This window comes from Streptomyces sp. NPDC012935 (assembly GCF_042900345.1).
In the GTDB taxonomy this organism is placed as follows: Bacteria; Actinomycetota; Actinomycetes; order Streptomycetales; family Streptomycetaceae; genus Streptomyces.
This window is the reverse complement of record NZ_JBIBBC010000007.1, coordinates 285,148-342,818: the sequence shown is the minus strand read 5'-3', so window position 1 is coordinate 342,818 and position 57,671 is coordinate 285,148. Positions and strand designations below refer to the sequence as shown.

Annotated in this window: 41 protein-coding genes and 2 pseudogenes (2 of these 43 only partly in view); 12 read left to right on the top strand and 31 right to left on the bottom strand. The window is 71.0% G+C overall.

Features of this window, described 5'->3' with window-relative positions; genetic code table 11:
• Together ACFY5C_RS19980 and ACFY5C_RS19975 are read left to right on the top strand one after the other, a co-directional pair.
• Positions 1–1,864: the 3' portion of a TIM-barrel domain-containing protein gene (locus ACFY5C_RS19980; RefSeq protein ID WP_389445966.1), read on the top strand. The gene continues 185 nt to the left of window position 1, outside the view; only the last 1,864 of its 2,049 coding nucleotides appear in the window; the start codon falls outside the window, past its left edge; it ends in the stop codon at positions 1,862–1,864.
• Between the two features lie 107 nt (positions 1,865–1,971).
• Entirely contained in the window at positions 1,972–3,159 is a 1,188-nt protein-coding gene (locus ACFY5C_RS19975) for a sulfotransferase family protein (RefSeq protein ID WP_389445964.1), read from the top strand.
• A 36-nt stretch (positions 3,160–3,195) separates the two neighbouring features.
• Here the strand turns inward: ACFY5C_RS19975 and ACFY5C_RS19970 are convergent, their stop codons facing one another.
• The 7 genes from ACFY5C_RS19970 to ACFY5C_RS19940 all read right to left on the bottom strand — a co-directional run bounded on the left by ACFY5C_RS19970 (position 3,196) and on the right by ACFY5C_RS19940 (position 14,225).
• On the bottom strand, positions 3,196–3,912 hold the full coding sequence (locus ACFY5C_RS19970; RefSeq protein ID WP_389445961.1) for a hypothetical protein: 717 nt from the start codon (positions 3,910–3,912) through the stop codon (positions 3,196–3,198).
• A 36-nt stretch (positions 3,913–3,948) separates the two neighbouring features.
• Positions 3,949–6,171: a glycoside hydrolase N-terminal domain-containing protein gene (locus ACFY5C_RS19965; RefSeq protein ID WP_389445958.1), complete on the bottom strand. Its 2,223-nt coding sequence runs from the start codon at positions 6,169–6,171 to the stop codon at positions 3,949–3,951.
• Positions 6,168–8,147, bottom strand: a complete 1,980-nt coding sequence (locus ACFY5C_RS19960) for a beta-galactosidase (protein WP_389445955.1) — start codon at positions 8,145–8,147, stop codon at positions 6,168–6,170. Before ACFY5C_RS19960 ends, ACFY5C_RS19965 begins: the two co-directional genes overlap by 4 nt.
• Entirely contained in the window at positions 8,147–10,351 is a 2,205-nt protein-coding gene (locus ACFY5C_RS19955) for a WD40/YVTN/BNR-like repeat-containing protein (RefSeq protein ID WP_389445952.1), read from the bottom strand. The genes ACFY5C_RS19960 and ACFY5C_RS19955 overlap by 1 nt, the downstream gene beginning before the upstream one ends.
• Positions 10,352–10,500: 149 nt before the next feature.
• Positions 10,501–11,454: a carbohydrate ABC transporter permease gene (locus ACFY5C_RS19950; protein ID WP_389445950.1), complete on the bottom strand. Its 954-nt coding sequence runs from the start codon at positions 11,452–11,454 to the stop codon at positions 10,501–10,503.
• Positions 11,451–12,503, bottom strand: a complete 1,053-nt coding sequence (locus tag ACFY5C_RS19945) for an ABC transporter permease (RefSeq protein ID WP_389445947.1) — start codon at positions 12,501–12,503, stop codon at positions 11,451–11,453. The genes ACFY5C_RS19950 and ACFY5C_RS19945 overlap by 4 nt, the downstream gene beginning before the upstream one ends.
• Before the next feature lie 27 nt (positions 12,504–12,530).
• Complete coding sequence (locus tag ACFY5C_RS19940; RefSeq protein ID WP_389445943.1) at positions 12,531–14,225, bottom strand: extracellular solute-binding protein; 1,695 nt, start codon at positions 14,223–14,225, stop codon at positions 12,531–12,533.
• 344 nt (positions 14,226–14,569) lie between these two features.
• Here ACFY5C_RS19940 and ACFY5C_RS19935 point away from each other — a divergent pair, with 344 nt between their 5' ends.
• A complete protein-coding gene (locus ACFY5C_RS19935) occupies positions 14,570–17,407 on the top strand; it encodes a glycoside hydrolase family 3 C-terminal domain-containing protein (RefSeq protein WP_389445940.1) in 2,838 nt (945 codons plus the stop codon).
• Between the two features lie 113 nt (positions 17,408–17,520).
• On the opposite strand, the gene ACFY5C_RS19930 is transcribed toward ACFY5C_RS19935, so the two are convergent.
• The 3 genes from ACFY5C_RS19930 to ACFY5C_RS19920 form a co-directional block, all read right to left on the bottom strand.
• Complete coding sequence (locus ACFY5C_RS19930) at positions 17,521–18,966, bottom strand: aldehyde dehydrogenase family protein (RefSeq protein ID WP_389445937.1); 1,446 nt, start codon at positions 18,964–18,966, stop codon at positions 17,521–17,523.
• A 399-nt stretch (positions 18,967–19,365) separates the two neighbouring features.
• Positions 19,366–21,042 carry a PucR family transcriptional regulator gene (locus tag ACFY5C_RS19925; RefSeq protein ID WP_389445934.1) on the bottom strand — a complete coding sequence of 559 codons (1,677 nt, stop codon included), beginning with the start codon at positions 21,040–21,042 and terminating at the stop codon, positions 19,366–19,368.
• Positions 21,043–21,184: 142 nt separating this feature from the next.
• Positions 21,185–23,284 carry an ATP-binding protein gene (locus ACFY5C_RS19920; protein ID WP_389445932.1) on the bottom strand — a complete coding sequence of 700 codons (2,100 nt, stop codon included), beginning with the start codon at positions 23,282–23,284 and terminating at the stop codon, positions 21,185–21,187.
• A 252-nt stretch (positions 23,285–23,536) separates the two neighbouring features.
• On the opposite strand from ACFY5C_RS19920, the gene gabT reads away from it, so the two are divergent.
• Entirely contained in the window at positions 23,537–24,871 is a 1,335-nt protein-coding gene (gene gabT / locus ACFY5C_RS19915; RefSeq protein WP_389445929.1) for a 4-aminobutyrate--2-oxoglutarate transaminase, read from the top strand.
• A gap of 222 nt (positions 24,872–25,093) precedes the next feature.
• Entirely contained in the window at positions 25,094–25,936 is an 843-nt protein-coding gene (locus tag ACFY5C_RS19910) for a phosphatase PAP2 family protein (protein WP_389446119.1), read from the top strand.
• On the opposite strand, the gene ACFY5C_RS19905 is transcribed toward ACFY5C_RS19910, so the two are convergent.
• The 8 genes from ACFY5C_RS19905 to ACFY5C_RS19870 form a co-directional block, all read right to left on the bottom strand.
• A complete protein-coding gene (locus tag ACFY5C_RS19905; RefSeq protein WP_389445927.1) occupies positions 25,875–27,665 on the bottom strand; it encodes a chitinase in 1,791 nt (596 codons plus the stop codon). The genes ACFY5C_RS19910 and ACFY5C_RS19905 overlap by 62 nt on opposite strands.
• A 187-nt stretch (positions 27,666–27,852) precedes the next feature.
• Entirely contained in the window at positions 27,853–28,299 is a 447-nt protein-coding gene (locus ACFY5C_RS19900; protein WP_389445925.1) for a hypothetical protein, read from the bottom strand.
• 131 nt (positions 28,300–28,430) lie between these two features.
• The gene (locus ACFY5C_RS19895; protein WP_389445922.1) at positions 28,431–29,858 is read right to left on the bottom strand and encodes an NAD(P)/FAD-dependent oxidoreductase; all 1,428 of its coding nucleotides are present in this window, start codon (positions 29,856–29,858) and stop codon (positions 28,431–28,433) included.
• 22 nt (positions 29,859–29,880) lie between these two features.
• The gene (locus ACFY5C_RS19890) at positions 29,881–30,681 is read right to left on the bottom strand and encodes an ABC transporter permease (RefSeq protein WP_389445920.1); all 801 of its coding nucleotides are present in this window, start codon (positions 30,679–30,681) and stop codon (positions 29,881–29,883) included.
• 1 nt (position 30,682) lies between these two features.
• Positions 30,683–31,612, bottom strand: a complete 930-nt coding sequence (locus tag ACFY5C_RS19885) for an ABC transporter permease (protein ID WP_389445917.1) — start codon at positions 31,610–31,612, stop codon at positions 30,683–30,685.
• Positions 31,612–32,757, bottom strand: coding sequence for an ABC transporter ATP-binding protein (locus tag ACFY5C_RS19880; RefSeq protein ID WP_389445914.1), 1,146 nt, complete (start codon positions 32,755–32,757; stop codon positions 31,612–31,614). Before ACFY5C_RS19880 ends, ACFY5C_RS19885 begins: the two co-directional genes overlap by 1 nt.
• A gap of 5 nt (positions 32,758–32,762) precedes the next feature.
• Positions 32,763–34,010 carry a spermidine/putrescine ABC transporter substrate-binding protein gene (locus tag ACFY5C_RS19875; RefSeq protein ID WP_389445912.1) on the bottom strand — a complete coding sequence of 416 codons (1,248 nt, stop codon included), beginning with the start codon at positions 34,008–34,010 and terminating at the stop codon, positions 32,763–32,765.
• Positions 34,011–34,151: 141 nt separating this feature from the next.
• Complete coding sequence (locus ACFY5C_RS19870; protein ID WP_389445910.1) at positions 34,152–35,687, bottom strand: gamma-aminobutyraldehyde dehydrogenase; 1,536 nt, start codon at positions 35,685–35,687, stop codon at positions 34,152–34,154.
• A gap of 220 nt (positions 35,688–35,907) precedes the next feature.
• Here ACFY5C_RS19870 and ACFY5C_RS19865 point away from each other — a divergent pair, with 220 nt between their 5' ends.
• On the top strand, positions 35,908–36,462 hold the full coding sequence (locus tag ACFY5C_RS19865) for an NADAR family protein (RefSeq protein WP_389445907.1): 555 nt from the start codon (positions 35,908–35,910) through the stop codon (positions 36,460–36,462).
• 138 nt (positions 36,463–36,600) lie between these two features.
• Here ACFY5C_RS19865 and ACFY5C_RS19860 read toward each other — a convergent pair.
• Together ACFY5C_RS19860 and ACFY5C_RS19855 are read right to left on the bottom strand one after the other, a co-directional pair.
• Positions 36,601–36,778: pseudogene (locus ACFY5C_RS19860) on the bottom strand (cobyrinic acid a,c-diamide synthase); the annotation flags it as partial.
• Positions 36,724–36,969, bottom strand: a complete 246-nt coding sequence (locus tag ACFY5C_RS19855; protein WP_328878910.1) for a DUF4190 domain-containing protein — start codon at positions 36,967–36,969, stop codon at positions 36,724–36,726. The gene ACFY5C_RS19855 and the pseudogene ACFY5C_RS19860, both read right to left, overlap by 55 nt.
• A gap of 214 nt (positions 36,970–37,183) precedes the next feature.
• Here ACFY5C_RS19855 and ACFY5C_RS19850 point away from each other — a divergent pair, with 214 nt between their 5' ends.
• From ACFY5C_RS19850 to ACFY5C_RS19840, 3 genes are all read left to right on the top strand, one after another.
• Entirely contained in the window at positions 37,184–37,318 is a 135-nt protein-coding gene (locus ACFY5C_RS19850) for a hypothetical protein (protein WP_389445904.1), read from the top strand.
• Positions 37,319–37,733: 415 nt separating this feature from the next.
• The gene (locus tag ACFY5C_RS19845) at positions 37,734–38,795 is read left to right on the top strand and encodes an adenosine deaminase (RefSeq protein ID WP_389445901.1); all 1,062 of its coding nucleotides are present in this window, start codon (positions 37,734–37,736) and stop codon (positions 38,793–38,795) included.
• Between the two features lie 62 nt (positions 38,796–38,857).
• Complete coding sequence (locus ACFY5C_RS19840; protein WP_389445898.1) at positions 38,858–39,562, top strand: glycerophosphodiester phosphodiesterase; 705 nt, start codon at positions 38,858–38,860, stop codon at positions 39,560–39,562.
• On the opposite strand, the gene ACFY5C_RS19835 is transcribed toward ACFY5C_RS19840, so the two are convergent.
• On the bottom strand, positions 39,559–41,256 hold the full coding sequence (locus ACFY5C_RS19835) for a sigma-70 family RNA polymerase sigma factor (protein WP_389445896.1): 1,698 nt from the start codon (positions 41,254–41,256) through the stop codon (positions 39,559–39,561). The two genes, ACFY5C_RS19840 and ACFY5C_RS19835, sit on opposite strands and share 4 nt — an antisense overlap.
• Positions 41,257–41,634: 378 nt before the next feature.
• Here ACFY5C_RS19835 and ACFY5C_RS19830 point away from each other — a divergent pair, with 378 nt between their 5' ends.
• Complete coding sequence (locus ACFY5C_RS19830) at positions 41,635–42,798, top strand: serine hydrolase domain-containing protein (RefSeq protein ID WP_389446117.1); 1,164 nt, start codon at positions 41,635–41,637, stop codon at positions 42,796–42,798.
• Here ACFY5C_RS19830 and ACFY5C_RS19825 read toward each other — a convergent pair.
• Positions 42,788–43,324 carry a hypothetical protein gene (locus ACFY5C_RS19825; RefSeq protein ID WP_389445893.1) on the bottom strand — a complete coding sequence of 179 codons (537 nt, stop codon included), beginning with the start codon at positions 43,322–43,324 and terminating at the stop codon, positions 42,788–42,790. The two genes, ACFY5C_RS19830 and ACFY5C_RS19825, sit on opposite strands and share 11 nt — an antisense overlap.
• A 125-nt stretch (positions 43,325–43,449) precedes the next feature.
• Between ACFY5C_RS19825 and ACFY5C_RS19820 the strand changes: the two genes are divergently transcribed.
• Positions 43,450–44,799 carry a diacylglycerol/lipid kinase family protein gene (locus tag ACFY5C_RS19820; RefSeq protein ID WP_389445890.1) on the top strand — a complete coding sequence of 450 codons (1,350 nt, stop codon included), beginning with the start codon at positions 43,450–43,452 and terminating at the stop codon, positions 44,797–44,799.
• A 348-nt stretch (positions 44,800–45,147) separates the two neighbouring features.
• Here the strand turns inward: ACFY5C_RS19820 and ACFY5C_RS19815 are convergent.
• The 6 genes and pseudogenes from ACFY5C_RS19815 to ACFY5C_RS19790 all read right to left on the bottom strand — a co-directional run.
• A pseudogene (locus ACFY5C_RS19815) lies at positions 45,148–45,348 on the bottom strand (enoyl-CoA hydratase-related protein); the annotation flags it as partial.
• 197 nt (positions 45,349–45,545) lie between these two features.
• Complete coding sequence (locus ACFY5C_RS19810) at positions 45,546–46,163, bottom strand: malonic semialdehyde reductase (protein ID WP_389446115.1); 618 nt, start codon at positions 46,161–46,163, stop codon at positions 45,546–45,548.
• 163 nt (positions 46,164–46,326) lie between these two features.
• Complete coding sequence (locus tag ACFY5C_RS19805; protein ID WP_389445888.1) at positions 46,327–48,351, bottom strand: acetoacetate--CoA ligase; 2,025 nt, start codon at positions 48,349–48,351, stop codon at positions 46,327–46,329.
• Entirely contained in the window at positions 48,348–49,970 is a 1,623-nt protein-coding gene (locus ACFY5C_RS19800; RefSeq protein ID WP_389445885.1) for a bifunctional 3-(3-hydroxy-phenyl)propionate/3-hydroxycinnamic acid hydroxylase, read from the bottom strand. Before ACFY5C_RS19800 ends, ACFY5C_RS19805 begins: the two co-directional genes overlap by 4 nt.
• On the bottom strand, positions 49,967–50,905 hold the full coding sequence (locus tag ACFY5C_RS19795) for a fumarylacetoacetate hydrolase family protein (RefSeq protein ID WP_389445883.1): 939 nt from the start codon (positions 50,903–50,905) through the stop codon (positions 49,967–49,969). Before ACFY5C_RS19795 ends, ACFY5C_RS19800 begins: the two co-directional genes overlap by 4 nt.
• Entirely contained in the window at positions 50,902–52,047 is a 1,146-nt protein-coding gene (locus ACFY5C_RS19790) for a VOC family protein (protein WP_389445880.1), read from the bottom strand. The genes ACFY5C_RS19795 and ACFY5C_RS19790 overlap by 4 nt, the downstream gene beginning before the upstream one ends.
• A gap of 137 nt (positions 52,048–52,184) precedes the next feature.
• On the opposite strand from ACFY5C_RS19790, the gene ACFY5C_RS19785 reads away from it, so the two are divergent.
• A complete protein-coding gene (locus ACFY5C_RS19785) occupies positions 52,185–52,820 on the top strand; it encodes a TetR/AcrR family transcriptional regulator (RefSeq protein ID WP_389445878.1) in 636 nt (211 codons plus the stop codon).
• A gap of 435 nt (positions 52,821–53,255) precedes the next feature.
• Here the strand turns inward: ACFY5C_RS19785 and ACFY5C_RS19780 are convergent, their stop codons facing one another.
• From ACFY5C_RS19780 to ACFY5C_RS19770, 3 genes are all read right to left on the bottom strand, one after another.
• A complete protein-coding gene (locus ACFY5C_RS19780; RefSeq protein WP_389445875.1) occupies positions 53,256–53,879 on the bottom strand; it encodes a TetR/AcrR family transcriptional regulator in 624 nt (207 codons plus the stop codon).
• A 189-nt stretch (positions 53,880–54,068) separates the two neighbouring features.
• Entirely contained in the window at positions 54,069–55,115 is a 1,047-nt protein-coding gene (locus ACFY5C_RS19775; protein ID WP_389445872.1) for a zinc-binding dehydrogenase, read from the bottom strand.
• A gap of 134 nt (positions 55,116–55,249) precedes the next feature.
• On the bottom strand, positions 55,250–57,671 hold the 3' portion of the coding sequence (locus ACFY5C_RS19770; RefSeq protein WP_389445869.1) for a bifunctional cytochrome P450/NADPH--P450 reductase. The gene runs 803 nt beyond the window's last position; only the last 2,422 of its 3,225 coding nucleotides appear in the window; the start codon falls outside the window, past its right edge — the gene reads right to left on this strand; its stop codon occupies positions 55,250–55,252.

Sequence of the window (57,671 nt, the reverse complement as noted above, 5' to 3'; positions counted from 1 at the left end):
GCTCGAAGGACTGCCGGGCGCGCTCCTGGAGGCCGCCCCGCCCACCGAGTCCGCCGTCAAGATCGAGGACGGGCTGGGCACGCTGACCGTCGGCGCCCTGACCGTCGAGGTCGACGCCGAGGGCCTGATCCGGTTCCTGCGCACCGAGGACGGCGAGGAGGTGCTCGCCGAGGAGCGCGCCCACTTCTGGTGGCCCGGCCCGCGTCTCTACACCGCCGTCGGCAACGGCCACCACCGCCTGGAGCAGCGCTTCGCCGCGTACGACGACGAGAAGCTGTACGGCCTCGGCCAGCACCAGCACGGCCGCCTCGACCAGAAGGGCCTGGTCCTCGACCTCGTCCAGCGCAACGCCGAGGTCGGCATCCCGGTGCTGTCCTCCAGCCGTGGCTACACCCTGCTGTGGAACAACCCGGCGATCGGCCGCGTGGAGCTCGCGCACAACGGCACCCGGTGGGTCGCCGACTCGGCCCGCCAGATCGACTACTGGATCACCGCGGGCGGCCCGGCCGACGGCCAGCGGCGCTACAGCGCGGTGACGGGCCGCACACCGATGCTGCCGGAGTGGGCGGCCGGATTCTGGCAGTGCAAGCTGCGCTACCGCACACAGGACGAACTCCTCGCGGTGGCAAGGGAGTACAAGCGCCGGGGCCTGCCCCTGTCGGCGATCGTCTGCGACTTCTTCCACTGGACGCACCTGGGCGACTGGAAGTTCGACCCGGCGGAGTGGCCCGACCCGGCGGCCATGGTCCGGGAACTGGACGAGCTGGGCGTCAAGTTGGTGGTCAGCGTATGGCCGTCGGTGTCTCCGCTGAGCGAGAACCACGCCCTGATGGAGCAGCGCGGCTACTTCATCGGCACCCAGTACGGCCCGATGGCACACGCCGACTGGCCCGACAAGGAGGTGGCCTCCACGGTCCAGGTGGCGTTCTACGACGCCACGAACCCAAACGCGCGTGAGTTCGTGTGGTCGAAGGTGCGCGACAACTACGTCGTCCCGTACGGCATCACGGCCTTCTGGCTGGATGCCTGCGAGCCGGAGCTGAAGCCGGGCTTCCAGGAGAACCTGCGCTACTGGACGGGGCCGGGCCTTGAGGTCGGCAACTGCTACCCGGCCGAGAACTCCCGCACCTTCCACGAGGGCCTGCGGGCCCAGGGTGAGGAGGTCATCACCCTCAACCGCTCGGCGTGGGCGGGCAGTCAGCGCTACGGCGCCGCCCTGTGGTCCGGCGACATCGGCACCGACTTCCCGACCCTGCGCCGCCAGCTCGCGGCCGGCCTCAACACCGCACTGTCCGGCATCCCCTGGTGGAACACGGACATCGGCGGCTTCCACGGCGGCGACCCGGACGACCCGGCGTACCGCGAGGTCATGGTCCGCTGGTTCCAGTTCGGCGCACTGTCCCCGCTGATGCGTCTGCACGGTTTCCGCGACCCGGGCATGCCGCTCGGCCCGGAGATGACCGGCGGCCCGAACGAGGTGTGGTCGTACGGCGAGGAGGTGGCCCCGATCCTGGAGAAGTACCTGCGGCTGCGCGAGCGCCTCAAGCCGTACGTCCTTCAGGTCATGCGCGAGGCCCACGAGGAGGGCCTGCCGGTGATGCGGCCGCTGTTCCTGGAGTTCCCGGACGACCCGGCGGCCTGGTCGGTCGACGACGCCTACCTCTTCGGCCGCGACCTGCTCGTCGCCCCGGTGCTGACGGCGGGCGCGACGACGTGGACGGCATATCTCCCCGCGGGCGCGCGCTGGACGGACGCGTGGACCGGGGAGACGTACGAGGGCGGCGCGGCCGTGTCGGTCGACGCCCCGCTGGACCGCATCCCGCTGTTTCTGCGGGACGGGGCACGGCTGCCCGTAGCTCAGTAGCCGTGCCGGAGGGGGTGGCCGGACGGTGGAGGTCTTCCGGCCACCCCCTCGGCCGCTTGCCCAACTTGCTTGTCCAGCACGTCAGTTCATCGGGATAGAGTCGCCGCGTGTCCTCGCCTCCGCTCGCCCTCACTCTCGCCAACCAGCTGCTGCGGCCGGGCTTCGGATCCCGTCGCGGGCCCGACCGGATCTTCGACCGGATCGTCGTGGAGACGGGAGAGGCGAAGGGAGACCGGCAGTTCGTCGACGACTTCCGGTTGCTGCTGCGCTGGTGGGCCGGGGCCGAGAACCTCACGCCGGTCGGCTGGCAGTCCGCTCAGGTCTTCGTGCGCCGGCATCTCGCCAACCGGGCGCGGGTGCGTGGGCTGATCGCCGAGCACCCGGAGATCGAGCGGGAACCGATCGAGAAGCCGGTCTTCGTCGTGGGCCTGCCGCGCACCGCGACCACCGTCACGCACGCCGTACTCTCGCTCTCGGCCGAGCACCGCGGCCCCCTGCTGTGGGAACTGCTCACCCCCGGCCTGGAGCCGTCGCCCCGCGAGCGCCGGAAGGCGGTCACGGCAGGCCGCCGTATGGTCCAGGGAACGAACCTGTTCGCGCCGCGCTTCCGCGACATCCACGCGATGGCCGCCGAGGGCCCGGAGGAGTGCACTTTCGCCCTGCCGCACGCCCTGATGCCGCTGTCGCAGGTGCTGATACCGCAGTACGTGCAGTGGTACCGCGAGCGGGACTTCACCGACGACTACCGGTACCTCAAGCAGGTGTTCCAGGTCCTGCAGTACGGCCGTCCGCGGCGCCGCTGGATCCTCAAGTCCCCGCTGCACCTGGGCAACCTCGACGCGCTGCACGCGGTGTTCCCGGACGCCACGATCGTGTGGTGCCACCGCGATCCGGTCACCGCCGTGGCCTCCTTCTGCAGCCTGATCGAGCACGGCATGGCCGTCAGCACCCGCCCCCTCGACCTGCACGGCATCGGCGCCACCTGGTCCGGCCTGCTGAGCCGTGCCATGCGACGCGGCCTCGCGGCCCGTGCCGCCCTCCCCCGCGAGGCGGTGGTGGACGCCCCGTACTCCTGGCTCGGCGCCGAGCCCGCCACGGGTGCCCCGAAGCTCTACGACGCGGTCGGCGCCCGCTGGACCGCCACCGAGGCCGCCCGGCTGGCCGGTGCCGTCGCCCGCCCGAAGGGCACCCGGCCGCACCGCTACGACCTGGCCCGCTACGGCCTGACCCGGGCCGCGGTGGAGGACGCCTTCGCGGACTACAACGCGCTGCGGGCCGAGGTCGACCGCGCCTGAGGCGAGACGCGGACCGGCCCCGGCCCTCCCGGCACGTCAGCTGCTGCTGACGGTCAGGTTGTTGGTGGCGAAGTCGAGCCCGCCGGACGACGAGGTGATCTCGTAGCCGAACTGCACGTCGCCGATGGTCTCGCTGCTGGACATCCAGCCCTTGGTGCCCGCGATCCAGCTGAGGATCGGCTTGATGTTGATGCTGCCCGAGGTGGAGTCGGACGTCCGCAGGAACGAGAAGACCTCGTTCGCGCCGTTGTTGCCCTTGTAGACGGTCCAGGTGTGACCGCCGAGCGTGACGTTGCCCTGCGAGGTGCCGAGCGGGCCGACAGCGCCGTTGTAGTTGACCCAGAGCATGATCTCGTAGTCGTAGTCGGTGTCCCAGATGTCGTACGACGTGTTGTACGCGCCGGACGACGGCACGGTGACGTTGTAGCTGCTGGTGAGCGAGCCGAGGGAGGCGATCGTCTTGTTGATCACCTTCTTGGAGTTCGGGTAGGACTTGATGCCGCCGGTGTTCGGGTGGTTGGCCCAGACACCCCAGTTGGTACCGGAGTTGGCCCAGATGCACTGGCTGCCGGCGCCGGAGCCCCAGATGTTGTTGTAGAGCGTGTAGCCGTTCAGGCTGGTGTTGCCCCACTGGTCGCAGGAGTTCCAGACGGCGGCCGAGGCGGGGGCGGAGGCGAGCCCGACGGTGGCGCCGAGGGCCATCGCCGGGGCCAGTACGGCCATGGTGATCTTGCGCAGTGCGGTCTTTGCCATGGTGTCCCTTTCCATGGGTGGGGGGAGTTGCGGGGGTTACCACGCCCCGAGGCTGAGGACGTGGTCTTCTCCGGCGACGAGGTCGAGCGGTCGTGCGTCGCCGTCGCCGTCGCCGGAGGAAGTCCGGAGTTCGATACGGGCGGCGCGGGACGGCTTCAGGACCGCCGTGGCGCCGTCGGGCGTCCAGGTCAGGTCGACCTCCGCGCCGAACCGCGTGCGTACGCCCCGAAGGCGGCCCTCGGGGAGGCTGGGCGGCACGGCGGGCAGCAGGACCAGCCGGTCCGGGGCCGACTGCACGAGCATCTCGATCAGCACGGCGGGCAGGGTGTGCGCGGCGTCCGCGTTGTAGACGTCGCGGTTCGGGTAGTGGGCGCTCATCAGGGAGGCGTGGAAGAAGTCGCCGCCCAGGACCTGGCCGAGTGCGTGGGCGACCCGATCGCCGTCCCGGAGGCGGGCCGCGACGAGGGCGTGGTGGAGATGGCCGTGCGCGGAGTCGTTCTCGGCGCCGCGCAGTTCGAGGGCGCGGTGGGCGGCCGCGGCGAGGGCGGGGGTGTCGTAGGGGGTGATCTCGTCGAGCGGCCAGACGCCGTAGAGGTGGCTGAGGTGGCGGTGGTCGTACGTGTCCTCCAGGCCCGGCCAGGCCCATTCGGCGAGGGCGCCGTCCGCGTTGATCCGGTGCGGAGGGAGGCGGTCGGCGAGGGCGCGCCAGCGGGCGGCGTCCGGGGTGTCCGGGTGGTAGCCGGCGGCGGTGAGCAGCGCGTGGCGGGCCGCCGAGAGGTCCATGGCCGCGTTGACGGTGCCCCAGCTCGCGTTGGCCGGGCGGTTCTCGGGTGAGTAGGACGGGACCACGACCAGGTGGCCGTTCTCGTCGGTGCGGGTGAGGAAATCCTCGTAGAACCGGGCGACTTCGGCGAGGGCCGCGGCCGTGCGCGGGTCACGCTCACCGCGTGCCTCGTCGTGGTCGACGAGCGGCTTGAGCAGCCAGTCGGCGCCGGCTGTCCAAAGGTGCAGGGGGTACTCGCGGCTGAAGTGGTGGATGTGACCGGACTCGCCGTCGGTGTGGGCGGGGGCGACGACGCCACGGGTGCCGAAGATCGCGCGGGCGTTGTCCCGCCAGTGGTCCAACTGGGCTTGGACGAGGCAGGCATGGGCCTCGGTCACCTCCGGGAGCGCTGCCGCGGCGGCCGACGCTGTCTGGAGGTTGAGGTTGGCGTCGGTGGTGAACGCGCCCGACCAGGCCGTGTTCCAGTCTCCGGTCCACAGACCGGTCAGCCGTGGCGGCAGCATCCCGGCGGCGGAGAGCAGGTGGTAGCGGCCGGCCGCGAAGAGGCGTTCCAGGAGGGCGGGGCTCTTCGGGCGGCTGACCAGGCCGGAGCCGGGCAGGGCCCGTTCGGCCGCGTCGGCGCCGAGGTCGAGGCCGGCGCGGAGGTAGGCGGGGCGGTGCAGGTCGGCGTGGCGGGTGAGGAGGCGGTCGTACGGGTCCTCGTCGCCGTCGGGCAGCAGGGCGCGCAGTGCCCGCGCCTCGGCGAGGGCGTCCAGCTCGCCGGTGTGGCGCCGGACGCGGGTGAGGAGCAGCAGCGAACGGGCGTTCTCGATACGCAGGCCCGGCAGGGAGGTGCGGGTGCTGCCGCCCGTGACCACGGCGAGGGTGACGCCCGTGTACGCGCGGTCGCTTCCGGGGTAACGGGCGCGCAGGGTGAGGAGCGCGCCCTCGGCGGTGAGCACGGCGCTGTGTCCGACCGCCAAGCCGTACGGGGCGCCCGGAAGCTGGTGATCCAGGGTGACGTCGAGGGTGAGGCCGGGTTCGGTGACGTACTGGACGATGACGTCGTCGGCTCGGGAGACGAAGACCCGGCTCCGCCAACCGCCGTGCCGGGCCGAGCAGACGCCGGTGGTGAAGTCGACCGAGCGGTGGTGGTCCCCGCGCTCCTCGACCGCCGGGCGGCGCAGTCGCAGCTGGAAGGCGGGGTGGAAGGGCTGCACCCACTGCAGCTCCCGCCCGTCGGTGAAGCGCTCGGCCGCGGTGACGTCCCCCGCGAGCAGCCGGTCCTGAAGGTGCGGGAGTTCGGCGGCCAGGGCAGGTGGACGGGCGTGTTCGCCGCCGTTGGGGCGGACCAGGGTGTGGTGGTTGACGATGATCCGGTCGACGTTCGGATCACCGAACACCATGACGCCGTGTCGGCCGTTCCCACTGAGGAAGGCGTCCTCCCAGCTGGCGGCGGGGGCGGGCTCCCAGGTGCCGTGCACCGGCCCGCTCATGAGGCGGCCTCCAGTACGGCGACCCCGTACCGTCCCAGCTCCACCGAGTCGGTGACGTCCGTGCCGGTCAGCAGGTCGCGGTGGCGGCCGGGCACGGGCGCGGTGACTGTGTCGCGGCCGTGGTTCAGAAGGAACAGCAGGCCGCCCCGCCGTACCGCCTCCACGCCCGCCGGAAGTCCGGCGAGGGCCGGTCGTACGCCCGCCCCCGTCGCGATGTCGGCGAGCAGGGTGCGCAAAGCGTGCGGCTCGGGGAGGGTGGACACGTACCAGGCGCGGCCCTTGCGCAGGACGGCCGGCAGTCCGTCCAGCTCGCCGCCCTTGTAGGGCGTCACCGCGTCCACGTCGTCCGCCGCCTCGATCTCCTCGGACCACAGGGTGCCGTGGAAGCCCTCGACGTCGGCCTTCTCCCCCGCGTCGAGCGGCCACCATTCGTGCAGCGTGCGGATGCCGAACAGCTCGCGCAGCCGTACGTCCATGCCGCCGGGGCGCACACGGTCGTCCTCGTCGGCGATGCCGGTCTGGAAGCCGGCGACGAGAGTGCCACCGTTCTCGGCGTAGGCCACGAGGTGGTCGATGGCCGCGTCCGTCATCAGGTACAGCTGGGGGACGACGACCAGCTTGTAGGCGGACAGGTCGTGCTCGGGGTGGGCGAAGTCCGCGACGGTGTGCGCCTCCCAGAGGGCGCGGTGCCAGGCGCGGACGATCTGCGGGTAGTCGACCTCGCAGGACAGCCGGCCGTCCTGCCGGCTCGCCCACCAGGCGTTCCAGTCGAGGAGTACGGCGACCTCGGCGGCCTCGACGCGGGTGTCGGCCACCTTCCCGCTCAGCACTGCCAGTTCGGCGCCGATGCGCTTGACCTCCTGGTACGTACGGCCCTGCTCGCCCGCGTGGCTGACCATCCCCGAGTGGAACTTCTCCGAGCCCTGCCGGGACTGCCGCCACTGGAAGTAGCAGACGGCGTCGGCGCCGCGGGCCACGGCCTGGAGGGACCACAGGCGGTTGAGGCCGGCGGGCTTGGGGTGGTTGACCCCGCGCCAGTTGACCGGCCCCGCCGCCTGCTCCATGACCATCCAGGGGCCGCCGCGGGCCTGCGAGCGGGTCATGTCATGGACGAGCGCGCCCTGCTGTCCGCCGAACGGATCGCGCGGATCGGGGTAGACGTCGACCGAGACGACGTCCTCCCGCTCGGCCCACTGCCAGGCGTCCTGCCCCTGCCAGAACGGCATGAAGTTGGTCGTCACCGGGATGTCCGGGCTGTGCCGGGCGACGATGTCACGTTCGGCGAGATAGCACTCCAGCAGCGCGTCGGACGTGAACCGCCGGAAGTCGAGAACCTGCGTGGGGTTCTTCATGTAGTGCGCGCGGCGCGGCGGCAGGACCTCGTACCAGTCGCCGTACCCCTGGCTCCAGAAGGCGGTGCCCCAGGCCTCGTTGAGGGCGTCGAGCGTGCCGTACCTGTCCTGGAGCCAGCGGCGGAAGGCGGCTTCGGCCTCGGCACCCCAGTCGTAGGTGCAGTACTCGTTGTTGATGTGCCACATCCGCAGGGCCGGGTGACCGGCGTAGCGGGCGGCGAGGTCCTCGGTGATGGCGGCGGCGTAGCTGCGGTACGTCGCGCTGGAGTGGGAGAAGTGCTGGCGGGATCCCCACCACTCGGTCCGGCCGTCCTCGTCGCGCGGGAGCGTCTCGGGGTGCAGCCGGCCCAGCCAGGGCGGGGGCGAGGAGGTGGGGGTGGCGAGGACGACACCGATGCCGCCCGCGTGCATCAGGTCCATCAGCCGGTCCAGCCAGCCGAACTCCCGCACGCCTGGACGTGGTTCGAGTCTGGCCCAGGAGAACACGCCGAGGGTGACCGAGTTGACTCCGGCCTCCTTCATCAGACGGACGTCCTCGTGCCAGGTCTCCTCGGGCCACTGCTCGGGGTTGTAGTCGCCGCCGAAGAGGATGCTGCCGCGGGTGGCGTCACTCATGCCGGGCATCAGACCGGCTCCCCGTACTGGACGCCCCGGCCGTTGGTGGCGAGGTAGACCCGGCCGTGAATGCGCGGGTCACCGGTGACGGCCGCGCCGATCCAGCCCCATTGGCGCCGGTCGTCGTTGATCCGCACCCAGGTCCTCGCCTCGTCGTCGGAGCGATGGACGGCGGTGGTGCTCTCGGTGGAGCCGACCATGTAGACCGCCGGGTAGGGGGCGCCCTCGGCGGCCTTGCCGAAGCCGAGGGTGTACGAGGCCCAGCAGCTGCCGACCTTGGTGAAGGCCGCACCGCCGTCGGTGGAGCGGTACAACCCGTTCCACTTGAGGCTCAGCCACAGATCACCGGACCGGCCGGGTGCCACGGCCAGCTGGAATTCCTTGTCACCGGAGTTCAGCCCGCCGGCCCGCGCAGTGAAGGTCACACCGCCGTCGGTGCTGGCGTGGAGCGTGCCGGTGGCGGTGTCGAAGGCGTAGAAGGTGTCGGGGTCCACGGGGTCCGCGACCGGGGTGGCCCCCTTCGGGAAGGAGGTGACCTCGGCCCAGGTGGCGCCGTTGTCGGCGGAGCGCTGCGCCGGGTAGGGGGTGCCGTCCCAGTGCACGAAGGACCACAGCAGCACGCTGCCGTCGGCGTTGGTGGCGATCGGCCCGGGCGCGTCCTTGGCGATGGCGGGCTGGGTCTCGAAGGGCGCCCAGGTCTGCCCGCCGTCGTTCGAGTGGGCGCCGTTGCCGTTGTCGCCCCAGCCGGTACGGACTACGTACGACGGCCTGGCCGCGGCCTGCGCGAGCCCGGTGGAGGTCCCGAACACGGGATTGGCGGCCATGCCGCGCGCCGGGGACGCGGTGAGCGATTCGTGGTACATCACGCCGATGTCCCCGTTGCCGCTGATGAGGTGCGCCTTCCCGGCCGGCGGCGAGATCAGCTGCCGGACGGACGTCTCCTCCAGGCCCCGGATCTGCGGGGCCCAGTGCACCAGGTCGCGGGTGCCGTAGAGGGTCGCGCCGGTGCCGTACACGAGGTGCCCGGAGTCGTACGGGTCGAGCGCGACCGCCTGGATCCACCAGCCGAACTTGGGCTGCTCGGCACCCCACTTGAGGTACGGCGTCTCGGAGACGTCGAGGACGGCCGTGTCCTTCAACGACGTCCAGGTGCGACCGCCGTCGGTGGTCCGGTACACGGTGTCGATGTCGGCCCAGCGGTTGTTGGTGGAGACCACGACCGTGCCGGGGCGGGCGGCGTCGACGGCGACGCCGCCGTAGCCGAAGGTGTCGGTGCCGCCGGGCTTCACCGGTGTGACCTCGGTCCACTTGCCGTCCGTCGTCCGCAGCTTGTGCACACTGCCGTCGGACTGGCCGTTGGGGCCGGGCGCGTCGGCGTACGTCACGTACAGCTCGCGGGTGTGGCGGTCGTACGCGGCGCGGACCGGGACCTTGGCGGCGGCTCCGGTGGGCCGGCCGGGGACGGGCTCCCAGGTCGTGCCGTCGGACGTGCGGTACAGGCTGGGCTTGTCGGCGCCGCCGTCGGAGTCGCCCCAGCCGGCGTAGACGGTACGGCCGGCCGCGACGAGGAGCGTCACCCCCTGGCCGGTGGCGGCGGGGGCCGCCGGGAACGTCGCCGTCCGCCAAGTGGCGCCCCGGTCGGCCGACTTGAGAAGTCCGTCGTGCCGGGTGCCGAGCCACAGGGTGTCACTGTCCCGCGGATCGACGAGCAGCCGCTCACCACAGCCACGCCCGTCCTCGTTGGCGCCGAGCTTCACGGTGAGGTCGGTGCGCTGCCAGGTGACCCCGCGGTCCTCGGAGCGCAGCACGGCTCCGTTGCCGGCCCAGGACTGGGCGTAGGTGCCCAGGGCGAGGTACAGCCGGTTCGGGTGGGCGGGGTCGACGGCGATGGCCTCGACGCCGAGGAGGTTCCAGTCGTCCCAGCCGAGGTGGTCGGTCAGCGGGGTCCAGCGGGCGGCCCGGTCGTCCCAGCGGTAGGCACCGCCGATGTCGGTACGGGCGTAGGCGAGGCCGCGCACGGCAGGGTGGAAGAGAACGCCGGTGACGAAGCCGGTGCCGCCCATGACGGCGTTGCGCCAGCGGTACGCCTGGCCGGCGGCGACAGCGGGCTCGGCGGCGGACGCCTGCCCTGCGAGGGGCGGAAGGGCGGTGAGCGCGGCAGCGGCCGCGGTTCCGGTGAGGACGGCTCTTCTACTCGGGCTGGACCTACGCATGAACTGACCTCGTTCTGCAACTGGGGGGAGTGGAGACACCAAAGGGGCGCGGGACCGTGTCGAGGTGCGGCTCCGCCGCGTGGGCGCGACCGGCCGAGGACAACCCGCAGCCGCCGACCGGCCGAAGCACACGGTCGAGTGGGCGCCGACTAACCCTTGACCGCGCCCGTGAGCATGCCCTTCTTGAAATGCCTCTGGACGAAGGGGGAAAGCACGGCCACCGGCAGCAGAGCCATCACCATGACGGCCATCTGCACGGCCAGCCCCGACAATTGCCCCGTCTTGATGGCCTGCCCGAGACCGACGGGCGCTTCCTGCTTCTGGACCAGCTGGATCATGACGTTCTGCAGCGGCATCATGTCCTGGTCGTTCAGGTACAGCGACGCGTTAAACCACGCGCTCCAGTACCCGACCGCGTAGAACAACGTGATCACCGCGATGACGGCTCGCGACAGCGGCATGACGATCTGCCACAGAATCCGGAAGTCACCGGCGCCGTCGATGCGCGCGCTGTCGACGAGTTCCTGCGAGATCCCCGTGAAGAACCCGCGCAGCACAAGGATGTTGAACACGCTCACGGCGCTCGGCAGGATCAGCGCCAGATAGGAATCCGTCAGCCCGAGGGTCTGCACCAGCAGATACGTCGGGATGAGCCCGGCGCTGAAGAACATCGTCGCCAGCAGCGTCATCAGGATCCACCGGTGCCCGAGCGACCCGCTGCGGGACAGCCCGTAGGCACACAGCACGGACACCGCCATCGAGAACAGCGTGCCGACAAGGGTGACGAGGACGCTGATGACCGCCGCGCGGGTGACCTGTCCGCCGCTCAGCAGTTCCGTGTAGGCGATGAAGGTGATGTCCTTCGGCACCATCACCAGCCCGCCCGCCTCGTCGATCGTCCTGCGCGAGGAGAGGCTGGTGACGACCACGATCCACAGCGGGAAGAGAATCCCGAGGCAGGCCAGCGTCAGGGCCAGGCCCTTGCCCGCGAGGCCGGCCCTGGAGGGCTCCTCCTCCCAGCTGGGCCGAGGCGGCGCCTCCCACCAGCCGGGCTTGCGCACCTGCTTGTCGAGCCGCGCGGGCTCGTCGATCACGGCGCTCACTTCTTGTACACCCCCTGCTCGCCCATGAGATGGGCCACCTTGTTCGCGGCGAGGACCAGTCCGAGGCTGACGACGCCCTTGACGAGACCTGCGGCGGCCGCATAGCTGAAGTCCTGGTTGCGCACGCCGTTCCACCACACGAAGGTGTCGAGGACCTCCGCGGCGCCCGGCCCGACCATGTCCCGTTGCAGCAGGATCTGTTCGAACCCGACCGTCAGCGCGTCACCGACCCGCAGCACCAGCAGCAGGGCGATCACCGGCCGCAGCGCGGGCAGGGTGACGTGCCACATACGGCGCCAGCGCCCGGCGCCGTCCATCGCGGCGGCCTCGTACAGGTCCGGGCTGACCGAGGCGAGCGCGGCGAGGAAGACGATGATCCCCCAGCCGGCGTCCTTCCATACGCTCTGCGCGGTGATCAGCAGCGGGAAGGTGTTCGGGTCGGTCATGAAGTCGAAGCCGTCGTACCCGTGCCGGCGCAGCAGTTGGGAGAAGATCCCGGCGCCGCCGAACAGTTGCTGGAAGACGGCGATGACCAGCACCCACGAGAAGAAGTGCGGCAGATAGAGGATCGCCTGCGAGACCGCCCGTATCCGGGGCCTGACCACGCTGTTGATGAGCAGGGCGAGCAGGATCGGGATGGGGAAGAACAGCACGAGCTGGAGGAAGAAGAGGATCAGCGTGTTCTGGACGGCGTTCCAGAAGGCCGAGTCCTCGAAGATCCGCTGGAAGTTCTCCAGGCCCACGAAGGGGCTGTTCAGGATGGAGACGACGCCGTTGTCGCTGATGTAGGGGTCGTACTCCTGGAACGCGACGACGTTGCCGAGGATCGGTACGTAGTTGAACAGCAGCACCAGCGCGACGGCCGGCAGCGTCATCAGGAGCAGCAGGCGGTCACGTCTGAACCGGACCCTGAAGCTCAGCTTCCCCGAGGGGGTCTTGCCGCCCCGCCCGGCGGGGGCGGTGGCGCCGCCGGACACCGCCGGAGTCCGCTTGCTCGGGGTCTTCCTCTGCGCCTCGGCACTGCTGCGAGGCACCGTGCTGTGGGACACGGCCGTCTCCTTGCCTCGAACCCCGGATCAGTTGGCCGCGCTGCCGTTGTCGTCGAGGATCTTCCGGTACCAGTCGCGCAGCTTGTCGCCGCCCTTGCTCTTCCAGTCGGAGACGGCCTGCTGCACGTCGCTGATCTTCTTGCGGCCGCGCACGACGTCGTCCTCGAGCTGCTCGAAGTCGTTGGAGAGGTTGGTGTAGCGGGTCGGCTCGGTGATCTGCATGCCGTAGAACGGCGTCTTCTTGGTGACGGCGCCCATCCGCTGCTGCCACTCGACGGCGCCCTTGCCGATGTCCGGGAAGTCCGGGCGGGCGATGGTGGGGGCGGGGCCGGCGACCATGACGTAGGCGTTGACGACCTCGATGTTGCCCTTGTCGTTCTTGGTCGGCACGCCGTCCTTGACCGTGTAGTGGGTGCCCTCGACCCCATAGTTGGTGAGCATGTACTCCTTCGTGCCGTACGGCGCCGCGGTCACGTTGGCGACCGCGAGGACATCGCGGATGACGGCCTCGGAGGCGTTCTTGCTGACGAAGGCGAAGATGTTGGCGGGGTTCGTGGCGTAGAGCGTCGGGGCGCCGCCGGCGTGGCCGAAGATGTCCATGCCCCAGATCTCGAAGTCGGGGTTCTGGGCGGCCTGGACGGCCTGCTGCCCCCACCAGCTGGAGATGTCGTTGTTGTAGATCAGGAACTCCCCGGCCGCGAACTTGGTGCTGGGGTCCACGGCCTGGCTCTTGCCGAGCTTGAAGTCGGGGTGGACGACCCCGGCGGCGAACAGCTTGCGGGTCCACTCCAGGGCCTCGAGGTACTCCTCGGTCTCCGCCCGGTAGACCAGCTTGCCGTCGACGAGGTTCCAGCCGAGCGCCTTCTCGCTGCCGGACAGCACCCCGAAGGCGTGGAAGGCGGTCCACTTCATGTCGCCGCACGCCCACCGCTTGGCCTTGGCGTCGGTGATGTCCTTGGCCAGCGCCATGAACTCGTCGCCGGAGGTGGGGACCTCGTACCCCTCCTTGTCGAAGATGTCCTTGCGGTAGAAGGGCACGATGTTGGGGACGTACGACGCCGGCATCGGCAGACCGCGCAGCTTGCCGCCGAAGATGGAGCGCTGCCACGCGTCCGTCGGGATCGCGGCGAGGTTCGGGTACTCCTTGACCGCGTCGCCCGACAGGTAGGGCCCGAGGTCGGCGAACTTGCCGATGATGGCGCTGGGTATCTTCCCGCCCATGTTCCAGCCGGGTATGACGACCACGTCGGGGACGTCGCTGGAGGCGAGCACCGCGCCCAGCTTCTGGTCGTAGGTGTTGCCGTCCTGGTTCTGCCAGCGGACGTCGACGCCGGTCAGGTCGTTCATCGCCGTGTAGTAGGCGTTGTCGCCCTTCGGCGGCGAGCCCCAGAACGGCGACATGACGGTGACCTTGCCGCCCTTGCCCAGCTTCTTCGGCACCGACGTCTTCAGGGTGGCGAGGTCCACCTTGCTGGTGAAGCCGACCGCGGAGCCGTTCTTCGCGGGGATGTCCGGCGTCACCACGTTGCCGGCCACGTACGCCGGCAGGATCTTCTCGGCGTCCTTGCCCGACGTGGTCCCCTCACGCGAACCGCTGTCCGAACCGCCGCAGGAGGCGAGCAGCGGCATCCCACCGGCCACCGCTGCGGTGGCGACCGCCGTGGAGGCGAGGAAGCTTCTCCGGCTGGGTCCAAAGGAGGCTGAGTCGGCGTTCGGCGTCATTGCGTCAACCCTTCATGGCGCACCTGGACACCCGGCGGTGGGCCGTCGGCTGCGGTGTCGTAAGTGGAACTGGCTGAGCTGAAGCGGTCCTCCGACCATTGCGACGAGATCCGAGAGATCCGGGTGAATTCGTCGTCGAAGCGCTTCGATGTTGCTGCGAGGTTAAGTGAACACCCATGGGTGCACAAGGGTCGCTCCCAAGATTCCTCCGAGGTGTCGGAGGGGACCTTTCCTTATGCATTGCTTGAAGTGACGGTGTCGACGTCTTGACACTCGCCCCGAGTCGAATGAGCATCGAAGCGCTTCGAAAGCGTCTCGCCGCTCCACCGCAAGGGGAACTCCACGTGACCGCACAAACGCCGCCTACGCCACCTTTCCGCGATCGGCGACTGCCGTTCACGAAGCGCATCGACGACCTCCTGTCGCGGCTCACCCTCGACGAGAAGATCGGATTCCTGCACCAGTTCACGCCCGCCGTCGAGCGCCTGGGCATCGCCGCGTTCCGCACCGGGCAGGAGGTCCTGCACGGCGTGGCGTGGATGGGCCCGGCCACCGTCTTCCCCCAGGCGGTCGGCCTCGGCGCGACCTGGAACACCGATCTCGTACGCCGGGTCGGCGAGGCCGTTTCGAAGGAGACCCGCGCGATGCGGGCGCGCGACGACCGCGTGGGCCTGAACGTCTGGTCCCCCACGGTCAACCTCCTGCGCAACCCCCTGTGGGGCCGCAACGAGGAGGGCTACTCCGAGGACCCGAAGCTCACGTCGGCCATCGCCACCGCGTACACCCGCGGCCTGCGCGGCGACCACCCGACGTACTGGCGCACCGCGCCCGTCCTCAAGCACTGGCTGGCCCACAACAACGAGACGGGGCGCGATGTCACGTCCTCGTCGGTGCGCCCACGCGTCCTCAACGAGTACGACCTGCGCGCCTTCCGCGAGGCGGTCGAGGCGGGCGCGACAGCCGGGGTGATGCCGGCCTACAACCTGGTCAACGGCCGCCCCAACCATGTCTCGCCGTATCTGCGCGAGCACCTGCGCACCTGGACCGACGAAGACCTCCTGGTCTGCTCGGACGCCGGCGCGCCGTCCAACCTGGTCGACTCCGAGCACTACTTCGACACCCACGAGGAGGCCACGGCGGCAGCGGTCCTCGCCGGCGTCGACAGCTTCACCGACCACGGCACCGACAGCTCGAAGATCACCGCGCGGGTCCGCGGGGCCCTGGACCAGGGCCTGCTGACCGAGGCGGACCTCGACACCGCGATCCGCCGTCAGCTCTCGGTCCGCTTCCGCCTCGGTGAGTTCGACCCGGAGTACGACCCGTACGCGCTCACCGAGGACTTCGACACTCCGGCCCACCGCGCCCTGGCCCAGGAGGCCGCGGAGCAGGCGGTCGTCCTGCTGAAGAACAGCGACGGCCTGCTGCCGCTCGCGCCCGACACCCGGCTCGCGGTGGTCGGCCTGCTCGCCGACGAGTGCAAGCTCGACTGGTACAGCGGCACGCTCATCCACCGCTCCACCCCACTGGAGGGCCTGTACGAACGGTTCGGCGCCGAGCGGGTGGAGTTCGCGGAGGGCGTCGACCGCATCCTGCTCAAGACCTCGGCCGGAACCTTCCTGCGCGTGCCGGACGCCGACGCCGACGACGAGGTGCGCGGCGCCGAGGGCGCCCTCGACCCGGCCCTGCTCGCCGGCCGTACCGATCTGCCCCCGCTGACCTGCGACCCCACCGGCACCGAACTCGCGCTCGCCGACTGGGGCGAGGGCGTACTGACGCTGCGCGCCCCCGACGGCCGCTACCTCTCCGTCGCCGAGGACGGCTACCTCCGTGCCTCCGCCGACCAGCCCGGAGGCTGGGTCGTCCAGGAGACGTTCCGCCTGGAACCCCACGAGAACGGACACCTCCTCCGGCATCTCGGCACGGGTCACCACGTCTCAGTCGCCGCCGACGGCGCGAGGGTTGCCGAAGCGCATCCGGAAGCTTTCGAGCTCGTCGTCGTCGAATCCGGCGAAGACGCGGTGACGCGTGTCGCCTCGCAGGCGGACGTGATCCTGGTGGTCGCGGGCAACGACCCGCACATCAACGGCCGCGAGACCGAGGACCGCACGACACTGGCCCTCCCCGCCCACCAGGAGCGCCTGCTGCGGGCCGCCCGCGAGGCCAACCCGAACACGGTGCTGGCACTGGTGTCGGCCTACCCGTACGCGGTCGACCCTGCCGCGATCTCGGCGGTGCTCTGGACGTCCCACGGCGGCCAGGCGGCCGGCACCGCCTTGGCCCGGGTCCTGGCCGGCGACGTCTCCCCCGCGGGCCGCCTCCCGCAGACCTGGTACGCCGACGACACAGACCTGCCCGGCATCCTCGACTACGACGTGATCGGCGGCCGCCAGACGTACCTGTACTTCGAGGGGACGCCACTGTTCCCGTTCGGGCACGGGCTGTCGTACGCGAGCTTCTCGTACGGCGAACTGCGGACGGCGGTGGACGCAGACGCGATGCGGGTCTCCTTCACGGTCACCAACACCGGCGACATGACGGCCGACGAGGTCGCCCAGCTCTACACACGTGCCGTGGACCCGACGGTGCCCCGCCCGCGCCGCGAGCTGGTGGCGCACAGCCGGGTGCGGCTGGCTCCCGGCGAGCGGCAGGAGCTGAGCTTCGAAGTCCCGCTGTCCGCCGTCGACTTCTGGGACGTTGCGCGGGGCGGATGGCGCCGCGAGGCGGGCCCGTACGAGATCCTGGCAGGCGCGTCCAGTGCGGACATCCGCCTGCGTACGACCGTGATCCTGGACGGCGAGGCACCCGCCCCGCGCCCCGTCCTCCGAGGCGGCCTGAACCCGGCCGACTTCGACGAGCAGAGCGGCATCGCGATCGTCGACCGTACGAAGACGTCGGGCGACGCGGTGACACCGGCGCGGGGCGAGTCGGGCGAACTGGTCTACCGGCACTGCGACTTCGGGGCCGGCGTCACGCAGGTGACGGCCACGGTCTCCGGCGACGGCGTGGTCGAGGTGTCCCTGGACGGGGGCCCGGTGCTCGCCGTACTGACGTCCGGGGCACCGGATGCGAGCCCGTACGACTACACGACGGTGAGCACCGGCATCACCGCCGGCGGCGTCCACGACGTCCACCTCGGACTGCGCGGCCCGCTGCGGCTCGCGCACGTCGGCTTCTCCGGTTGAGGGTCCGGAACAGGCCGACGCAGGAAGGGGCCCGGCACCGGAAGGCATCGGTGCCGGGCCCCTTCGGGAATCCTATATGAAAATGGTTGCCATTAGCCAGCCCTGCGAGTGGCTCAGAGTGCGATACCGGTGAGGACCATCACGCGCTCGTAGGTGTAGTCGTCCATCGCGAACTTCACGCCCTCACGGCCCACGCCGGACTGCTTGGCGCCGCCGTACGGCATCTGGTCGGCGCGGTAGGAGGGCACGTCGCCGATGACGACGCCGCCGACCTCGAGGGCGCGGTGGGCACGGAAGGCGGTCTGCAGGTCGTGGGTGAACACGCCTGCCTGGAGGCCGTACTTGGAGTCGTTGGCGGCGGCGAAGGCGGCGGCCTCCCCGTCGACCTTCTGCACGGTGAGGACGGGCCCGAAGACCTCCTCGCACGCGAGGGTCACGTCGGCCGGTACGTCGGTGAGGACGGTCGGCGCGTAGGAGGCACCGTCGCGCTTGCCGCCGGTGAGGAGGCTGGCCCCGGCGGAGACGGCCTCCTCGACCCACGTCTCGACGCGCTTGGCGGCGTCCTCGCTGACCAGCGGGCCGACGTCGGTGGCGTCGTCGCTCGGGTCACCGGTGACCTGGGCCTCGACGGCGGCGACGATGCGCGGCACGAGCCGGTCGTACACGGACGCGTCCGCGATCACCCGCTGCACGGAGATGCAGGACTGGCCGCCCTGGTAGTTCGAGAACGTGGCGATGCGGGAGGCGGCCCGGTCGAGGTCCTCGTCGGAGGCGAAGTCGGCCAGCACGACCGCGGCGCCGTTGCCGCCCAGCTCCAGGGTGCAGTGCTTGCGCGGCACCGAGTCCATGATCGCGTAGCCGACCTTCTCGGAGCCGGTGAAGGAGATGACCGGCAGGCGCTCGTCCTGGACCAGGGCGGGCATCTTGTCGTTCGGCACCGGCAGGATGCTCCAGGAGCCGGCCGGAAGCTCGGTCTCGGCGAGCAGCTCGCCGATGATCAGCCCGGACAGCGGGGTGGCCGGGGCGGGCTTCAGGATGATCGGCGCGCCGGCGGCGATGGCCGGGGCGATCTTGTGGGCGCACAGGTTGAGCGGGAAGTTGAAGGGCGCGATGCCGAGGACGACACCCTTGGGGAAGCGCCGGGTGAAGGCGAGCCGCCCCTGACCGCCGAGGTCGGTGTCGAGCCGCTGGGCCTCGCCGCCGTTGAACCGCCGGGCCTCCTCGGCCGCGAACCGGAACACGGACACGGCACGGCCGACCTCGCCGCGGGCCCACTTCATGGGCTTGCCGTTCTCGGCGGAGATCAGCCGGGCGATCTCCTCGGTCCGCTCGACGAGCCGCCTGCTGACGTGGTCGAGGGCGGCGGCACGTACGTGGGCCGGGGTCGCGGCGAAGTCCTCGCGGACGGCGTACGCGGCGGCCACGGCCTCCTCGGTCTGCGCGTCCGTCGGCACGCTCACCGTGCCGACGACCCGCCCGTCCCACGGGGAGGTCACATCAAAGCTGTCCTCGCCGCTGACCTGGCGGCCGGCGAGCCAGAAGGCGTGGGTGGAAGTCATATGGATTCCCGGCCCTTCCGCGATAGGGGGTGTCCTGGTGTGTCGTGGTCCACGGTAGGGGCGCGGGGACGGCAGGGCGTTTGTCCGGGGTGTAGTGGTGTGGGGCCGGGGTTCGCCGGATTGGCACAGCAGCGGCACGGCCCATCGCCGACCGGATTCTCCCGGCCCCGCCTTCACCCCTGCCCGGCGGGCCCCGCCCGCTCGGCCGGCCCTGCTCGGTGGCCCCCGCCAGGCCGGACCCGCTCGGCCCCCGGCCCTACCCAGCCGGACCCGCTCAGGCGGTCCTGCCTCCGGCCCTCCACAGTGGGCCCCGCCAGGCCGGACCCGCTCAGCCCCCAGCCCCACTCGGCCAGACCCCGCTCGGCCGGCCCCCACCCGGCCGGACCCCCTCGGCCCGTCCTACTCGGTCGACGTCGCCTTCAACGCCAGCCAGAGCTCCATCCGTACGTCCGCGTCGTCCAGCGAGCGTCCCAGAATCTCCTCCACCCGCCGCATCCGGTACCGCAACGTATGCCGGTGCACCCCGAGGTCCGCGGCCGCCGCGTCCCACTGCCCGTGCCGCGACAGCCAGGCCCGCAGCGAGGCGACCAGATCGCCCCGCCCTGTCGCGTCGTGCTCGTGCAGCGCCCGCAGCAACCCGTCCGCGAACGCCTTCACCGCGTCGTCCGCGAGCAACGGCAGCACCGACCCCGCCGCCATCTGCTCGTGCTCCACACACACCCGCCCGCGCCGCCGAGCCACCGACAGCGCCTGCTCGGCCTGCTTGTACGCGGCCGCCGCGGCGATGGGGCCGGCCGGCGCCGAGAGCCCGACGACCAGCTCGTCCTCGTCGCCGCTCCCCGACTCCGGTACGGCCCCGGTCCGCGCCGCCTCCAACGCCGCCGCGTAGTCGGCACACGCGGTCACCGCCGCACCCCCGTCCGCCGCGAGCACCACCAGCCGCGCCGCGTCCCCCTCCCCCTCGGGCACCACCAGCACCGCTTCCCCGGCCCGGGCCGCCGCCGACTCCACGACCTCGGTGAGGCCACCCAGCGGATCGCCGCCCGCCTCGGAGGCGGCGACCAGCACCGCGGCGGACGCCTTGGTGAGCGCCACCCGGCTCCCGGAGTCCACGACCCGCGCCGCCGACACCGAGGCGGCCTCGGCGACGATCACCCGGAAGGGCGCGTCAAGAAGCCCTCCGTAAAGATCCCCGGCCACCGCCCGCGCATGATCCGGCTCCCCGGCGAGCAGCATGCGCAGCACCGCCGCGCCCACCCGCGCCTCGGCCGCCTGCAGCGAGCGCGACCGCTCGGTGGTCAGGGTCAGCAGCGCGATCGCCGAGTGGACGGCGTACCGCTCCGCCGTGCCCAGTGCCGCCGCGGTGCCCACGGCCAGCGCGGCGCGGGGCCGGCGCCCCGTGCCCAGGGTGTGCAGCTCGACCCGGTCCTCGTTCTCCGGCCCGCCTACGACTGACGACGCCGGCGCCGGCCGCTCCCGCAGCCGCTCCACGTCCGCCGTGAGCCGTGCCGCCCGCCGCCCGGCCCACTCCGGCGCGGTCGCGACGACGGCACCGGACGCGTCGTAGAGCGCCGCCCAGCCGTCGACCTGCGAGGCCAGCGCGGCCAGCAGCCCTTCCGGCCCGGCGTTCAACGCCTGCTTGGTCAGTTCCCGTTGCGCCGCGAACCCCGCCGTCACCGCCCGGTACTGGTCCGCCGCGATCGCCGCCGACACGGCCTTGCTGATGGCGAGGAAGGGCGTGCGGCGCGGCACCTCCAGCAGCGGCATGCCCTCCTGCGCCGCCGCGTCGACGAGTGCCTCGGGGATGTCCTCGTAGTTGACGCCGACCGCGAAACCGAGCCCGACCACGCCCGCGCCGACCAGCCGCCGCACATAGCGCTGCATCGACTCGGGGTTCTCCGCGTCCAGCTTGAGCGCGGTGATCAGCAGCAGTTCCCCGCCCTCCATATAGGGGACCGGGTCGGCGAGCTCACTGGCGTGCACCCAGCGCACGGGCACGTCCAGGCGGTCCTCGCCCGCCCGCACGGTCAGCTTGAGCGCGGAGTGATGGAGGAGCGAGGCGAGCGTGGGGGGCATGAGGCCTTCAAATCGGTGTGAGCTCTGTGACCGCTGGATCTTCGATGATCTCTGTGATCATTTGGCCGCCGTGTATGAACGACCTGTGCCGATTCTGCCTCACCGTACGGTCACCGTGTGGCCTGACGCCCGTACCCCCAGGTCACCCCCGCAGATCCACCAGCAGCGGGGGCGCGTGCTCGCCCTGCACGCTGGTGAGCGACAGCACCGCATGCCCCGGCGGCACCGCGTGCGCCAGCTCGGACGCCGACCAGCGCTCGCGCTCGACCTGGCGGACGGTGACCGCCCGCGCGGTCGGCGCCTTGCCGGTGATCACCCGTCGCAGCGCGTGCACCGCCTTCCCGGCCGGGGTCTCCGCGATGATCTGCCGGTCGGTGACGTCCCGCGCCTCGGTCCACTCCTTGCCCCACACCTCGGCGAAGTCCTGCCCGTCCCACGGCGTGATCCCGGCCAGCGCCATCCGGCACCCGGCGGCGCCGAGCAGCGGCCCGCGCAGCGGCCTCGGCGCGTCGTCCAGGCTGCGCAGCGTGAGCACCGCGCCCGCGTTGCCCGACCGCAGCCGCTGGATACCCCGTACGGCCTCGGGCGTCACGACACCGGTCGCGTCGTCCAGCACGAGGCACGCGAACAGCGACCGGTCCTCCCGTACCGCGATGCTCGCCGTGAACTGCGCCAGCACCAGCCGCGCCAGCATCCGCGAGGCCTCCGCGTGCCCGCGCGCGGGCAGGTCGACGCGGACCCGGACGGGGTGGTCGAGGGCCTTCAGCGAGAACGGCCGCGACTGCCCGGACGTGTCGAAGAACCCGGCGAAGGCGGGGCGGTCGAGCAGCGCCACCCGGTCCGCGAGGACGGCCGCCATATCCCCGGGATGCCCCAACTGCCTTTCCCGGGCGTCGAGTTCACGGATGAGCGACTCCTGCCCGGAGCCCTCCAGCGCCGTGCGCAGCGCGCCGAGCGCGCCGGGGGCGCCGTCCAGCAGCTGCCGCAGCTCGGCCACGGACGGGAAGCGGTGATGGACCGCGCGGAACGGCCCGAGCAGCTGCGCCAGCACGGTGGTGGAGCGGCGGCTGTCGCTGCCCGGGTGCGGGTCGGCGAGATCCCCGACGAGCGCCTCGGCGAGCACGGCCGCGGCCTCGTCGGGGTCGCCGGTGCCGCCGTACAGGTCCAGGTCGTAGACCGAGTCCGGGTTTCCGATCCGTACGACGACGTCGTACGAGTCCTCCGGTCCGAGCCCCGCGCCCGCCGCGCCGACCACGACCACGGCGGCCCGTCCGGCGAGCGCCTGCAGGCACAGCGACTCGGCGAGCGGCCGCACCACGGTCCCCGTCTTGCCGGACCCGGCGGGCCCGACGGCGAGCAGGGAGGTGCCGAGCAGATCGGGCCCGAGGCCCAGTCCCGTCCCGCGATAGGCGTACGGATTGCGGGGATCGTCGGCGGTCGTGCCGAGCCGCACCTGACCGCTGACGAGGTCGTGCCGTGCGACCCGGGCCGGCACGTCGCGCTCACCCGAGGGGTGCAGACAGGCGGCGGCGCCGTCCTTGAGCACGGCGCCGGTGAAGGTGGCGAGGTCGTGCCGTCCACTGCGCACGCCCTGCCAGGCGCGGGCGATGCGGGCGTAGTCGACGTCACGCATCAACCCCGACCGCGCGTCGGCGCCCAGCCGCTCGGCGGCATCCGCGGCACCGGCGGTGCGCAGCGCCGGCCAGGACGCCGGATCCTGCTCGGGGGCGGGCGCACGGTCGGGCGCCGGTGCCGTGCGGCGCCAGGCGGGCGGGCCGTAGCGACGCCAGACCTCGCCCCAGCGGCCGAGGCGGCCGACGGCGAGCATTATGGCGAGGGCGATCAGCGTGTAGTAGCTGTACCAGAGGACGGCGTTGCCGACCCGGTCGTTGTTCTCGCGCCAGGAGTCCGGGGTGAACAGCTCCAGGGGCAGCACCCACCAGCCACCGAGATAGCCGTTCCACAGCAGCGACCAGATCAGCCAGCCGACCAGGAAGGCGATCACCGCCCCGCTCAGCAACTGCCGCCCCGGGATCCGCTCGGGCTCCTCGTCCGGCCGGGGCACATGCCCGAACCGCCAGACGCCGGCCGGCGCCTCCGGTCGCGGCGCCCGCAGCCACGTCAGGAACGCCGAGCCGTCCGGTACCGGCGGCACCGAGGGCATCGGCGGCACGGCGGAGCGTGATCGCGGCACAGGCGTCGCGTGCGTACCCCGCGCGTCCTGCGTCCCGTCGCTGTCCATCGCTCTTGCCCCCTGACCAGCCGCTCCGTCCACCATCAGCGAGCCAATCTAACGCCCTCTGCTGGGGAGTTCACCGCTTACACGGCCGACGGAACGGATCGAGCTGTTCCAGACCCTCGGCGTCGCTATGTCCACGGCGGACAACGCGCGCTCCTGACAACGCCCACATGGAGCATGCCCACCCCCCGCTCCCCGCCCTAGCCTGCGAGAAAAGAACAAGACAAGCGTCCGCAAAACCCCCAGGAGCCCCTCATGAGCGCACTTCCGCAGGAGCGCCGCCTCGTCACCGCCATCCCCGGCCCGAAGTCGCAGGAGCTGCAGGCCCGCCGTACCGCCGCGGTCGCGCAGGGTGTGGGCTCCGTGCTGCCCGTGTTCACCGCGCGTGCGGGCGGCGGCATCATCGAGGACGTCGACGGGAACCGTCTCATCGACTTCGGTTCGGGCATCGCCGTGACGTCCGTCGGCGCGTCCGCCGAAGCGGTCGTACGCAGGGCGAGCGCACAGCTCGCCGACTTCACCCACACCTGTTTCATGGTCACGCCGTACGAGGGCTATGTCGCCGTCGCCGAGGCGCTGGCCGAGCTGACGCCGGGTGACCACGCCAAGAAGTCGGCGCTGTTCAACTCCGGCGCCGAGGCCGTCGAGAACGCCGTCAAGATCGCCCGCGCGTACACCAAGCGCCAGGCCGTCGTCGTCTTCGACCACGGCTACCACGGCCGTACGAACCTCACCATGGCGCTGACCGCGAAGAACATGCCGTACAAGCACGGCTTCGGTCCGTTCGCACCCGAGGTCTACCGCGTGCCGGTCGCCTACGGCTACCGCTGGCCGACCGGTGCGGACAACGCCGGACCCGAGGCCGCCGCGCAGGCCATCGATCAGATCAGCAAGCAGGTCGGCGCGGAGAACGTGGCCGCGATCATCATCGAGCCGGTGCTCGGCGAGGGCGGCTTCATCGAGCCGGCCAAGGGCTTCCTGCCGGCGCTCAGCAAGTTCGCCTCGGACAACGGCATCGTCTTCGTCGCCGACGAGATCCAGTCCGGCTTCTGCCGCACCGGCCAGTGGTTCGCCTGCGAGGACGAGGGCATCGTCCCCGACCTGATCACCACCGCCAAGGGCATCGCCGGCGGCCTCCCGCTCGCCGCCGTGACCGGTCGCGCCGAGATCATGGACGCCGCGCACTCCGGCGGCCTGGGCGGCACCTACGGCGGCAACCCGGTGGCGTGCGCCGGTGCGCTGGGCTCCATCGAGACCATGAAGGAGCTCGACCTCAACGCCAGGGCGAAGAACATCGAGGCGACCATGAAGGCCCGCCTCGCCGCCATGGCCGAGAAGTTCGACATCATCGGCGACATCCGTGGCCGTGGCGCCATGATCGCCATCGAGCTGGTGAAGGACCGCACCACCAAGGAGCCGAACGCGGAGGCGACCGCCGCGCTCGCCAAGGCCTGCCACCAGGAGGGCCTGCTGGTCCTGACCTGTGGCACCTACGGCAACGTGCTGCGCTTCCTGCCCCCGCTGGTGATCGGCGAAGACCTTCTCAACGAGGGCCTCGACATCATCGAGCAGGCCTTCGCCCGCATCTGAGGTCACAGCAAAACCACTGGTGAGCGGCAGGGACCTCGTCCCACGCGACTCGTGCGCCCCAGCCCCGGCGCCTTCCGTGATTCCGGGGCCGGGGCGGCTACCGTCAGAGCGTGTGAAGAAGGTGTGCGAGGTGGATGTCAGGACGCCATTCCGGCTGTCTAACACCATCGCCCTGTCGTAGGTTCTAAGCAGATGAGAGATACACCCCGCCCAGAGGGGACTCTGGGCGAGTTCGGGCCGAGGCCTCCCCAGCTTCGACCTGGTCGTGCCCTCGCGCACACACCCGGAGCTTCCGGCTCCGGATCTCCTCACCGATCGGACAGTCGCCCGCCCCAAACCCCCCGGGGCGCGCGACCATCCGATCCGGACGGCCGCCCCGGAACCACCCCCCCTGTTCCGGGGCGGCCGACCTCCCTCTTCGTCCTTCTCGGACTCCTCGGGCTTCCCGCCCTTCTCTTCGCGCTCATCACCTGGCAGGTGGTGGCCGACGGCCCGCTGGTCGACCTCGACGAGGCGGCCAGCCGGTCGCTGACTCATCCGGACCGCTTCTCCGAACTCCTCGCCGACCTGGGTAATGTGCCGGTCGCGGTGCCCGTGCTGGCCGTGAGTCTGATGTACGTCGCCTGGCGGGCCCGCGGCACTGGTACACACCAATGGTGGCTGCCGGCCGCGTCCGCGGCCCTGCTGATGGCGCTGGTTCCGGCCCTGGTGATCCCCCTCAAGATCCTCACCGACCGCCCCGGCACCTCCCTCGTGCCGCCCGCCACCGGCTACTACCCGTCCGGCCACACGGCCACGGCCGCCATCGCCTACGGTGCCGCGGCCCTGTTGCTGCTGCCGTGGCTCAGTTCCGGGTTCGCCCGCCGCGCAGTCCTCGTCACGTGCGCCGTCCTCAATCTCGCGGTCGGCTTCGGGCTGGTCCGGCGCGGCTACCACTGGCCACTGGACGTAGTGGCCAGTTGGTGCCTGTGCACGGTGCTCCTCACGCTGTTGTGGCTGTTCCTCAGCCGAAGTAGCCGTCGAACGTCCGCTGGAACTCCCAGTTCGAGTAGCGATCCCAGTTGATCGACCACGTCATCAGGCCGCGCAGTGCCGGCCAGGTGCCGTGGGTGGCGTACGAGCCGCAGTTGGTCCTCTTCGTCAGGCAGTCGAGGGTCTTGGTGACCTCGGCCGGAGGGACGTGACCGTTTCCCGCGTTGGTCGAGGCGGGCATGCCGATCGCCACCTGGTCGGGGCGCAGGGGCGGGAAGACGTTGCTCGCGTTGCCGGCGACCGGGAAGCCGGTGAGCAGCATGTCGGTCATGGCGATGTGGAAGTCGGCGCCGCCCATGGAGTGGTACTGGTTGTCCAGGCCCATGATCGGGCCCGAGTTGTAGTCCTGGACGTGCAGCAGCGTCAGGTCGTCCCGCAGGGCGTGGATGACCGGGAGATACGCCCCCGCCCTCGGGTCCTGGCCGCCCCACTGGCCGGTCCCGTAGTACTGGTAGCCGAGCTGGACGAAGAAGGTCTCCGGGGCCATGGTCAGGACGAAGTCGTCGCCGTACTTGGCCTTCAGGGTCTTCAGGGCCGAGATGAGGTTGACGATCACCGGCGTCTTCGGGTTCTTGAAGTCCGTGTCGTCGGCGTTCAGGGAGAGCGAGTGGCCCTCGAAGTCGATGTCCAGGCCGTCGAGTCCGTACTCGTCGATGATCCTCGACACCGACGTCACGAAGGTGTCCCGCGCCGCAGTCGTCGTCAGCTGAACCTGCCCGTTCTGGCCGCCGATCGATATCAGCACCTTCTTGCCCGCCGCCTGTTTGGCCTTGATCGCCGCCTTGAAGTCGGTGTCGCTCTCGACGTTCGGGCACTCCGTGACCGGGCAGCGGTCGAAGCGGATGTCGCCCGAGGTGACCGAGGTCGGTTCGCCGAAGGCCAGGTCGATGACGTCCCAGCTGTCGGGGACGTCGGCCATGCGCGTGTAGCCGGAGCCGTTGGCGAAGCTCGCGTGGAGGTAGCCGACCAGGGCGTGGGCCGGGAGGTCCGTGCCGCCGCCCGGGCGGGCGGGGGTCGTGGCCGTCACCGTGGCCGACTTCGCCGACTCGCCCGCGTCGTTCACCGCGGCGACCTGGAAGCCGTACGCCGTGGAGGGCGAGAGCCCGCCGATCGTGGCCGAAGTGCCGGTCACCGTCTGGACCTTGGCGCCGTCGCGGTAGACGGCGTAGCCGGTCGCACCCGGCACGGCCGACCAGGACAGGGCGACGCTGGACGAGGTGACCGCCCCCGTCTTCAGGCCGGTCGGGGCGGCGGGCGGCTGGCCGGCGTCCACTCCGGGGCCGATGAGAGAGATGTCGTCGGCGTTGTAGGCCCCGGTGCCGTACCAGCCGTGGGTGTAGAGGGTGACGCGGGTGGTGGAGGGGCCCGTCCGGAAAGTCGTCGTGAGCTGCTGCCAGCTGGGAGCGGACTGAGTCCAGGCGGAGACGTCGGCGGTGCCGGTGCCGCTCGCTCCGAGGTAGACGTACGAGCCGCGGACGTATCCGGACAGGGTGTACTGGGAGTCCGGCTTCACGGTGACGGTCTGCGCGCACCGGGCGTTGTCGCTGCCGGCCGGGGTGGCCTGGAGGGCATGACTGCCGCTGCGCACCGGCGAGTCGACGGTGGTACCGGCCGTGCAGGTCCAGCCGTCGAGGCCGGCTTCGAAGCCGCCGTTGCGGGCCAGGTCCGCGTCGGCCGCACGGGCGGCCGACGAGAGCGCGGTGACGCCGGGCAGGGTCAGTGCCGCGGCGGTCAGAAGGGCGAGAGGTCTGAAGCGATCCACAAGTGCCTCCAGGCATGGGGGATTTGGAGGGGTGGAGCGCGCCCAATTTGGTCCAGACCAATCAGCTTGTCAAGACCTGTCACCGGGTTCGACAAGTGCCACAAGGGGCGCGGGGAACTGCGCGACCAGCCACGACACAGCCGCAGCCGCAGCCGCAGCCGACCAACAACCCAGCGCGGCACCCTCCTTAGTCGTCATCGGCCAAGCCGGCGGCAGCCTCATGCATGGCCAGTTCGAGCAGCGCCGGGTCGGTGAGGGTGCCGGTGCCGTCCGGTGGGACCAGCCAGCGGGTGCCGCCGGTGGCACGGCCCGGGTACGGAACGACGATCCAGGTCCCGGCCCCGGCGGTACGGATGCCGGTGCCGAGCCAGCGGGCGGCCGTGCCGGGCGGCACGAAGAAGCCCATGCGTGCGTCGCCGAAGTCGACCAGGACCGGGCCCGGTTGGTCGATGATGCGGGTGAGCACATCAAGGGTCGGATAGCCGAGCTCGCCCGGCAGGATGAGTACGTCCCAGGCCTTGCCCGCCGGCAGCAGGGCGACCCCGAGGGGGTTGCGCTCCCACTCCCAGCGGCAGGCTTCGGGATCCGGCGCAACGGATGCCAGCCACTCGACCGCCGTCTTCGCCCCTGTCATGACGGTGACCTCCCTTTTCCTTGTGGACGCCGATCGCGTCACGAGGAAGAGGGAGGCCTACCGGCAGGCATTACGCGGGTTCTCCCCGCCAGTTTCGGGTGAGCTGGGTCACAGACTTTGCTGAGCGGGCTTCAGCTGTCGAAGCCGAGGCCCAGCCGGTCCATCGTCTTGAGCCAAAGATTGCGCCGCCCGCCCTGCGCGTCGGCCCGGGCCAGCGACCATTTGGTGAGGGCGATGCCGGTCCAGGCGAAGGGCTCCGGCGGGAAGGGCAGTGGCTTCCTGCGGACCATTTCGAGCTGTGTGCGCTCCGTCCGCTCCCCCGCCAGCAGGTCCAGCATCACGTCCGCGCCGAACCGGGTCGCGCCGACGCCGAGGCCCGTGAAGCCCGCCGCGTACGCCACGTTGCCCTGGTGGGCGGTCCCGAAGAACGCCGAGAAGCGCGAGCAGGTGTCGATCGCGCCGCCCCACGCGTGCGTGAAGCGGACGCCCTCCAGCTGCGGGAAGCAGGTGAAGAAGTGCCCGGCGAGCTTGGCGTACGTCTCCGGACGGTCGTCGTACTCGGCCCGCACCCGGCCGCCGTACGGGTAGATGGCGTCGTAGCCGCCCCACAGGATGCGGTTGTCGGCCGAGAGGCGGAAGTAGTGGAACTGGTTGGCCGAGTCGCCGAGGCCCTGGCGGTTCTTCCAGCCGATCGACGCGAGCTGGTCCTCGGTGAGCGGCTCGGTCATCAGGGCGTAGTCGTAGACCGGGACCGTGTACGCGCGCACGCGCTTGACCAGGTTCGGGAAGATGTTCGTGCCGAGAGCGACCTTGCGGGCGCGGACCGAGCCGTACGGAGTCCGTACGGCCATCCCCGTGCCGTACGGCTTCAGGGTGAGGGCGGGGGTGTGCTCGTAGACGCGGACGCCGAGGTCCAGGCAGGCCTGCTTCAGCCCCCACACCAGCTTGGCCGGGTTGAGCATGGCCACGCCCCGGCGGTCGTAGAGACCGGCCTGGAAGGTCGGTGAGTCGACCTGCGCCCGCACCGCCTCGGTGTCCAGGAACTCGACGCCCTCGGCGAGGCCCTTGTCCCGCAACTCCTCGTACCAGTCGCGCAGTTCCGTCGCCTGGTAGGTCTCGGTGGCTACGTCGATCTCGCCGGTGCGTTCGAAGTCGCAGTCCAGGGAGTAGCGGGCGACCGCCTTCTCGATCTCGTCGAGATTGCGGGCGCCCAGCTCCTGAAGCCTGTGGATCTCGTCCGGCCAGCGGGTGAGCCCGTTGGACAGACCGTGGGTGAGGGAGGCGGCGCAGAAGCCGCCGTTGCGGCCCGAGGCGGCCCAGCCCACCTCGCGGCCTTCGAGCAGCACGACATCCCGCTGCGGGTCGCGCTCCTTGGCGATGAGCGCGCTCCACAGTCCGCTGTACCCGCCGCCGACGACCAGCAGGTCGCAGGTCTCGGCCGTGGTGAGGGCGGGTTCGGGGTGCGGGCGGCCGGGGTCGTCCAGCCAGTACGGGACCGGCTGGGCGTCGGAGAGTGCCTTCGTCCAGTGATTGCCAGAACTCATGGCGCTTGGGGCCATGATTTCAACTCCCTACAGGGGTTTATGCCTTTTGCTTCTTACGGCGGTTTCCGATGGCCATGGAGGCCAGGACGAACAGTACGGCGATGATGAACATGGCCGTACCGATGACATTGATCTGAACGGGCGTTCCGCGCTGGGCCGAGCCCCAGACGAACATCGGGAAGGTGACGGTGGAGCCCGCGTTGAAATTGGTGATGATGAAATCGTCGAAAGAGAGCGCGAAGGCGAGCATCGCGCCTGCCGCGATTCCGGGGGCGGCGATAGGCAGGGTGACCCGGACGAACGTCTGGAAGGGGCCGGCGTACAGGTCCTGCGCGGCCTGTTCCAGCCGTGGGTCCATCGACATCACGCGTGCCTTCACCGCTGTCACGACGAAGCTCAGGCAGAACATGATGTGCGCGATGAGGATCGTCCAGAAGCCGAGCTGAGCGCCCATGTTGAGGAACAGGGTGAGCAGCGAGGCGGCCATGACGACCTCGGGCATCGCCATCGGCAGGAAGATCAGCGAGTTGATGGCGCCCCTCGCGCGGAAGCGGTACCGGACCAGCGCGAAGGCGATCATCGTGCCCAGCAGCGTGGCGCCGAGGGTCGCCCAGAACGCGATCTGGAGGCTGAGCGACAGCGAGCCGCACAGGTCCGAGACGCCGCAAGGGTCCTGCCAGGCGGCCGTGGAGAACTCCTGCCATTCGTAATTGAAGCGCCCCTTCGGTTTGTTGAAGGAGAAGATCGTCACGATGACATTGGGCAGGAGGAGATAAGCGAGCGTCAGCAGTCCCGCGATGACGACGAGATTGCGCTTGAGCCAGTTGACGAAGGTCATATTAAACCAGATCCTCCGTGCCGGACCTGCGGATGTAGACCGTCACCATGACAAGGATGGCGGCCATGAGGATGAAGGAGAGTGCCGCGGCCGTCGGATAGTCCAGAATCCGCAGGAACTGCGTCTGGATGACGTTTCCGACCATACGGGTGTCCGTGGAGCCGAGCAGGTCCGCGTTGACGTAGTCACCGGCCGCCGGAATGAAGGTCAGCAGCGTTCCGGAGACGACTCCGGGCATCGACAGCGGGAAGGTGACCTTGCGGAAGGTGGTGATCGGCTTGGCGTACAGGTCGTTCGCCGCCTCGTGCAGCCGTGGGTCGATGCGCTCCAGCGAGGTGTAGAGCGGCAGGATCATGAACGGCAGGAAGTTGTACGTCAGACCGCACACCACCGCGAGCGGCGTGGCCAGTACACGGTCGCCGGAGGTCATGCCGAGCCAGCTGGTGACGTCCAGGACGTGCAGCGTGTTGAGGGCGCCGACGACCGGGCCGCCGTCCGCGAGGATCGTCTTCCAGGCGAGGGTGCGGATCAGGAAGCTGGTGAAGAACGGCGCGATCACCAGGATCATGATCAGGTTCCGCCAGCGGCCCGCCCGGAAGGCGATGAGGTAGGCGAGCGGGTATCCGAGGACCAGGCACAAAATCGTCGCCGAGCCGGCGTAGAGCACCGAGCGCAGGAACTGCGGGTAGTAGTCGGACAGGGCGTCCCAGTAGGTCGCGAAGTGCCAGGTGACCTTGTAGCCCTCCTCCAGGGAGCCCGTCTGCACGGACGTGGAGGCCTGGTAGATCATCGGCAGCGCGAAGAAGACGACCAGCCACAGGATGCCGGGCAGCAGGAGCCAGTACGGCACCAGGCGCCCGCGTTTGCGGGGCGGCTTCTGCTCCGGGGCGGTCGGGGTGAGAGGCGGTGGCGCCTCGGTGACTGTCGCCATCAGACCGCCGCCTCTTCCTGGATGCCGGCGTCGATGTCCTGGTCCGCCGACAGGCCGAAGGTGTGCGCCGGGTTCCAGTGCAGGACGACCTCGGCGCCGGGTACGAGCCGGTCGTCCCGGTCGATGTTCTGGGCGTAGACCTCGAACTCGGGGCAGACGGGGCTGTCGACGACGTACTGCGTGGAGACGCCGATGAACGAGGAGTCCGCGATCCTGCCGGTGATGCGGTTGCGGCCCTCGGGTATCTCGCCCGCCTCGTCGGCGTGCGTGAGGGAGATCTTCTCGGGGCGTACGCCGACCAGCACCTTGCCGCCGGTCGCCGTGGCCGCACCGCACCGCGCCTCGGGCAGGACGAGCTTGCCGCCGGCCGCCTTCAGCACGATGTCGTCGCCGCTCTTGGTGTCGACCTCGGCCTCGATGAAGTTCGAGGTGCCGAGGAAGTTGGCGACGAACGTCGTGCGCGGGTTCTCGTAGAGGTCGGTCGGCGAGCCGAGCTGCTCGACACGGCCCGCGTTCATCACGGCGACCGTGTCGGCCATCGTCATGGCCTCCTCCTGGTCGTGCGTGACGTGGACGAAGGTGATGCCGACCTCGGTCTGGATGCGCTTGAGCTCCAGCTGCATCTGGCGGCGCAGCTTGAGGTCGAGGGCGCCGAGCGGCTCGTCGAGGAGGAGCACCTTGGGGTGGTTGATCAGCGCGCGGGCGACGGCCACACGCTGTTGCTGGCCACCGGACAGCTGGTGCGGCTTCTTGCGGGCCTGCTCGCCGAGCTGGACGAGGTCGAGCATCTCGTCGACCTGCTTCTTCACGCTCTTGATACCGCGTCGGCGCAGGCCGAAGGCGACGTTCTCGAAGATGTCGAGGTGCGGGAAGAGGGCGTACGACTGGAAGACCGTGTTCACCGGCCGCTTGTACGGCGGGAGCGCGGTCACGTCCTGGTCGCCGAGGTGAACGGTGCCGGAGGAAGGTTCCTCCAGGCCGGCGATCATGCGCAGGGTGGTGGTCTTGCCGCAGCCGGAGGCGCCGAGCAGGGCGAAGAAGGAGCCCTGGGGCACGGTCAGGTCGAGCGGGTGTACGGCATGGAAGGAGCCGTAGGTCTTGCTGATGCCGGAGAGGCGGACGTCGCCGCTGGTGTCGTTCGTCATGGTGGTCACGCCCCTGTGAGCTTCGCGAACTTCTCTTCGTAGGCCGTCTCTTCCTTCGAGCTCAGTGAGCGGAAGGCGCGGGAGGCAGCCTGCATGGCCTTGTCGGGGAGGATCAGCGGGTTGTTCGCCGCGTCCTCGTCGATCTTCGCGAGCTCTTCCTTCACGCCGTCCACGGGACAGACGTAGTTGATGTAGGCGGCGAGCTCGGCGGCGGGCTTCGGCTCGTAGTAGAAGTCGATGAGCCGCTCGGCGTTCGTCTTGTGACGGGCCTTGTTGGGAATCAGCATGTTGTCGCTGGACGTCATGTAGCCGCTGTCCGGGATGAGGAAGTCGATGTCCGGGCTGTCGGCCTTGAGCTGGACGACGTCACCGGCCCAGGCGAGGCAGGCCGCGAAGTCTCCGCTGGTGAGGTCGGAGGTGTAGTCGTTGCCGGTGAACCGGCGGATCTGCTTTTTGTCGATGGCCTTCTGGAGCCGGGCGATCGCCGCGTCGTAGTCGTCGTCGGTGAACTTGGCGGGGTCCTTGCCCATGTCGAGCAGGGTCATCCCGATGGTGTCGCGCATCTCGGTGAGGAAGCCGACGCGGCCCTTGAGCTTGGGGTTGTCGAGCAGGTCGGAGACCGTCTTCACCTCGACGCCGTCGAGCGCCTTCTTGTTGTAGGCGATGACGGTCGAGATGCCCTGCCAGGGGTACGAGTACGCCCGTCCCGGGTCCCAGTCGGGGTTGCGGAACTGCTGGGAGAGGTTGGCGAAGGCGTGCGGCAGGTTGGAGGGGTCCAGTTTCTGGACCCACCCCAGGCGTATGAGGCGCCCGGCGAGCCAGTCCGTGAGGACGATGATGTCGCGCCCGGTCTCCTGGCCCGCCGCCAGCTGCGGCTTGATCTTCCCGAAGAACTCGTTGTTGTCGTTGATGTCCTCGGTGTACTTGACCTTGATGCCGGTCCGCTTCGCGAACTGTTCCAGCGTCGGGTGGTGCTTGCCGCTGTCGTCGACGTCCATGTACTCGGTCCAGTTGGAGAAGGAGACCTGCTTCTCCTTCGCCGAGTGGTCCTCGGCGGACGTGCCGCCCTCGGTCTTGCCGGCGGCGGGGATACCGCAGGCACTGAGCGTTCCCAGTCCGCCCACTGCGAGAGCGCCGCCGGTGGAGGCGCGCAGCAGGGAACGGCGGGTCATGGCGGCCCGGCCGTTGCGCAGGCTGCGCCGCATGGCGGCCACTTGGGCCGGGGACAGGCGGTCGGGCTCGTACTGCTCCATGCGTGTGGTGCCCTTTCGGGAGATCGGGAGGGAGGGGAGGCCGGCCGCGGGGAGGGGCGAGGCGGCCGCGCCGATCTGATCCGGTCGGGTCCGGCGTCCCGCCTGGTCGAGTCCGCTCAGGCCGGGGCCGGTCCGGTCCGGCTATCGGTCCCCGAAGACGGTGCGATGCCAGTCCTTCCTGGCGACCGCCGTGTTGTCGAACATGACGTGCTTGATCTGCGTGTACTCCTCGAAGGAGTACGCGGACATGTCCTTGCCGAAGCCGGACGCCTTGTAGCCGCCGTGCGGCATCTCGCTGATGATCGGGATGTGATCGTTGACCCACACGCAGCCCGCCTGGATCTCGCGGGTGGCGCGGTTCGCCCGGTAGACGTCGCGGCTCCAGGCGGAGGCGGCGAGCCCGTACGGGGTGTCGTTGGCGAGCCGGATCCCGTCATCGTCGCTGTCGAACGGCAGAACGACAAGGACCGGCCCGAAGATCTCGGACTGGACGATCTCGCTGTCCTGGGCGGCATCGGCGACCAGGGTGGGCCGGTAGTACGCACCCTTCTTGAGATCGCCCTGCGGGGCCTCACCGCCGGTGACCACGCGCGCGTAGGCACGCGCACGGTCGACGAACCCGGCGACACGGTCGCGCTGGACGTGCGAGATGAGGGGCCCGAGATCGGTGCCGGGGCTGAAGGGGTCGCCGAGGCGGACGCTCTCCATGAGGGCGGCGGTGCGCGAGACGAACTCCTCATAGAGCGGCCTCTGCACATACACGCGCGTGGCGGCCGTGCAGTCCTGCCCGGTGTTGATGAGCGAGCCCGCGACGGCGCCGTTGGCGGCGGCCTCCACGTCGGCGTCGTCGAAGACGACGAAGGGCGCCTTGCCGCCCAGCTCCAGGTGGAGCCGCTTCACCGTGGCCGTGGCGATCTCGGCGACGCGCTTGCCCACGGCGGTGGAACCGGTGAAGGAGGTCATGGCCACGTCGGGATGGCCGACGAGATGCTCGCCGGCCTCCTTGCCGGTCCCGGTGATGATGTTGATGACACCGTCGGGGATGCCCGCGTCCGTGGCGGCCTGGGCGAAGAGGAGCGAGGTGAGCGGGGTGAGCTCGGCGGGCTTGAGCACGATGGTGTTGCCCGCGGCGATGGCCGGGAGGATCTTCCAGGCGGCCATCTGGAGCGGGTAGTTCCAGGGGGCGATGGACCCGACGACACCGATGGGTTCGCGGCGGACATAGGAAGTGTGATCGCCGGAGTACTCCCCCGCTGACTGCCCGGCGAGGTGTCGGGCGGCCCCCGCGAAGAAGGAGGTGTTGTCGATCGTGCCCGGCACGTCGAACTCACGGGTCAGCTTCAGCGGCTTCCCGCACTGCAGTGACTCCGCGCGGGCGAAGTCCTCGGCACGCTCGGCGAGGACGGCGGCGAAGCGGTGCAGCGCGTCCGAACGCTCGCCCGGGGTGGCTGCGGCCCAGGCGGGGAACGCCTCGCGCGCGGCGGCGACTGCGGCGTCGACGTCCTCGGTGCCGGCCAGGTCGTATGTGTAGACCTCCTCGCCGGTGGCGGGGTCGACGACGGCGTGCGTACGGCCCGAGGTTCCCTTCACCAGACGGCCCGCGATGAACTGCGCGCCGTCCGCGAAGCGGTCTTGGGCCGGGAATCGTTCCGGGGTGGCGGTGCCCGGGTTGTGCATGTCGCTCTCCTCCGTGTCCCCTGGAGGGACCGCAGTGGGGTCGGCGTGGGGTGGCGTGGCTCAGGCTCGATTTGAGTGCCGATCCTGACAGAGCAAGGAGGGTCCAACAAGTGATTCCGTTGTTGCCTTTTGGTTACGCGACGGAATCTGTCGACCAGGTGTCGAGTTGGCCTTGAAAACCCGGGACGGATTGTCGGTGGTGCGTGCCAGACTCGGCCATATGGCGAAGATCGATTCTTGGGACGTCCTGATCAGGGAGGTCCGCGCGGGGACGAGAGTCAAATATCTGCACTTCTGGGGGCACCGGCCGCGACCGGACGGACAGCTGAGCGCGAGTTGTCTGAGCCAGTGGTGGCCGTCGCCGTTCACGGTGGCCGGCGTGTCGTACGCGACCGCCGAGCACTGGATGATGGCCGAGAAGGCCCGGCTCTTCGGGGACGCGGAGGCTGAGCGGCGGGTGCTGGGGGCGGGGCATCCGGCCGAGGCGAAGAAAGCCGGGCGGCTCGTGCGCGGGTTCGACGACGCGGTGTGGGAGCGGGAGCGGTTCCGGATCGTGCTCGAGGGGTCGGTCCACAAGTTCTCGGCGGATGCGGAGCTGCGGGGGTTCTTGCTGGGGACGGGGGATCGGGTGCTGGTGGAGGCCAGTCCGGTGGATCGGGTGTGGGGGATCGGGCTGGCGGCGGGGGATGACGGGGCGGGGGATCCGGAGCGGTGGCGGGGGCCTAATTTGCTGGGGTTTGCGTTGATGGGGGCGCGGGAGCGGTTGCGGGGGTAGGGGTGTTTTTCGCCCCCGCCGCCCCTACCCGTCCCATCCTTGAAGGGGCTCCGCCCCTTCGACCCCGCCAGGGGGCGCTGCCCCCTGGACCCCCGCTCCTCAAACGCCGGAGGGGCTGAATTTCCGGCGCAGGTCCAGGCGATCCAGCCCGTCCGGCGTTTGAGGACGAGGCCGTCCAGGCCGACAGCGGGGGTCTGGGGGCGGCAGCCCCCAGGGACGGGACGGGTAGGGGCGGCGGGGGCGAAGAAATCCCCCCGCTCACTACACCGTCGAGATCAACACCGCCAGCATCCCCAGCCCCAGCACCAACCCCGCCGCCCCACAGATCATCCCCGCCAGAGCCTGGCCCGGGTTCGTCGCCTCCCCCCGCCGCGCCTTCCCCCGCCCGATCGAGCCGAAGATCAACGCCAGCGCACCCATCACGATGGCCACCGGCCACAGACAGAAGATCGCAGCGGAGATGATCCCGAGCACGAGCCCCGCCGTGCCCATCCCATTGCTGGGCATGGGCTGCACACCGGGCCACCCGTAGTAGCCCCCGGCACCGGGACCCACACCCGCACCCGGCAGCGGATAACCGTGGACAGGCGCGGGATAGCCGTACGCAACCTGCCCCGGCCCGCCGGGCGCGATGGGCGGCGGCGGCACGGGCTCACCGTGGGCTGCATAGGGAAGGGACGCCGTCGGAGGCGCGAAAGGCCCGGCCTGCGAGTGGGGCGACGTGGGCCCCGGCGCCGCGAAGGGGTTGGGGTTCGACCCGCTCGGCGGCCCCGCAGCGCTCGGCCCGGGCGACGGGTTCACCCACGACGGCGGCGTCGGCATGCCCGAGGACGGCATGGATGTGACCGTCTGCTGATCGTGCACGGATGGTGCGGGCCAGGTCAGCGGGTCGTTCGAGGCGACGGTGTAACCGGCTCCCCCGGCCGCGGAGGAGACGGGGGCGGAAGCCTGCCCGTCCTCGACCGGAGGCGCCCACGGATCCGGCTCGGCCGGGGACGCCTTCCTCCCCGTCTTCTCCAACGAGGTTCTCGGATCCGGCTCCGGCGAAGCCGGCCCCCCTGCGGCCGCGCCACCCGATCCCTCCGCCGCCCCCGGCATCTGCGCGTCGTCGGACATGCCCGACCCCCCTCCGTCGTATGTGCCGTCATGCTAAGGCCCGGGCATCCCCGGCAAGGCCCCGGCATACGATGACCCCGAGTCACCGATCAGCCGATCACCCACGTCCGGCCGACCACACACCCGGCCAAGGACGCCGTTCCTGGGGAGGAACCTTGACCGACAACCTCGTCGACGCCCGCGTCCCGCGCGATCTGCATGCCTTCATCGCCGGACTGCCCAAGTCCGAACTGCACGTCCACCACGTCGGCTCCGCCTCCCCCCGCATCGTCGCGGAACTCGCCGCCCGCCACCCCGACTCCAAGGTCCCCACCGATCCCGAGGCCCTGGTCGACTACTTCACGTTCACGGACTTCGCGCACTTCATCGACGTGTACCTGTCCGTCGTGGATCTGATCCGCACCCCGGAGGACGTACGGCTGCTGACGTACGAGGTGGCCCGCGAGCTGGCCCGCCAGCAGGTGCGGTACGCCGAGCTGACCATCACCCCGTTCTCCTCCACCCGCCGCGGCATCGACGAGAGCGGCTTCATGGCGGCGATCGAGGACGCCCGCAAGGCGGCCGAGGCCGAGTTCGGGACCGTGCTGCGCTGGTGCTTCGACATTCCCGGCGAGGCCGGACTGGAGTCCGCCGCGGAGACCGTGCGGCTCGCCACCGACGACCGGCTGCGCCCGGAGGGCCTGGTCTCCTTCGGGCTCGGCGGGCCCGAGATCGGCGTACCGAGGCCGCAGTTCAAGCCGTACTTCGACCAGGCCATCGCCGCCGGTCTGCACTCCGTGCCGCATGCCGGGGAGACCACCGGCCCGGACACCGTCTGGGACGCGCTCACGCACCTGCGCGCCGAGCGCATCGGGCACGGCACCAGCTCGGCGCGGGACCCGAAGCTGCTCGCGCACCTCGCCGAGCACCGGATCCCGCTGGAGGTGTGCCCGACCTCCAACATCGCCACGCGCGCGGTCCGCACGATCGACGAGCACCCGATCAGGCAGTTCACCGAGGCCGGCGTCATCGTCACCATCAACTCCGACGACCCGCCCATGTTCGGCACCGACCTCAACAACGAGTACGCGGTCGCCGCTCGCCTCCTCGACCTCGACGAGCGGGGCCTGGCCGACCTCGCCAAGAACGCCGTGGACGTGTCCTTCCTCGACGAGCCGGGCAAGGCGCGGATCAGGGCCGAGATCGACACGTACACCACCGACTGGCTCGCCTCCTGAGCACGCGGCGCCCTCCACGCCTCGGCACATCACCCTCCCCCGCCCCCGACCGGAATGCCCTCATGCAGAACGTGACCGCCGTGGCCCACCGCGGCGACCCCTACCGCGTCCGCGAGAACACGCTCGCCTCCCTGCGCTCCGCGCTCGAACGGGGCGCGCACGCGGTGGAGATCGACGTACGGCTCACCAAGGACGGCGTGCCGGTACTGCTGCACGACGACACGCTGAAGCGGCTGTGGGAGCAGGACCGTCCGCTGCTCGCACTGTCCGCGGCCGAGGTGCGCGGGCTGACGGCGGGCGAGGTCCCGACGCTTCAGGAGGCGCTGACGGCCTGTGACGGGAGCCGGGTGATGCTCGACCTGCCGGGCACGCCCGACGTGCGGGCGGCGCGCCGGGTGGTGGACGTCGTACGCGAGTGCGGGGCACAGGACCGCGTGTACTACTGCGCGGGCGCCCCCGCCATGCTCGCCGTGCGGGCCGCCGACCCGGCCGCCGAGATCGCCCTGACCTGGACGACGCTGGCACCGCCGCGCCCCGCCCTGCTGGACGCGGTGCGCCCGCGCTGGCTCAACTACCGCTTCGGCCTGGTCGACCACGCCCTCGCCGAGCGCGTCCACCGCGGCGGCCACCTGCTGTCCGTCTGGACCCCGGACACCCGGCGCTCGATGCGCCGCCTGCTGGACCTCGGCGTCGATTCGATCACGACCAACCGCGTCGACGTCCTCCTCGGCCTGCTCGCCGCCCGGTCCGACGCCGCAAGCCGCTAGACGCGCGAGCGTTGAGGCACCGTCGCCGGGTCGGCCGGGGTCGCGCGGGTGAGGTACTGCGGGACCGGTGCGGTGTCCTTGCCGTTGTCGCGGACCTGGCCGTAGCGGATCGCGCCCTGGTCGGGGCCGGTCCGCACGTCCTTCTCGGCCTCCTGCCAGGTCGACGGGAAGACGATGACGCCGTAGTCGGCGCCCCGTTCGTTCTGGTTGAGGGTGACCGAGCCGTCGACGTAGAAGTACTCGTTCTGCCACATCTGCTGGGTGCCGTCCGGCAGGACCGTGTAGCCGGTGTCGGGGCCGCCCATGCCGGTGGTGCCGGGACCGGTGGTGTCGTCCATGCGGCGGCCGCCGCCGGAGGCGACATGGAAGAGCCTGCCCTTCAAGCCGGTCCAGGTCGGCATGACCAGCGCGCCGGGCCGCGACTGCGGGGAGATCTGCCAGCGCACCAGGATGTAGCCCTGCCCGCTGAGCGTCACCTTCTCACCGCGGTGCTGCATGACGGCCTTCGCTCCCCAGGTGCTGATGATGCCGGACTCGGGGCGGTGCGGCAGCACGGCGGGCTGGGCGTTCGGGTCCGGCGCTCGGTCGACGGTGTCGACGACCGTGCCGTACAACTCGGCCTTGCGCGACTGCGACGCAGACGGCGGCGGGGAGGGTGATGGTGAGAGCCCGGCCGCCGGTGACTCGGGCGGGGTCGGCGCCGGCGGGCGGGCCGTGCTCGCCGCGGTGGGGGCGACGGCGCGGGGCGGGGCGTCCGGGGTCTGGGTGACGACGTACGCGCCGCCCGCAACGAGCGTGGCCCCGGCCGTCACCGCCACGGCCGGCTGGGTGATCGCGGCCATCACCTTCGCGGACCAGCCGACGGAGGCCGCCGTGGCCGTCGCCGCTACCGCCGTCTTGCCGCCGAATGCCAGCGACAGCGTGAAGCCGACCGGGATCGGGACGAGCGCGATACCGACGAGCAGGCGTTCCGCGGGGACGACGGCCTCGCGGGTGTCGCCGCAGTAGCCGCATCCCCTGATGTGCCGGGCCAGTCGCTTGCGCCAGACGGAGTCCGGGCGCCCGTTCCAGCGGGCGGCCAGTTCGCGCAGGTCGGCACAGGCGCCGTCGAGTGCGCGGACGATGCCGCGCGCGGTCTCCAGCCGTTCCTTCACGCGCTGGACGCGAACCGCCGCGTGCTGTCTGCTGATTCCGGCCGCGGCGGCCAGTTCGCGCCGGGTCAGCTCGCCGGCGACCTCCAGCCACCACAGCGACAGCAACTGCCGGTCCTCGTCGTCCAGCCAGCGCACCGCCTCCGCGACCTCACGCCGCTGCCCCTCCAACTGCAGCCGCAGGACGGTGAGTTCGGCGAAGTCGGTGGCCTCGCGGGTCGCCGACTCCTCGAGCCGGTCCGGCTGTCTGCGGCGGGCCCGGTCCCGGATCTGCCGCATGGCGATCGCGACGAGCCAGGAGCGGAAGCTGTCCGGGTCCCGCAGCGAGCCGAGGTTGTCGACGGCGCGCAGCATGGTCTCCTGGACGACGTCGTCGACGTCGGCATGGCCGTTCAGGGCGCGCCCGACGACGTTGTAGACCAGCGGCAGCCAGCCCTCCACCAGTTCGTCCAGCGCCCGCCGGTCACCGGCCTGCGCTGCCGCGATGGTCGAGCGCCACTGCCTGCCGGCTCCCTCGTCCACGTAGGTCCTCTCCCGGGTCATGCGCTGCCCGTACGCACCTTCTCAGCCTGACCAGCACGGTCGGCCATATCGGAGATCACATTCCGCTTCCGGTACGGGCGGTTCATGGGGGCGGTTCCTGGGGGCGGGTCATGGGGGCGGCTCCCGGGCGTGAGGGACGGGACAGGAGTCGGGGGACGGGGGGACGCGACTGGAGACGGGGTGAAGGGGCCGGCGATAACACTTTTTCGCCGACCGGCGGCCCCGTAGGGGCGATCCCTCACAACACCCTTGCTCTGCACGGCACTTGCTCCGGGCTCCCCCAGGGTGGCAGCCCCTCCTCACCGACGATCCGCAGCGGGACCGTACGGCCCGACGATGATCACGGACATTCCACCGACCCGACTCCAGGAGCAGCAGATGCCCGTACGCCCGCTTCCCGCCCTCCTCACCTCCGCGCTCGCCCTGACCCTGGCCGCGCTGCCGCTGGCCGGGACGGCCTCCGCTCGGCCCGCGTCGTCATCGTCCTGTTCCGCGCACGCGATCGAGACGGCCCCGAAGAGCGGCCCCGACGTCAAGGCCCTGTGCGCCGCGCTCGCCGGGCTGCCCGACAAGGACGCCACGGCCGCGCTGATCCGTGTGGGCGGCAAGGGGAGCTGGCACGGGGCGGCCGGTGTGCGGGACGCGAGAACCGGGGCGCCGGCGCTGGAGAACGCCCGCTTCCGGGCCGGTTCGACGACGAAGATCGTGACCTCGGCGATCGTGCTGCAACTCGCCGCCGAGGGGCGGATCTCCCTCGACGGGACGGTGCAGCGGTATCTGCCCGGCCTGCTCACCGAGGACTTCGCGCCCATCACCGTACGGCAGTTGCTGAACTTCACCAGCGGGCTGCAACCGGGGGCGTCCCTGGGCGAGGACGTCGACGACGGTTACGAGCACCGCTTCGAGACGCTGCCCCCCGAGGAGGTGGTGGCCGCATCGGTCGCCAAGGGCCCGGACCCCGATTACGCGCCCGGCGAGCACCAGCGGTACGGCAACATCCATTACACCGTGCTTGGCATGCTGATCGAGAAGGTAACCGGCGACTCGTACGCCCACCAGGCGGCCGTACGGATCTTCCGCCCGCTCGGCATGCGCCACACCTCCTTCCCGGCCGGCCCCGACCCCCGCGTTCACGGCCCGCACAACCGCGGGTACGACTGGATCGACGGCCGGCTGGTCGACGTGACCGAGTGGAACATGTCCGACCGGTTCGCGGCCGGCGACATGATCTCGACGACGGCGGACCTGGAACGGCTGCTGTTCGCCCTGTTCCGCGGTCAGGTCGTGCCCGAGCCGCAACTGAAGGAGATGTTCACGGTCCCGGACATCGACGGGGCCACGATGAGTGCCTCGCTGGAGCGCTTCGAGCTGAACGGCAAGGAGATCTGGGGCAAGACGGGTGCCCGCCCCGGCTATCACACCGTCATCGCGGCCACCCGCGACCTGTCCCGGACGGTCGTCTACTCGGTCAACTCCACCGACGCGAAGGGCGACGGCCTGTCCATCGCCCAGCGCTTCGCCTTCCCGGCGTTCAACCGCTGAGGGCGGCGGCAGCGGTCGCAGGTGCCGCCGGCGTCGTCAGCGCCTCCAGCCGCTTGATCTTCCTGCGCACGACGTAGAGCGGGATCACCCCGAAGACGCCGAACGACATGTCGATCACCGACCACCACAAGGGGATGCCGCGTATCGGTCCGCAGATCAGGGCGAGCGGGATGATGCCCGCGCAGGCGATCATCCCGAACTCGACGACCCAGATGTTGCGGACCGGGTCGCGGTAGGGGCCGTAGAAGGCGACGGCGATGACGAGATGGGCGAAGGCGAGCCAGTCGGTGCCGTAGAGCAGGAAGGGGTAGTCGGCGTCGGCGGTGTCGAGACCGCGTCGGACGCGTTCGACCCAGTCCATGAGGCCGGGCGCATGCTCCGGCACGGACAGGGCACGCAACAGGTCCTCGGTCCAGCGCAGTTCGTGGACCAGGGGGAAGGCCGTGGCGCCGCTGAGCACCAGGCAGACGACGAAGAGGGCCAGCCAGACGCGGATGCCCTTGAGCAGGGCGGCTCTGTCGCTCATGGGGGCAGCGTACGCCAGGCGTTGAACACGTTCAAAACAGGGGTCCGACGCGGCGCCCGAACCCACGGCCGCCATGCGCCCCACGCGGGCCCGGCCCTACGATGTGCGCCGACGAGGGAGGACGCATGGGCCTGGACCTGAGCGAACGGGCTTACCGGGGGCAGCGGTGGGCGGCTCGGGCCGCGCTGGCCGCCGCTGGGCTCGCGGTGCTCGTGCCGCTCGCCTACGGCGGTGTCGGCGGCGTTGTGCTGCTGGTGGCCGGCGCGGCGGGCCTGGGGGTCAGCGCGATCGCGGTGTGGTGGACGCTGACGCTGCGCGGACCGGTGCGCTGGGTGGCGGGCGTCGTGGCCCTGGCCGTACCGGCCGTCGTGCTCGTACTGTTCGCAGCCAACTTGTTCTGGGCGCTGCCGGCGTCCGTGGCGCTGTGGACGGTGGCCGTGTGGAGCGGCAGGTACGCGCTGCGGGGCACGGGCAGCCCACGGGTGCGGGTGATGCGCGGGCGCAAGGCGGCGCCGCCGCGGCGGGCGGTCCTGATCATGAACCCTCGCTCGGGCGGCGGGAAGGTGGACCGCTTCGCGCTCAGGGAGAAGGCAGAACGGCTCGGCGCCGAGGTCGTCCTCCTCGACCCCGAGGAGCATCAGGACGTCACCGCCCTGGCCCGCAAGGCCGTTTCGGACGGCGCGGATCTGCTGGGGGTCGCGGGCGGGGACGGCACCCAGGCGCTGGTCGCGGCCGTCGCCGCCGCGTACGACATCCCGTTCCTGGTGATCAGCGCCGGCACCCGCAACCACTTCGCGATGGACCTCGGCCTCGACCGCGAGGACCCAGCCGCCTGTCTCGACGCTCTCGTCGACGGTGTGGAACTGCGCGTCGATCTCGGCTTCGCCAACGGCCGGGCGTTCGTCAACAACGCCTCCTTCGGTGCGTACGCGGCCATCGTGCAGAGCCCCGGCTACCGCGACGACAAGATCGGCACCAGCCTGGAGCTGCTGCCCGATCTGCTCACCCGCCAGCAGGGCCCGCTGCTGACCGTCCGGGCGGCGGGCACCACGCTCGACGCTCCGCATGCCGTGCTGGTCAGCAACAACCCCTACCGCACGGACGACCCCTTCGGGCTCGGGCGCCGCGACCGCCTCGACGCCGCCGTTCTCGGTGTCCTCGGCATCAGGGTGGACAGCGCGGCCGAGGCCGCCGCACTGCTCCTCGACCCGGCGCCGCCCGGCCTGACCATCCTGACCGCGACCGAGGTGGTCGTCGAGGCCGACCGCGAGGAGATCGAGGCCGGCATCGACGGCGAGGCCCTCGTCCTGCCCACCCCGGTCCACATCCGCATCACCGCCGGCGCCCTCCGCGTCCGCGTCCCCCGCAGACGCCCCGGCGTCCCCCAGCGCGGCCCGCGCCTGGACTGGCGCCGGCTGCGCAAACTGGCGGCGACGGTGGGACGCACGGCGGTGCACCGGCAGGGTCACTTGTGACGAGGACTTCCAGTTGCTCCTTCGGTACAGCGTCAGTGGTGGGCGCTCGCCACCCGCACGGATGTGGCACGGCGGTGCAGATCGAAGGAGGGTCCCGGTCACCTGCCCTTGTACCGGCCAGGCCGGCGTTCCATGAAAGCGTTCATCGCCTCCGGCAGGCCTGTACGGCCAGGGGCGGGTTGGCGGCGATGTCGGCTGCCAACCCGCGAGCTGCGCCGAGCAGCGTGCCCTGGTCCGGGTGGACTCGGCTGACGAGACCGGTCCGCTGGGCCTCGGGTGCGTCGAAATCCCTCCTGTCAGGGCGAGTTCCCGCAGGCTCCCTTCGCCGATCACGCCGGCGAGGCGGTGCAGGCTGCCGACGTCGGCGACGATCGCCAGGCGTACTTCACGGATGCTGAACCGGGCATCGGCGCTCGCGAGTCGTCTGTCTGCCGCGCTGATGAGGTCCACGCCGCCGCCCACACACCAGCCGGCGACCGCGGCCACCACGGGCTTGCGGCACACGGCGACCGAGGTGACGGCAGCCTGGAGGCGTCGGACCTCCCGCATGAGCTTCGTCCTCGGCCCCGCCTGTGCGCCCGGCCCCAGGGCATCGGCCCGGTCGCCCAAGGCGTAGCCCTGGCGTGGTGCCCGGCCGGGTGCGGACCGGCGAACAGGGCATCCAGGAGCCGCCGTCGGCACCAGGGCACCGGCACTCAGGAGAGCACCGGCGCCCGAGGCATGGCCCTTCGGCGGCAGCGGCGCTGTCAGGCCCAGGCGATGGCGTCCTCGACGGGGACGCGAGGCAGGCGCGGGAACCACGGGCTGTCCCCGGGGTGGCCGATGTTGACGACCAGGTGCGAGCGCCAGCTGGTGTCGGCGAAGAACTCCTTGTCCACGCCGGCCCGGTCGAAGCCCGCCATCGGACCGGCCGCAAGCCCGGCCGCGCGGACCGCGAGCAGGAAGACCCCGGTCTGCAGAGCCGAGTTGTAGGCGGCGATGCCCTCGCGCTTCTTGGTCTGCTCTGCGAACGCCGCGCGCAGCATCTCACCGCGGGCCGGAAAGACCGTCGGCATCTGCTCGTGGAAGTCGGCGTCGTAGGCCAGCACCGCCACGGCCGGCGCACTGAGCGTCTTGGCCTTGTTGCCGTCGTCCAGCTGCCGGACTAGGCGCTCCTTGCCCTCGGGGGTGCGTACGAAGAGCACGCGCAGAGGCTGTCCGTTGGCGGCGCTCGGCGACCAGCGGGCGAGTTCCCAGATCATGGCGAGTTCGTCCTCGCCGACGGGCTGCGGCGCGAACGTGTTTGCGGTGCGGGCGTCGGTGAACAGCAGCTTGCGCCCGGTGTCGTCGAGGACGTCGAGGGCCTGCGGTTCGCGGTCGGTGATGCTCACGGTTTCTCTCTTACTTCGATGTGCGGATGGTGTGCTGCCGGGGCGGGGTCTCCGCCCCGGCACCACTCGGCGGGACAGCGTTTGCGGCACTGGGCGTCAAGCTGAATCCCGGTGCTGCCACCTGGGCCTGTGGGCCCCGGTGGTCCCTGGTCGGCGGTCATGTCAGGTGTGGTGACCGCCTGCTTCGCTCTACGCCCAGCTGGGCGTAGAAGTGGATGAGTTCCGGGTCGTCGACCGCCGCGGGATTGAGGACCTGCTCGGCGGGGACGCCTTGGAGGAGGCGCTTGACGGGAACTTCGAGCTTCTTGCCGGTCTTCGTGCGCGGGACGGCCGGTACGGCGATGATCTCGTCGGGGACGTGGCGGGGTGAGGCGCCGGTACGGATGGCGTCGCGGATCCGGGCGCGCAGGGCGTCGTCCACGGTGATGCCGGGCGCGGGGACGACGAACAGGGGCATCCAGTAGCCGCCGTCGGGTTCCTCCGCGCCGATGACGAGGGCCTCGGTGATCTCGGGGAGGCGTTCGACGACCTCGTGGATGTCGGCGCTGCCGAGGCGTACGCCGTTGCGGTTGAGGGTGGCGTCGGAGCGGCCGTGGACGATCACCGAGCCGTGGGAGGTGTGGGTGATCCAGTCGCCGTGTCGCCAGACGCCCGGGTAGGCGGCGAAGTAGGCGTCGCGGTAGCGGGTGCCGTCGGGATCGTTCCAGAAGTACAGCGGCATGGAGGGCATGGGCCGGGTGACGACGAGTTCGCCGACCTGGTCGCGGACCGGCGTGCCGTGGGCGTCGTAGGCGGCCAGCGCCACGCCCAGGTTGGCCGCGGACAGTTCGCCCGCCCAGACGGGGGTCGTGGGGGCGCTGCCTGCGAAGCCGGAGACGACGTCCGTGCCGCCGCTGGTGGAGGCCAGCTGGATGCCGGGGCCCACGTGGTCGCGGACCCAGGGGTAGGCGGAGGCGGGCAGAGTGGAGCCGGTGGAGCCGACGACGCGGATGGCGGACAGGTCGTGCGCGGAGGGTTCGATGCCCAGCTTGGACATGGCCAGCAGGTACTGGGGGCTGGTGCCGAAGACGGTGACCTTGTGGCGGGCCGCCAGCTCCCACAGGACGTCGGGTCGCGCAGTGGGGCCCGGGCTGCCGTCGTAGGTGCAGGTGGTGGCACCGGTCAGCAGGGTGGAGACGACCAGGTTCCACATCATCCAGTGCGTGGTGGTGTACCACAGGAGGCGGTCGCCGAGGCCGAGGTCGCAGTGCAGCCCGAGGATCTTGAGGTGTTCGAGCAGGACGCCGCCGTGGCCGTGGACGATGCCCTTGGGCAGGCCGGTGGTGCCGGAGGAGAAGACGACCCACAGGGGATGGTCGAACGGCACCGGTTCGAAGGTGAGGTACTCGGTGCGGCCGGCCGCGTCCTCCCAGGGAATCGTCAGCGTCGCGTGCCGGGTTCCGGGCCGGGCAAGGCCGAGGTGGTCCACGCACAGCGTGGCCTTCAGCGTCGGAAGCGCGCCCGCCAGTTCGAGCGCGGCGGCGCGGCGGTCGTGCCGGGTGCCGTTGAAGAGGTAGCCGTCCGCGGTCACGAGGACGGTGGGCCGGAGCTGGGCGAACCGGTCGGCGGCGGCCTTGGGGGCGTAGTCCTGACCGCACACCGACCACACCGCGCCCAGGCTGGCGGTGGCCAGGAAGGCGATGATGGCGTGGGGTGTGTTGGGCAGGTAGCCCACCACCCGGTCACCCTGCCCGACGCCCAGCTCGCGCAGGGTGGCCGCGACGGATGCGACCCGGGCGCGCAGCTGACGGCCCGTGATCTCGTAGCCGGAGCCGGTCTCGTCCAGCGCGGTGATCGCGGGGGCGTCCGGACCCAGATTGCGCAGCGCGTGATGGGCGTAGTTCAGACTGGCGCCGGGAAACCAGCGGGCGCCGGGCATGGTCTCCTCGGCCAGGACCCGCTCGTACGGGGTCGCCGCGTCGACGGCGAAGTACTTCCACACCGCGGCCCAGAACCCTTCCAGGTCGGTGACCGACCAGGTGTGGAGGGCTTGGTAGTCGGTGGGGTCCTGGGTCCAGGTCACTTCGGCGCCCTGTTGCCGGGCCGCCCAGCGGGCGAAGTCTGCGATGCGGCTGCCTGCGGCCACCTCCGGGTGGGGCGTGAGGAAGGGCTCCGGGTACGGCTTGGGGTGCGGGGTGTTCATCGTGTGGCGCTCCTCGGCAGGGGGCCGGGCAGGTCCTCGGTGGGGCGGCGGGCGGTGTGCAGCAGCGGTGCCCAGGCGGCGGTGTCCGTGAAGTCGCCGGTGCCGGCGGGGACGGTGTCCAGGACGACCCGGTCGGGGCGCAGCAGGACGGCGTCCGCCCGGCCGCTCGCCAGCCAGGCCGCCACGGTGCCGTCGTCGCCCAGGTCGCCGACGCGGATGGTGGGTGCGCCCAGTGCAGTGGCCACGGCCGTCATCTGCGCGGTGGGTGCGACGGCGGTCAGGACGGCGAAGGATTCCCCGAGCACGTCATCGAGGCGTACTCGTCGGCCGTCGATGATCGCCTGGGGCTGGGGGCAGAACGTTCCTGCCAGGGCGCGACCGGTCAGCCGGGCGCGCCGGCGGACCAGCGGGCCGGCGGTCAGGGCGGGGCTGAGGTCGCGGCTGACCGCGGCGGTCACGCCGGGGATGCGGCAGGCGGCGCCCACGACGGTCCGGCGGAATGCCGCCGCGCGGTCCTGTCCGCCGGTCATGGCCCAGCCGACGGCGACCGCGACGCGGATGACGTGGCGGGCGTGCGGCTTGCGCTCACGCTCGTAGGTGTCCAGCAGCTCGTCGCCCGCGCCTTGTCGGAGCGCCCGGGCGAGCTTCCAGGTCAGGTTGTGGGCGTCGCGCAGGCCCGCGCACAGGCCCTGACCGACGAAGGGCGGGGTGAGGTGGGCAGCGTCGCCCAGCAGGAAGACGCGTCCTCGGCGCCATCGGTCGGCGAGGCGGGCACGGAAGGTGTACTGCGCCTGCCGGACCACCTCGAAGTCGGCGTTCGGTGAGGCATCACGCGGCAGGTCCACCCAGGGGGCGACCAGTTCCCGCAGGCGTTCCAGCCCGCCCGGGCCGTCCAGCGACTCGCCCTCGGCCAGCCGGAACTCCCAGCGGTAGCGGTCCTCGCCGACGCGCATGAAGGTGGCCGGCCGGGTGGGGCAGCAGATCTGCTCGGCGCCCTCCCAGGTCCGCACCGGGAGGCTGGTGCGCACGTCGATGACCCGCCAGCTCTCCTCGAAGTGCAGGTCCTCCCATACGGCACCGATGGCGTCGCGGGTGACACTGCCCGCGCCGTCGCAGCCGAGGACGGCATCGGCCCATACGTGCTCCTCCTCGGCGCTGCCTTCGCGCCGGAAGGTGACCCGGACGGGGCCGGCCCCGCTGCCGAACCGGCTGACGGACACGACCTCCACCCCGCCCCGCAGCTCGCACTCCGGGCGGCGTTCCAGGGCGTCGCGCAGCAGGCGCTCCAGCTCCGGCTGGTCGAACATGCTGGTCTGCGGGAAGCCGTGGTGTCCGTCCAGGGACCGCGAGAACTCGGCGAGCACGCGGTGCCGGGCGTCCAGCAGCCGCAGCCCGCGCGCCGGGCGGGCGAGGGCGGCGAACTCCTCGTGGACGCCGACACTCTGCAGGATGCGGCGGACCTCGTCGTCCACCACCACGGCGCGCGGCAGGGGGTAGACGTCCCGGTGACGTTCCAGGACGAGGCTGGGCACTCCATACCTGGCGAGCAGGAGGGCGGCCATGACTCCCACGGGTCCCGCGCCGATGATCACCACCGGCGTCCGGGATGCGGCGCTCATCCGGCGTCCGCCACGGCGGTCCGCTGCTCGCCCAGGTCGATCCGTCCGTCCGGGGTGGTGATCGTGGCGGTGATGAGGTCACCGTCGCGCAGGTAGTGGGGGTTCTTGGCCTGGCCGTTGAAGAACGCCTTCCACTTCAGCGCCGGAGGCAGCAGCGCACCGATCTTCTCGACCGGCTTGGGCGGGGCCTTGAGAGCCGTGCCGCCGGGGGTGCCGGTCAGCAGCAGGTCGCCCGGGTCGAGGGTCTGGAAGCGGGCGAGCAGGGTGAGTGCCTGCGCGGGCCGTACGATCATGTCGGCGAGCGTGCGGTCCTGGCGCGGTTCGCCGTTGACCGACAGCCTGAGCCGCAGGTTGAGCAGATGGTCGAAGTCCTCGGGCTCCAGCAGGGCCAGGTACGGCCCCGTCGGTGTGAAGGTCGGGTAGGACTTGCTCTCGTAGAACTGGGTCTTGGTCAGCTGGACGTCGCGAGCACTGACGTCGTTGGTCAGGACGAGCCCGGCGACGTAACGCGGCAGGTCCCGCTCCTCCACCACGGTCCCCACGGGCAGCGTCGCGCCCATGACGAGGCCGAGTTCCACCTCGTAGTCGAGGAACTTCACGTGCGCGGGGCGGACGATCGCCTCGTGCGGGCCGCTGACCGAGCCGGACGCCTTGCGGAAGAAGGTGGGCGGGATGTCGCCGGTGAACCCCGAGTCGCGGGCGTGGCTGCGGTAGTTGACCATCTGGGCGACCACCCGGCAGGGGGTGGTGACCGGAGGCAGGGCCACGAGGTCGATGACGGGCGTGCCGCTCTCGGCGGAGGCGGCGGCCGCGCGGACCGCATCCCGGTCGGCGAGCAGCTCGGCGGTGGTGACCGCCTTGGTCTCGACACGGACGGCACGCTCGTCCCTGACGACCCACCAGCCGTCGGAAGTGCGCAGAACGTTGGTGCTCATGAGCTCATCGCTTTCATCAGGCCCAGCAGGCGGGCGGGGTCCAGTTCGTTGTCGCCGCGCAGGGCCGTCATGACCTCGCGGAGTTTGGCGGGAGACGGGTTGGTGCCCAGGAAGTCGCGGGTGACCGGCGGACCCCACTGGGCCAGGCCGCTCGCCGACATCGGTGCCCAGCCGGGCTCGACGTCGCAGGAGAACAGGTCGCCGTCGGCGAAGTGCTCCAGCATGAAGTGGTCGGGGTCGCGCCAGTAGTCGAAGAGCTGGCTGCCCTGGATGTGCCGGCCGATCCCCCAGCTGCGCTGGTAACCGCGCTCCTTCAGATACTCGCCGCCGGCGGCGATCGAGTCGAGGTCGGTGACCTGGTAGGCCGAGTGGACGTAGCCGGTGCCCGGCCCCAGGTGCAGTGCGAGGGTGTGGTGGTCCACGGCCAGGCTGCCCTGGTCGCAGCGGACGAAGGCCATGGTCGGCCCCCGATCGCGCTGCCCGTCCAGGAACAGGAAGTCGGACACGATCATGCCGAGGGTGTCCAGGTACCAGTTCAGGGTGCGGGCGAAGACCCTGGTCTCCAGCACCACATGGCCCAGCCGCTGAATCCGCGACGGCTCGCGGGGCGGACGCTGGGTGACATTCGTACGGCGCTGATCGGTGCCGAAGTTGAGGACCAGCGGCTGCTGCCCGGGCAGCAGGGGCAGTTGTTCGGCGCAGTGGACGACCCGGACCGGGAATCCCGAGGGGTCGAGCAGGGTGACCGACCGGCCGCCACCCGGTACGTCGATGTCCCGGACGGTGCTGCCGGTGACACGGGCCAGCCGGTCCAGGTCGGCGGACTCGGCCGCGCGGAACGCCGGACCGATGAAGCGGGACACGGGTCCACGCCGGATGACCATGCACGGTGAGCCCGCGAAGGTGCCGCGCAGCCACAGTTCCCGCTCGGTGCGGGCTGCGGTCGCGAAGCCGAAGTCACGCGCGAACGCCTCGGCCCGGTCCAGGTCCGGCTTCTCGAACTCCAGCCAGGCCAGGTCCGCCACCTTGACCACGGGATTGCGAGCACGCCCGGGGTGCTCGCCCCGCAGGCCGCCCTGCTCACTGTGGAGATCTTGATGGGGCGTCTGTGGATCGGCCCTGTTAACGGGGGTGTGGGACATGGTGCCCTCCAAGCAACACTGCCGTAATGAAGAAATCTTCAGCTTTGCCGAATCCCATCGTCAATAGGCAAACCTTAAAAAGTTGAGAGAATCGTCAGTGATGCGGATTTCGTCACAAAGGTTGGTAGACTGGCCGTATGCCGATGTCAGCCCCACCCAAGAACCGCTTCGAACGGCGCCGCGCGGAGACCCGTCAGGCGCTCATCCGTGCGGCCCGGCAGATCCTCGCGGAGACCAGGGAGATCAGCCCCAGCGTCCAGGCGATCGCCGAGCGCGCCGACGTGGGCAGCGGATCCTTCTACAACCACTTCGAGTCGAAGACAGAGCTGTTCGATGCCGCCGTGACCGACGCCTTGGAGGAGTTCGGGCAGGCCATCGACGAACGCGTGCGGGGGATCGAGGACCCGGCCGAGCTCGTCGCGGCAGGCTTCCGGCTCACCGCCCGGATGGCCGACTCCCACCCGGAACTGATGCGGATCCTGCGTGATCGCGGTCTGGGCGAGATCCACAGCGGCCGGGGCCTGGCCGCACGAGCACTGCGCGACCTGGAGCTCGGCATCGCCTCGACCCGCTTCACCTGCACCAACGCGACCCTCGCCCTGTCCGCCGTGGGCGGCACCCTGATCTCCCTCGTCGCGCTGAGGCTGGCCCACCCGGACCTCGACGGCGAGGAGGCCGCCTCGGGCCTGGCCGAGATGGTTCTGCGCATGCTCGGAGTCCCCCCGGACGAGGCCCACGACGTCACCCACCGGCCGTTGCCCGACCTCGGCTGACCCGGAGCACCCGGCTGCGCCGGGCCTCATGGACACCGGAAGGCCGTGGGCGCTACGCCGTCCGCCGACGGCCGCGCGGAACCAGCCGGCCCGTGTGCCGGGCCGTGTGCCGGGCCGGCTGCCGGATTTCGCGCAGCGAATTACGGCCGGCCGAGGGGTCGCGGTCGACCCGACGGCATCCCGTCGTCAGTGGGGAGCTCACCGCGGACAGCCTTCAGTCCCGTGCCGCGCATGAACTCAGCCCGCGAGCGGACGAGCTGGTCCACGACGTAGAACAGTGCCTGCGGAGCGAAGTCCCCGAGCTCTGGGACGAGCCGGACATCGCAGAGATGACGCGTGCGAACGTCGCCGAGCACATCAGCGCCATACTCTTCGGCATCGAGCCGAGGCGGTTCGATCCGCCTCGGCTCGATGCCTGTCTCGCGAGGGCCGCGCTCAGCGACGCAGAACGTCCCGAACGCGCAGAGCAGCCACCCGCGGTGCCACACCGGCGGCGGCGAGCAGCTCGATCGTCGCAGCCTCACCCCTGGGGTCCGCCCAGGTGGCCGCCGCGTTCGCCTCGGCGAGGGCCAGCATCAGCGCTTCCAGCGCCGGGGCGAGGACGGGCGCGGGGACATGGTCCGCGAACACACCTTCGTCCTGCCCCCGTTGCAGGGTTGCGCCGGCTTCCTCGCGGGCCGGTGCCAGGGCGGCGCGTATGGACTCTTCTTCCGGATGGCGGCTCTCCAAGGAGACGAGCATGCGGTAGTGGTCGCCCACGGCCCAGGCCGCCAGGGCCATCCGCGCCATCGCTTCCAGCGGGTCATCACCCGGCATACGGGCTGCGGTGAGCGCCTGTTGGAGCGCTTGGCCTGCTTCCTGCGTCAAGGCGGCGACCAGCGCTTGCCGGTTGGAGAAGTGTCCGTAGAGAGTGCGGCGCACGACGCCGGCCGCCTGAGCGATGCTGTCGAGACTCGCGTCGGGGTGGTCCAGTAGTTGCTGCCGGGCGGTCGCGAGGATGCGTGTGCGGTTCGAGCGGGCATTGCTGCGCCGCGGAGAGTGGCCCAGGACTGCGGTCATCTGCATGACTCCCCTCTGCCGGATCAGGTGCGGGCAGGTCCCGCGGCCTGCGCTCTGCGGGAGACGGACGGGTGGGTGTGGCATCCGCGTGGCCCGGGGTGCCGGGAAAACGTGGGCGCCGGTGCACCCTCGAGCACCGGCGCCCACTCACCCCTGCCCGGGGTGGCTTTGTGTCCTACTGATCAGACGTCAGGGGACGAGGATGAGGCGGATCGGGTCGCCGATCTTGTTCTCCAGCCGGTGGACGGCGTCGGCGGCGTCGGCGAGCGGGAGGTGGTCGGTGATGGAAGGGGCCAGGTCGAGGCGTCCGCTGGAGGCCAGCCGCACCAGCTCGACGACACCCTCGGGAGTGGCGCCGTAGTGGCCGCGCACCTGCTTCATCATGTAGTTGAAGGTGAGGCCCTCGGTGATGGTGAGCGGCCGGGGCGTGATGCCGACCAGGATCAGGCAGCCCCCGCGGCCGAGCACCCCGGCGGCCTGCTCGCGGACGGCGGGCACGCCGGCGCAGTCGAACGCGAAGTCCAGGCCCTTGCCGCCGGTGGCCGCGCGGACCTGCTCGGCGAAGTCGGGGGCGGTCGGGTCCAGGGCCAGGTCGGCGCCAAAGGCCAGGGCGCGCTCGCGGGCGCTGGGAAGCGGGTCGATCGCGATGATCGGCGCGGCGCCGACCAGGCGGGCGAGACGCACGTTGTGCGCGCCGACCCCTCCCACACCCCAGACACCGACGGACTGGGCGGGACGGACGCCTGCCGTGGCGACGACAGCGGCGTACGGGGTCGAGACCGCGTCAGGGATGATCGCCGCCTGGTCGAACGGGAGGCTGTCGGGGATGGGGACGAGGGTCTCCTCTGGGGTGACCATGTACTGGGCCCAGCCGCCGTCGTAGTCGATGCCGGCGGTACGGATCTGGGAGCAGGGGCGGTGGCGTGCGCAGTCGGCGCAGCGGTTGCAGCTCTTGCCGGCCTCCAGGGTGACGCGGGTGCCGACGGTCAGGCCTCGCCTGAGGTCGGGGCCGAGGGTGTGGACCACACCGGAGACCTCGTGGCCGACGGTGACCGCGTCGGATTCGAGGAACAGCGGGGGGAGGGTGCCGTCGAGCAGGTGGACGTCCGAGAGGCAGACGCCCGCGGCCTTGACCTCGACGAGGACCTCGCCCGGACCGGGTACGGGGACGGGGACCTCTTCGACGAGGAACTTCCTGCTGTCGACGTAGAAGCGTCCGGCGAGCATGGTGTCCATGCGGATCTGCTTTCTGTGGATGACACTGGCCGGCGGTTCGCGCCGACGGGTGCCGGGTTTTTCCTGAGCTGGGTGGTGACCGGGAGGCGTACGGCATGGGAGGGGTGCCGCGCGCCTCCCGGCGTATGGGGGGGTCAGGCGAAGACGTCCTGCTGGTAGCGCTCGTCGGCTTCGAGCTGGGCGAGCCACTGCTGGGCGGCCTCGTCGTCGCTGCCGGTCCGCTTGCGGTAGATCGCGCCCAGGGCTTCGCGGACGGCGGGTGCCATGCGGCGGCCGTCGCCGCAGACGTAGATGTACGCGCCGTCCTCGATGGCCTGCCACACCTCGTCGGCGGCGCCTGCGAGGGCGTTCTGCACGAACCGGTCCGGGTGGCCGGTCACCGCGGAGAAGGCCGTGTGGAGCCGCGCGATGCCGGACCGCTCCCACGCCTCCATCTCGCCCCGGTAGAAGTAGTCGTGCTCCGGGTGCCGGCAGCCGACGAAGACCTGGGACAGGCCGACCTTCGTGCCGTTCTCGTGCTGCCCGGCGCGCTCCTCCAGGAAGCCGCGCAGCGGCGCGATGCCGGTGCCGGGACCGATGAGGATCAGCGGCGTCGTGGGGTCGGCCGGCGGGGCGAAGGTCGGGGAGGGCACGCGTACGTAGCCGTAGACGACGTCTCCGGGCTCGAGGCCTGCGATGTATGAGGAGCAGGTGCCCCGGTACCGGCCGTCACCGGAAAGGGCCGGTCCCTCGAGGAGGCCGACGGTCAGGCGGACCTGGCGCGGGTTGGCCTGCGGGGCGGAGGAGATGGAGTAGAAGCGGGGACGGATCGGGCCCGTCATCTCCAGGAAGACCGCCAGCGGCAGTTCGACCGCCGGGAGGCGCTCCAGGAGGGTCAGCACCGAGACCCGCTTGCCGAGGATCTCCTTCTGGTACAGCTCTTCGGCTTCCTCGGTGTCGGCGGTGTACGCCTCCAACTGCGGCCGGGTCCAAGGGCACTGGGTGTGCTCGGCCAGGGTCCGGATCTGGGCGCGGGTGGCCACGTCCTGCAGTTCCAGGAACTCGGTGAGCAGCAGCCCGGCGGTGACGGGCGTGCCCACCGGCAGGTGGGTCCGGCCGCCGGCGGGCTGGTCGAGGCGGAGCACCTGGTCGCGGTCGACGCCGAGGCGTGCGAGGGCACGGTCGACCAGCGCGGGCTCGTTCTTGGCGAAGACCGCGAGGTGGTTTCCGGTGTCGTAGGTGACACCGTCGGGCAGCTCGATGGTGATGGACTTCGCGGACGGGCGCGGCGGCTCGATCTGGAAGTCCCACAGACCGGTGGCGTCGCTGACGAGTTCCTCGTTGGCCACCACGGTCAGCGGGTAGGCCTGCTCGGAGACGATCGCCGGGCGCACGTCCGCCTCGGTCAGCAGCCGCACCTCGTAGCGCGGTCCACCCGCGTCGGAGGTGTCGGCGGCGTACTCCTCGGCCAGGGTGGCCCACAGGCCGTCCATCCAGCGGCTCGCCATGCCGTCGAAGTCACCGGCCGCATCGGCGATGCCGCGCTCGACGAAGGGGGTGGCGCCGGCGGCCAGCAGACCTTCCTCGACCCGCTTCGGGAAGGCCTGATAGGTGGCCACCCACTGGGTGTTACCGGCACCCAGCAGCGCGAACCGCACATCCTTCAGCGACCCTTCCGGCAGACCGGCGGCGAGCAGGTCGTCGAAGCGCTGAGCGTTGTCAGGTGCCCTGCCGTTGTAGCTGGCGGCGACGACCACGAGCAGGCCCTCGGTGGGCAGGTGGTCGCCCAGCTCGTCCAGGCTCGTCAGGGTGGTGCCGAACCCGGAACGCTCACCGCGATCGGCGATCGTGCGCGCCAGGTCCTCACAGGAGCCCAGGCTGGAGCCGTAGGCGACGGTCAGGTTCACGCCGACGCCGCTGACCGCGGCCTGCTGCTCGGCATCGTCGCCCTGCACGTCCGCGACGCTGAAGACGGTCCGCTCGTGCTCCTGACGGGTCCGCACGACCAGCTCGAAGTCGCCGGGCTTACGCGTAAGCGCCTCCCGCACGTCCATCCGGTAGTCGCTGACGTCGGAGAACTTGAACTTCTGCAGCACCAGCGCCAGGGCCAGACGGGCCTCGGTGAGGGCGAACTGGCGGCCGATGCAGGCACGTCGGCCATTGCCGAACGGCTTGTAGGCGTGGGGGTGGTGCTGCTCCCGGTTCTCCGGCAGCCACCGGTCGATGTCGAACTCCTGCGGCCGGTCCCAGGCCTTGGGGTGTGTGTGCAGCGGACCCATCAGCAGGTTCGTCTGCGTGCCCTGCTTCAGCTCGTAGCGGCCGCCGAGGACGGTGTCCTGAAGCGGCGCCTTCATGATCTGCGGGATCGGTGCCCACAGGCGCAGGGTCTCCTCCAGGATGCGCGGGATGACGTCCAGCTTCATGATCGTGTCGTAGTCCGGCGCGGTGTCACCCGGCATGACCCGGTCGATCTCCGCGTAGGCCTGGGCCAGCACGTGCGGGTTGCGCATCAGCGAGTACGTCGCGAACGACAGCAGACCACTGGTCGTCTCGTGACCGGCGATCAGGAACGTCACC

What these genes read in the sequence shown, in the direction of transcription:
- ACFY5C_RS19930 (WP_389445937.1), bottom strand. Translation starts at nt 18,966, where the DNA reads ATGACTTCCACCCACGCCTTCTGGCTCGCCGGCCGCCAGGTCAGCGGC.
- ACFY5C_RS19865 (WP_389445907.1), top strand. Translation starts at nt 35,908, where the DNA reads ATGGCGAAGATCGATTCTTGGGACGTCCTGATCAGGGAGGTCCGCGCG.
- ACFY5C_RS19890 (WP_389445920.1), bottom strand. Translation starts at nt 30,681, where the DNA reads ATGACCTTCGTCAACTGGCTCAAGCGCAATCTCGTCGTCATCGCGGGA.
- ACFY5C_RS19965 (WP_389445958.1), bottom strand. Translation starts at nt 6,171, where the DNA reads ATGAGCGGGCCGGTGCACGGCACCTGGGAGCCCGCCCCCGCCGCCAGC.
- ACFY5C_RS19795 (WP_389445883.1), bottom strand. Translation starts at nt 50,905, where the DNA reads ATGAGCACCAACGTTCTGCGCACTTCCGACGGCTGGTGGGTCGTCAGG.
- ACFY5C_RS19775 (WP_389445872.1), bottom strand. Translation starts at nt 55,115, where the DNA reads ATGGACACCATGCTCGCCGGACGCTTCTACGTCGACAGCAGGAAGTTC.
- ACFY5C_RS19970 (WP_389445961.1), bottom strand. Translation starts at nt 3,912, where the DNA reads ATGGCAAAGACCGCACTGCGCAAGATCACCATGGCCGTACTGGCCCCG.
- ACFY5C_RS19900 (WP_389445925.1), bottom strand. Translation starts at nt 28,299, where the DNA reads ATGACAGGGGCGAAGACGGCGGTCGAGTGGCTGGCATCCGTTGCGCCG.
- ACFY5C_RS19880 (WP_389445914.1), bottom strand. Translation starts at nt 32,757, where the DNA reads ATGACGAACGACACCAGCGGCGACGTCCGCCTCTCCGGCATCAGCAAG.
- gabT (WP_389445929.1), top strand. Translation starts at nt 23,537, where the DNA reads ATGAGCGCACTTCCGCAGGAGCGCCGCCTCGTCACCGCCATCCCCGGC.
- ACFY5C_RS19835 (WP_389445896.1), bottom strand. Translation starts at nt 41,256, where the DNA reads ATGACCCGGGAGAGGACCTACGTGGACGAGGGAGCCGGCAGGCAGTGG.
- ACFY5C_RS19855 (WP_328878910.1), bottom strand. Translation starts at nt 36,969, where the DNA reads ATGCCCAGCAATGGGATGGGCACGGCGGGGCTCGTGCTCGGGATCATC.
- ACFY5C_RS19830 (WP_389446117.1), top strand. Translation starts at nt 41,635, where the DNA reads ATGCCCGTACGCCCGCTTCCCGCCCTCCTCACCTCCGCGCTCGCCCTG.
- ACFY5C_RS19920 (WP_389445932.1), bottom strand. Translation starts at nt 23,284, where the DNA reads ATGGACAGCGACGGGACGCAGGACGCGCGGGGTACGCACGCGACGCCT.
- ACFY5C_RS19820 (WP_389445890.1), top strand. Translation starts at nt 43,450, where the DNA reads ATGGGCCTGGACCTGAGCGAACGGGCTTACCGGGGGCAGCGGTGGGCG.
- ACFY5C_RS19780 (WP_389445875.1), bottom strand. Translation starts at nt 53,879, where the DNA reads ATGACCGCAGTCCTGGGCCACTCTCCGCGGCGCAGCAATGCCCGCTCG.
- ACFY5C_RS19940 (WP_389445943.1), bottom strand. Translation starts at nt 14,225, where the DNA reads ATGACGCCGAACGCCGACTCAGCCTCCTTTGGACCCAGCCGGAGAAGC.
- ACFY5C_RS19870 (WP_389445910.1), bottom strand. Translation starts at nt 35,687, where the DNA reads ATGCACAACCCGGGCACCGCCACCCCGGAACGATTCCCGGCCCAAGAC.
- ACFY5C_RS19925 (WP_389445934.1), bottom strand. Translation starts at nt 21,042, where the DNA reads ATGCCCCCCACGCTCGCCTCGCTCCTCCATCACTCCGCGCTCAAGCTG.
- ACFY5C_RS19875 (WP_389445912.1), bottom strand. Translation starts at nt 34,010, where the DNA reads ATGGAGCAGTACGAGCCCGACCGCCTGTCCCCGGCCCAAGTGGCCGCC.
- ACFY5C_RS19785 (WP_389445878.1), top strand. Translation starts at nt 52,185, where the DNA reads ATGCCGATGTCAGCCCCACCCAAGAACCGCTTCGAACGGCGCCGCGCG.
- ACFY5C_RS19960 (WP_389445955.1), bottom strand. Translation starts at nt 8,147, where the DNA reads ATGCCCGGCATGAGTGACGCCACCCGCGGCAGCATCCTCTTCGGCGGC.
- ACFY5C_RS19825 (WP_389445893.1), bottom strand. Translation starts at nt 43,324, where the DNA reads ATGAGCGACAGAGCCGCCCTGCTCAAGGGCATCCGCGTCTGGCTGGCC.
- ACFY5C_RS19895 (WP_389445922.1), bottom strand. Translation starts at nt 29,858, where the DNA reads ATGGCCCCAAGCGCCATGAGTTCTGGCAATCACTGGACGAAGGCACTC.
- ACFY5C_RS19805 (WP_389445888.1), bottom strand. Translation starts at nt 48,351, where the DNA reads ATGAACACCCCGCACCCCAAGCCGTACCCGGAGCCCTTCCTCACGCCC.
- ACFY5C_RS19790 (WP_389445880.1), bottom strand. Translation starts at nt 52,047, where the DNA reads ATGTCCCACACCCCCGTTAACAGGGCCGATCCACAGACGCCCCATCAA.
- ACFY5C_RS19885 (WP_389445917.1), bottom strand. Translation starts at nt 31,612, where the DNA reads ATGGCGACAGTCACCGAGGCGCCACCGCCTCTCACCCCGACCGCCCCG.
- ACFY5C_RS19840 (WP_389445898.1), top strand. Translation starts at nt 38,858, where the DNA reads ATGCAGAACGTGACCGCCGTGGCCCACCGCGGCGACCCCTACCGCGTC.
- ACFY5C_RS19800 (WP_389445885.1), bottom strand. Translation starts at nt 49,970, where the DNA reads ATGAGCGCCGCATCCCGGACGCCGGTGGTGATCATCGGCGCGGGACCC.
- ACFY5C_RS19955 (WP_389445952.1), bottom strand. Translation starts at nt 10,351, where the DNA reads ATGCGTAGGTCCAGCCCGAGTAGAAGAGCCGTCCTCACCGGAACCGCG.